Below are 47,978 nucleotides of genomic sequence, written 5' to 3'. Positions count from 1 at the left end.
GGGTGGCGGCGCTTCAGCTCGCGGATCGCCTCGATGGTGGCGATGCCGTCCTTGCGCGACTCCTCCTGGCCGGTGCAGATGGTGAAGGTCAGGGTGTCGATGAGGATGTCCGACTCGGCGATGCCCCAGTTGCCGGTCAGGTCGGCGATGAGCCGCTCGGCGATCGCGACCTTGTGCTCGGCCGTCCGGGCCTGGCCCTCCTCGTCGATCGTCAGCGCCATCAGCGCCGCGCCGTGCTCCTTCGCGAGCGCCGTGACCTTCGCGAAGCGGGACTCCGGTCCGTCGCCGTCCTCGTAGTTGACCGAGTTGATCACCGCCCGGCCGCCGAGCTTCTCCAGACCGGCCCGCAGGACGTCCACCTCGGTGGAGTCCAGCACGATCGGCAGCGTCGACGCCGTCGCGAAGCGGCCCGCCAGCTCCTGCATGTCGGCCACGCCGTCGCGGCCCACGTAGTCCACGCACAGGTCGAGCATGTGCGCGCCCTCGCGGATCTGGTCCCGGGCCATCTCCACGCAGTCGTCCCAGCGGCCCTCCAGCATGGCCTCGCGGAACTTCTTCGAGCCGTTGGCGTTGGTCCGCTCGCCGATCGCCAGGTACGAGGTGTCCTGCCGGAACGGCACGGCCTGGTACAGGGAGGCCGCGCCCGGCTCGGAGACCGGCCGCCGGTCGAGCACGGCCGCGCCCCGCACCCGCGCCACGATCTGCCGCAGGTGCTCCGGCGTCGTCCCGCAGCAGCCGCCCACCAGCGCCGGCCCGTACTCCCGCACGAACCGCTCCTGCGCGTCCGCCAGCTCGGCCGGCGACAGCGGGTAGTGGGCGCCCTCGGAGGTCAGCACCGGCAGGCCCGCGTTCGGCATGACCGAGATCGGGATCCGGGCGTGCCGGGAGAGGTGGCGCAGGTGCTCGGCCATCTCCGCCGGGCCCGTGGCGCAGTTCAGTCCGATCATGTCGATGCCCAGCGGCTCCAGGGCCGTCAGCGCCGCCCCGATCTCCGAGCCGAGCAGCATCGTGCCCGTCGTCTCCACGGTGACCTGCACGATCACGGGCAGGTCCACGCCGACCCAGTCCAGGGCCCGGCGGGCGCCGATGACGGCCGCCTTCGTCTGGAGCAGGTCCTGCGAGGTCTCGATGAGCAGGGCGTCGGCGCCGCCGCGGATCAGGCCCTCCGCGTTCTGCTGGAAGGCGTCCCGGAGCGGCTCGTACGTGACGTGGCCGAGGGTCGGCAGCTTGGTGCCGGGCCCCATGGAGCCGAGGACCCAGCGGGGGCGCCCGTCGGCGGCCGTGTGCGCGTCGGCGGAGGCGCGGGCGATGCGGGCGCCGGCCTCGGACAGCTCGTACACCTGGTTCTCGATGCCGTACTCGGCGAGCGCGGCCAGGTTCGCCCCGAAGGTGTTGGTCTCGACGCAGTCCACGCCGGCCGAGAAGTAGGCGTCGTGGACGGAGGCGACGATGTCGGGGCGCGTGAGGTTGAGGATCTCGTTGCAGCCCTCCAGCTGCCGGAAGTCGTCCATCGACGGGTCGGCGGCCTGGAGCATGGTGCCCATCGCCCCGTCGGCGACGACGACCCTCTTCGCGAACTCCTCGCGAAGTGACGGCCTCATGTGAGCCCCCTCAGATGGGTGACGAGCGTCGCCGTGCAGCCGACGCCGTACGTCGTCCTGATCCGGTCCAGGAGGGAGTCCCGGTGCAGCCGGTACTCCTGCGTCCCCACGTAGTCGAGGACGGTCGCCGCGACCGCGCAGCCCAGCTGCGCCGCGCACCGCTCGGGCACGCCCCACAGCGTCCCCGCGAGGAACCCGGCCCGGAAGGCGTCCCCGACGCCGGTGGGGTCGACGACCGCGGGGACCTCCACGGCCGGCACGGCCAGCGGGTCGCGGCCCTCGCCGCGGATGCGGACGCCGGCCTCGCCGTGGGTGGTGACCCAGGTGTCGACGCGGCGCAGCACGTCCGCCTCCGTCCAGCCGGACTTCTCCAGGAGGAGGGCCGTCTCGTACTCGTTGGTGAACAGGTACCGGGCCCCGTCCACCAGCTCCCGCACCTGGCCCCCGTCGAGCCGCGCCAGCTGCTGCGACGGGTCGGCGGCGAAGGGGATCCCGAGGTCGCGGCAGGTGCGGGTGTGCCGGAGCATGGCCTCGGGGTCGTCCGGGGAGACCAGGACCAGTTCCAGGCGGCCGGTGCGCAGGGCGACCTCGCGGAGGTCGATCTCGCGCGCCTCGGCCATCGCCCCCGCGTAGAAGGTGGCGATCTGGTTCTGGGCCCGGTCGGTGGTACAGACGAAGCGGGCGGTGTGGAGCGACTCGCTGACGCGCACCGAGTCGGTGTCCACGCCATGGTCCTTCAGCCAGACCCGGTACGGCTCGAAGTCGGCGCCGACCGCGCCCACGAGGACGGGCCGCAGGCCGAGGACACCGAGTCCGAAGGCGATGTTCGCTGCCACTCCGCCGCGCCTGACCTCCAGGTTGTCGGCGAGGAACGACAGGGAGACCCGGTCGAGCCGGTCGGCGAGCAGCTGCTCGCTGAACCAGCCGGGGAAGGTCATCAGATGGTCGGTCGCGATGGATCCCGTGACAGCGACGCGCATGGCCTACGCCCCCGCTGCCTTCTTCAGGGCCTCCACGCGATCCGTGCGCTCCCAGGTGAACTCGGGGAGCTCGCGGCCGAAGTGGCCGTACGCCGCCGTCGCCGCGTAGATCGGCCGCTTGAGGTCCAGGTCGCGGATGATCGCCGCCGGCCGCAGGTCGAAGACGCTCGACACGGCTTCCTGGATCCTCTCGTCCGGCAGGGTGCCCGTCCCGAAGGTCTCCACGAAGAGGCCGACGGGCTCGGCCTTGCCGATCGCGTACGCGACCTGCACCTCGCAGCGCTTCGCCAGCCCGGCCGCGACGACGTTCTTCGCGACCCAGCGCATGGCGTACGCCGCCGAGCGGTCCACCTTCGACGGGTCCTTGCCGGAGAAGGCGCCGCCGCCGTGCCGGGCCATCCCGCCGTACGTGTCGATGATGATCTTCCGGCCGGTGAGTCCGGCGTCGCCCATCGGGCCGCCGACTTCGAAGCGCCCGGTCGGGTTGACCAGGAGCCGGTAGCCGTCGGACTCCAGGTTCACGCCCTCCTCCGCGAGCTGCTTGAGGACGTGCTCGACGACGTACTCGCGGACGTCCGGCGTCAGCAGGCCCTCGACGGAGATGTCGGCGGCGTGCTGCGAGGAGACGACGACCGTGTCGAGGCGGACCGGGCGGTCGCCGTCGTACTCGATGGTGACCTGCGTCTTGCCGTCCGGGCGCAGGTACGGCACGGTGCCGTCCTTGCGGACCTCGGTGAGCCGCCGGGAGAGGCGGTGGGCGAGGGCGATCGGCAGTGGCATCAGCTCGGCCGTGTCGTCGCAGGCGTAGCCGAACATCAGGCCCTGGTCGCCGGCGCCCTGGGACGCCAGCTCGTCCTCCACTCCTTCCACCCGGGCCTCGTGGGCGGTGTCGACGCCCTGCGCGATGTCCGGCGACTGGGCGCCGATGGACACCGACACGCCGCAGGAGGCGCCGTCGAAGCCCTTCGCGGAGGAGTCGTAGCCGATGTCGAGGACGGCGTCGCGCACCAGCTGGGCTATCGGCGCGTACGCGGTGGTGGTGACCTCGCCGGCGATGTGGACCTGACCGGTGGTGATCAGGGTCTCGACCGCCACGCGCGAGGACGGGTCCTCGGCGAGCAGCGCGTCGAGAATGGTGTCGCTGATCCGGTCGGCGATCTTGTCGGGGTGGCCCTCGGTCACGGACTCCGAGGTGAAGAGGCGGCGGCTCATGCCTGGACCTCCACCGGAGACTTGAAGAAGTGCTGCTCGATGGCGCCGAGGGTGCGGATGGAGTCGACCTCCAGGGTCTCCATCTGGATGGCGGTGCCGCTCTCCTGCTCCAGGAGGAAGACGAACTCGACGAAGGACAGCGAGTCGATGAGCCGGTTCTCGATCAGGTCGAGGTCGGGCGCGATGTCGTCGCGCTCGGGGTGACGCTCGAGGATCCAGTTCTTCACCGTCTGCAGGCCGTCGGCCATGGTTGCTCTCCTTTTAGCTACTGCTGGTTACGGATGGGTGGGGGCGATGATCGGCGCGGCGACCGCGACCGCGTAGTCCACGTCGTGGCTGATGGACACGGTGATCTCGGAGATGCCGGACTCGGCCGCCATCTCGGCGGCAGGCCCGTGCAGCTCCACCAGCGGCCAGCCGCCCTCGGAGCGGCGTACGACGATGTCGGGCCAGGGCAGGAACCTGCCCCGGACGCGCAAGGTCTTGAAGGCCGCCTCCTTCGCCGCGATCCGTCCGCACAGGCTCAGCACGTCGAGCCCGGAGGAGGTGCGGCAGTCGGCGAGTTCGCCGGGGGTGAGCATCCGCTCGAAGAACTTCTCCCCGTACTGCGCGAGGAGTCTGCGGACGCGGTTGACGGACACGATGTCCATGCCGAGGTTCGCCCACCCCAGGCCGCCCGCCGGCGGGGCGGCGGGACGGGCCGGCACGTCAGATCACCGGCCCGGCCGCGAGGCTCGCATCGGCCCGCATGCGGGCGTTCGCGTCGAGGACCGCCCGGGTGGCGGCCTCCCAGCCGCCGTGCCGGCGGGTGAGCGCCGACAGCCACCGCTCCAGGCCGAAGGCGACGCAGCTGGTGAAGGCGGGGCCGCCGGTGGACTCCAGGGTGATGTCGCAGCGCTCGCCGAAGAAGTTCCGGTGCGTGTTGACCGAGGCGATCGCCAGGTCCTCGTACAGGAACTCGTGCTTCACCGGGGTGAGGCGCTGGAGCAGGGCCTTCGAGCCGCCCTTGTCGAAGAACGGGTCGCAGGCGGCCTCCTTGCGCAGCGGCAGGTCGAGTGCCGCGGCGAAGGCGTGGATGCGGGCGGCGAAGTCCGCGAGGTGGTTCTCGGCGTGCTCGCGCCCGCCGAGGGCGACGATCTCCCGCATGCGGAAGCCGAGCTGGCGCCGCATGCCCTCGTAGTGGGTCTCCTTGCGGAAGCACCAGGAGCAGATCGTGACGAGGGTGTCGTCGGCGACCGGGGTGCCCTGGTGGGTGAGGTAGACGGCGTAGCAGGACGCCGAGGGCAGTCCGAGCGCGGCGGGTTCGAGCGCGGCGGTCGGAAAGCGGCCGGTGTCGGTGTCGAAGGGCGCGGTCGCGCGGCGCTCCAGGTCGAGCGGGGCGGCGACGACGGCCTGGTGGGGGAAGTTGTCGTAGTAGTCGAGCCGGGCCAGGTCGGCGGCCGGGAGCAGCGGGGGCATGGTCATCGTGCGGGCGCCCGCGGCCACTCCCCAGCCCTCGAAGGTCTCGTCGAGGAGCCGCAGCAGGCGGGTCCCCTCCGGGCCAAGGGTCGGCAGACCCCTGGTGGCCCCGACGTTCTGCTCGGGGGTGGTCATGGTCATGATCGGTGCACCTCTCGGCTGGGAGGTCCCTCGGTGGAACTCAGACGACGGGCAGGGTGTCGTCGGAGAAGATCCCGGTCTTCAGGAAGAAGGAGAGCGGCTTGCGGATCGCCTTGCGCTCGTGCGGGCGGCGGCGCTCGTCGGCGACCAGCGCGTTGCGCAGGGCCAGCGGGTCGGCGATGCCGGCGTCGCGGTAGACGTGCGGGTTGTAGAGGGAGTTGATGCTGTAGACGACGTACCGCTTGAGGTACGCCTCGACCTCGCGGACCCGGTCGGCGCTCACGGCCTGGCACATCCGCTGGTACAGCAGGGAGACCAGCTCGCGCCCGAAGGCGATGTGGCGGGACTCGTCCTGGTGGTGGATGCGGTTTACCTCGCGGATGGTGTGGCAGAGGGAGTCGTCCTTCGCCATCCGGGAGTTGTAGTGGTCGACGAGCTCCTCGAAGAAGAGGATGCGGGTGAAGACGAGGAAGTTCTCGACCTCCGGCTCCCAGGCGGCGTCGGCGCGCATGGCGGTGGAGCCGTAGATCTTGTGGCCGTAGCGCCGGCAGAACTCGGAGAAGAACCACATGTGTTCGTTCTCCTCGCCGATGAAGTGGTGGAAGAAGTCCGAGGGGACCTCGAAGCCGGGCATGTGGATGCGGCCGACGACCTCGATGAGGAGCTCGCGGATGCCGTGCACGTTGAGGCTGTAGAAGTTGATGGACTCCCACTTCGACAGGCGCTGAAGCGTTTCCTCACCGAGGGTGTCGTAGTGCTCGGTGCCGTAGACGGTGAGCAGCTCCGGCGTCATCCAGAAGCGGTTCTCCTCCAGCGCCTCGGGCCACTGGAAGGTCTGGTACGGGTTGTAGTAGTCCTCGACCGAGCGCTCGCTGAGACGCTCCAGGACCTCCATGAACCGGTCGGTGACGGGCAGCGGGGCGGCGACGCCCATGATCTCGCTCCTTCGGAGTGGGGTTACGGGCGGACTTCGTAGACCGCGTTGACCGGCGTCTCGGTGGCGCGCCGCCAGCGGGTGAAGCCGGCCTCCTCGGCGATGGCCCGGAAGGCCTTCTCGCCGGAGTGGTTGCCCAACGCGTGCGGGCCGCGCTGCGCGACCGCGACCGGCAGGCACATCACGGCGGACAGGGCCATGAACATGCGGGCGGCGGGGGTCTGGGTGTCGACGTCCTGCGGGGAGACGTTGGACTCGACGAGCATCCAGGTGCCGTCCGCGTCCAGGGACTTGTGGACGTGCTGGGCGGCGGCCACCGGGTCGCCCATGTCGTGCAGGGCGTTGAAGAAGCACACCAGGTCGTAGCCGGAGCCGGGGTAGTCGTCGGCGGAGGCGACCTCGAAGACGACCCGGTCGGAGAGACCGGCCTCCTCGGCGAGCTCCCGGGCGATCGAGATGGCCTCCTCCGAGTAGTCGAAGCCGTGGACGGTGGCGTTCGGGAAGGCCTTCGCGATGAGGAGGGTGGTGTGGCCGACGCCGCAGCCGACGTCGGCGACGGTGCCGCCGGCGGCGAGCTTGTCGGTGACCTGGTGGAGGGCGGGCAGCCAGTCCGGGACGAGCTTGTGCTCGTACGTGGGCTGGAAGAAGGAGCCCATGCCGGTGTCGAGGGCCGCGTCGTGCTCGGCCCAGCCGACGCCGTCGCCCGTGCGGTACGCCTCGACGAGCAGGTCCTCGGTGGCGTACAGCGCCTTGAGGGCGGTGAAGAAGCCGGCGGCGTAGGTGACGGCCTTCGGGTCGGCGAGGACCTCGACGTGGTCGGCGGGCAGCGTGTACGTGAGGGAGCTGGGGTGCCGCTCGACGTACCCGGCGGAGAGCTGGGCGTGCAGCCACTCCTCGACGTACCGCTCGTTCGTGCCGGTGGCCTTCGCCAGCCCGGCGGCGGTGAGGGGGCCCTTCTCCGCCAGGGCCTTGTAGAGCCCGAGGCGCTCGCCGAGGGCGACGGTCAGGCCGCGGACGGCCGCGCCGGCGTCGGTGATGACCCGCTGGTGGAAGTCGTGGGCGCTCATGCGGCCTTCTCCTCGTACGTCGGCAGGTCACACGTGAACAGGAAGGAGCGGGGGACGCGCGGCACGGAGCGGGCCGGCACCGGGTAGGGCCAGCGGTCGAAGGCGGCGCCGTCCTCACCGGGCTGCTTGACCTCGCGCACGGCCCAGCCGCAGTCGGCGAGCAGCGCCTCGGGCTCCTCGGTGCCGAAGAGCCACGGGTTGCCGTCCTCCTCCAGCGCGCTCATGAAGGTGCGGGCCAGCGGGTTCTCCAGGGCGGACTTCGAGATGACGTCGCCGAGCAGCACGGAGCCGGGCGCGGCGTGCGCGGAGAGCGTCGAGATGAGGGTCCGCACGGCCTGCTCGGGCAGGAAGAACAGCAGGCCCTCGACCACCCACAGGACCGGCTCCTCGCTCTTCCAGCCGGCCTCCTTCAGGGCGCCGGTCCAGTCCTGCGTGAGGTCGACCGGGATCGGGACCCGGGTGCGGCCGGCGGGCTGCGGCTCGTCCTTGAGCATCTCGGCCTTGGCCTCCAGGAGGGCCGGGCGGTCGAGCTCGTAGACGGTGACGCCGTCGGGCCAGGGCAGCCGGAAGAAGCGGGTGTCCATGCCGGCGGCGAGGAAGACGACCTGCCGGATGCCGCGCTCCTCCACCGCCTTCACGATGGCCCGGTCGAGGTAGGTGGTGCGGATGGCGAGGAACGGCACGATGCCGCCCCCGTCGTAGCGCGCGAGCAGTTCGAAGCCGATCTCGTCGGCGACGGTGCGCGCGTAGGGATCGGCGAACAGCCGGTCCTCGCGCTCGGTCTCCAGGGCGCGCGCGGCGGCGGTCCACTGGGCGGTGCGGGATACGGCCTCCACAGGAGGTCCCCCTTCGGTTGATTTCTGGTGATTCGGACGGCCGTGTTCGGGGGCCCGACGAAGGACGGTTCGTCAGGCGCTCATGGCCGGGACACAGGTCTTGGCCGGTCGCACGCAGGCGACGGGGTCCTCGGCCGCGGGCATCGACGACAGATGGCCGGCCTCGGAGCCGGCGGGGCGCCGGCGGAAGATGCTGTGCAGGATCATGCTGAACACGGCCGTCCCGTCGGCGGCCACGAGCGTGCACCGCGGCTTGACGGTGCCGGTGGCGGGATTGAACGGCGACGGGGTCGCGCCGAGGATCTCGACGCGGGCGGTGAGGACGTCGCCCGGGCGGACGGGCCGCAGGTAGCGGACCTCGTCGATGCCGGGCGAGCCCGTACAGGCGCTGTAGGCGAGCAGTCCGTCGACGTAGCGGCGCATGAACATCGACTGGGTGTGGAACCCGCTGGCGATCAGACCGCCGAACGGGGAGTCCTTCGCGAGCTCGGGGTCCGTGTGGAAGGGCTGCGGGTCGAAGCGCCTGCCGAACTCCAGCACCTCCTCCGTCGTGACGGTGACGGTGCCCAGTTCATGGACGTCGCCGGGCCGGAAGTCCTCGAAGTAGCGCATCGCGCGCCCCCCTTGACCTAGGAGTCTACGTTTCCTGGCATCACCCAATCTACGAATCGACCATTTATTTTGTCAACCCAAAAGAAGGCTCACGGCATCGCTTGTTCGACGTCGTTCCACAGGTCCTCGACGTCCTCGATCCCGACCGACATCCGCACCAGTCCGGGCGCGATCCCCGCGGCCGCCAGGGCGTCCGCGTCCAGCTCGCGGTGGGAGGTGGACGCCGGATGGGCCACCAGCGTCTCCACGCCGCCGAGCGAGAGCGCGAGCTTCGCGAGCCGTACGCGCTCGATGAAGGCCCGGCCCGCCTCCCGGCCCCCGGCGAGCTCGAAGGAGAGCAGCCCGCCACCGCCCGCGAGGACCTTCCGGGCGGTGTCGTACGAGGGGTGGCCGGCGCGCCAGGGGTAGTGGACGGCCGTGACGCCGGGGCGGGCCGCCAGGAGCTCGGCGAGGGCCGCGGCGTTGGCGCAGTGCTCGCGCATCCGCAGCGGCAGCGTGGGGATCCCGCGCAGGGTGAGCCAGGCCGCGAACGGGTCGGCACAGGCGCCGAGTTCGACCGTGCGGGGCCACACCCGGCGGCGCAGTCCGTCGTCCGCGAAGACGGCGGCGCCGCCGAGGACGTCCGAGTGCCCGGAGAGGTACTTGGTGGTGGAGTGCACGACGACGTCGGCACCGAGCTCCAGGGGACGGCACAGCACGGGCGAGGCGAGCGAGTTGTCGACCATGCTGGTCACCCCGAGGGCGCGGGCCGCCGCGAGCAGCCCGGGCAGGTCCGGGACCCGGCCGGTCGGATTGGCGATCGTCTCCAGGACGAGGAGCCGGGTGGCGGGGTGGGTGCCGACGGCCTCCAGTTCGGCCGGATCGTCGCCGGATATCCGTACGACCTCGATCCCGTACCGCTCGGCCAGGTCCGACAGGACCGCGTGCGTCCCTCCGTACAGACAGCGCTGGGCCACCACCCGGTCGCCGGGCCTGAGCAGCGCGAGGAGGACGCCGCTGACGGCGCCCATGCCGGAGGCGAAGGCGATGGTCCCCTCCCCGCCCTCCAGGCCGGCGAGGGTCTGCTCCAGGGCCCGGACGGTCGGGTTGCCGCGGCGGCTGTAGACGTACCGGCCGTCGGGGTCGGCCATGGCGTCGGCGAGCTCGGCGGCGGAGTCGAAGGCGAAGGCGGAGGACTGGACGAGGGGGACGGAGAGCGGCCGGCTGCCGCTCCGGAAAGGCTCGTTGACGACGTGCACGGCACGGGTGTTCAGTTCCACGACGTTCCTTCCTGAGTACGGGAAAAGGGGCCGCCCGACGTCCGGGGCGGACATCGGGCGGCCCCTTCGGGGCGGGGATCAGGCGGGGACCTTCTCGCCCTGCGGCGCGGGGGCGGCGGCCTCGGCCGCGGCCGCCTTGTCGCCCTTCATGACGAGGAGGGTGACGACACCGCCGACGGCGGCGACGACCGCGGCGCCGATGAAGGCGGCGGAGAAGCCGTCCGTCAGCTTCGGCAGGTTGCCGAGCTGGTCGGCGCCCTGGGACATCGCGACGGCGGTGAGCGCGGCGAGACCGAGCGCGGAGCCGACGTTGTAGGTGGTGTTGACGATGCCGGAGGCGAGACCGGCCTGCTCCTGCGGGGCGTTGGCCATCGCGCTCATCATCGTCGGGATGTAGGCGAGGGACATGCCGAGCGCGGCGACCAGCGAGGCCGGCAGGACGTCGACCAGGAAGGTGCCGGTGGGCTCGACCGCGGAGAGCCAGACCAGACCGGCCGCGAGGACCAGCAGACCGCCCGCGATGAGCGGCTTGGCGCCGACCTTCATCATGAGCCGGGCCGTGATGGCCGTCATGAAGATCATGAGGAGCACGGTCATCGGGAGCAGCGCGGCACCGGACTCGAAGGCGCCGAAGCCCAGGACCTGCTGGAGGTACAGGTTGAGGAAGTACCACATCGGGATCCACGCGGCGCCGAGCAGCGTCATCGCCAGGTTGGCCGAGCCCAGGCGCGGGACCCGCCAGACGCTGAGCGGCATGAGGGGCTCGCGGACGCTCTTCTGGATGACGAAGAAGAGGATCAGGAGGACGGCGGCGCCGGCCAGCTCCAGGACGGTGGCGGTGGCGCCCCAGCCGACCTCGGGAGCACGGACCACGGCGAAGACGGCGAGCGCGAGGCCGGCGGTGACGGCGACGGCGCCGAGGACGTCGACGGAGCCGCGGCGGGACTCGACGTTCGGGAGGAGCTTGGTCGCGGCGAGGGTCGCGAGGCCGATCGGGATGTAGATGATGAAGACCCACTGCCAGCTCATCCACTCGGTGAAGACACCGCCGAGGAAGACGCCCGCGGTGCCGCCGGCGGGAGCGGCGGCGCCGTAGAGCGCCATCGCCTTGCCGAGCTCCTTCGGGTCGTGCATGAAGAGCATCATCAGCAGGGTCATGGCGGAGGGCGCGATCAGCGCGCCGCCGACGCCCTGGACGGCACGGCCGACGATCTCGACCCAGGCCGTCTGCGCGGCCGCGGCCACGACCGAACCGGCGATCATGACCGCCCAGCCGGAGACGAAGATCCTGCGGGCTCCGACGAGGTCGGAGAGGCGTCCGCCGAGGAGCAGCAGACCGCCGAAGACGATCACGTAGGCGTTGAAGATCCACTGGAGCTCGCTCTGCGAGAAGCCCAGGTCCTTCTGCATCTCGGGGAGCGCGACCCCGATGATCGAGGTGTCCATGATGACCATGAACTGAGCGGCGGCGAGCACGACAAGTGCCCACCAGCGCCGGGGATTGACGGTTGACATTGCCCTGACCCTTCACTCGCTGCTGCATACCCCTAGGGGGTACCTGTGCGGAGCACCGTAGCATACCCGTGGGGGGTATGTAAGAGTGAGATGAGGGCGCGTGGGAAGCACCCGCTCCGCACCTCCGGCCGGGCAGAATGCCCCCATGACCGTCGAGGAAGAGCACGACCGGGAGCCGCATCGGGACCCGGATCCGGACCTGCTGCAGCGGTGGAACGCCACCCTGCTCGCCGCCCGCGCCGGCCGCGTGGGCCCCGACCCCGCCCCGTACGGCCGGAACCTGCTGGCCCGCTGGGCCGAGCCACAGCGCCGCTACCACACGGTCGCCCACCTCCGGGCGGTCCTCGACCGCATCGACGAGCTCGCCGACCAGGGCGGGGAGGGCGGCGAACTGGAGCTCGTACGGCTCGCCGCCTGGTTCCACGACGCCGTCTACCGCCCGGACCGCTCGGAGAACGAGGAACGCTCGGCGGCCCTGGCCGAGAAGGCCCTCACCGAAGCCGGCCTCACCGCCCGCGAGGTCACCGAGGTGGCCCGCCTGGTCCGCCTCACCGTCACCCACGACCCGGCCCCGGGCGACCTCAACGGCGAGACCCTCTGCGACGCGGACCTCGCGATCCTGGCCACCGGCCCCGATACGTACGGGGGGTATACGGCGGCGGTCCGCGAGGAGTACTCCTTCGTCCCGGAACCGGACTTCCGCGCGGGCCGCGCCGCCGTCCTCCGCCAGCTCCTCTCCCTCCCCCGCCTCTTCCGCACCCCCTACGGGGCGGCGGCCTGGGAGGAACGGGCCCGGGAGAACCTGGAACGGGAACTGGCGGAGCTGGCGGGACCGGCGGCCTGACGGCGCGGCCGGGGCGGCGCGTGACCGTCTCGCATCCCGAGAAGTCCGGGGATCGCGGAATGACAGGCACAAACCGCAGGTTGACGCATGTCATGCCGTCTTCCTCAGCCGAGCACGCGACGCCCCCCGCCACCGCCTCCCCCTCCATACCCCCGGCCCGTATGCCCCTGGCCGTGTACATCCTCGGTCTCTCCGTCTTCGCACTGGGGACCAGCGAGTTCATGCTGTCCGGGCTGCTGCCGCCGATCGCGGAGGACATGGGCGTCTCCATCCCCCGCGCCGGACTGCTCATCTCCGCCTTCGCGATCGGCATGGTCGTCGGCGCTCCGCTGCTCGCCGTCGCGACGCTCCGGCTCCCCCGCAAGACGACCCTGGTCGCCCTCATCACCGTCTTCGGCCTCGGGCAGATCGCCGGCGCACTGGCTCCGAACTACGCCGTCCTCTTCGCCTCCCGCGTCGTCAGCGCGCTCGCCTGCGCCGGGTTCTGGGCGGTCGGCGCGGCCGTCGCCATCGCGATGGTCCCGGTGGGCTCCCGCGCCAAGGCGATGGCCGTCATGATCGGCGGCCTGTCCATCGCCAACGTCCTCGGCGTCCCGGCCGGCGCGTTCCTCGGCGAGCACCTCGGCTGGCGCTCGGCGTTCTGGGCGGTCGGCGCGGCCTCCGCGATCGCGCTCGCCGGAGTCGTCACCCGCATCCCGCACATCCCCCTCCCCGAGGCCAGGCCCCGCCTCAAGCGGGAACTGGCCATCTACCGCGACCGGCAGGTCCTCCTCTCCGTCACGGTCACCGCGCTCGCGGCGGGCGGCGTCTTCTGCGCCTTCTCCTACCTCGCCCCGCTCCTCACCGACGTCTCCGGGCTCGACGAGGGCTGGGTCTCGGCCGTCCTCGGGCTCTTCGGCATCGGCGCCCTGGTCGGTACGACGATCGGCGGCCGCGTCGCCGACGCCCACCTCTTCGGGGTGCTGCTCAGCGGCATCGCCGCCTCGACCGTCTTCCTGATCGCCCTGGCCCTCTTCGCGTCCGGTCCCGTCGTCACGGTCCTGCTCGCCTTCCTCCTCGGCGTCTCCGCCTTCTACACCGCCCCGGCCCTCAACGCCCGGATGTTCAACGTCGCAGGCGCCGCCCCCACCCTCGCGGGCGCCACCACCACCGCCGCCTTCAACCTCGGCAACACCGGCGGCCCCTGGCTCGGCGGCACCGTCATCGACGCAGGCCTCGGCTACGCCTCCACGGCCTGGGCGGGCGCGGCCATGACGGCTCTGGGCCTCGCCACGGCCGCGGTCGCCCTCAGGCTCCACAAGTCCCCCTCCCGCGTGGTGACTTCGGGCGCTCCCCAGGAGGATCGGGAGCGGGAGCAGCAGGCCGAGGCGCCCTGCTGAGGATCTTTTCCGAGAAAGAGCGGTCGACGGCGATGAGTTCTTCCGTGATCGTCGGTCGAAGCTGATGACCGCACCGACACGAGAAGCCGAGGAACCCCAGATGCGCACCCTGATCAGCACCGCCTTCGTCTCGCTCGACGGCGTCGTGGAGGCCCCGGGCGGCGAGCCCGGATACCGGAACTCCGGATGGACCTTCAAGGACGTCGAGTTCCTCCCCGAGGCCTTCGAGATCAAGGACCGCGAGCAGAAGGAGGCGGCCGCGATGCTGCTGGGCCGGACCAGCTACGAGGCGTTCAGCCCCGTGTGGCCCGACATGGAGGACTTCGCCGGCTACAAGGTGATGCCGAAGTACGTCGTCTCCACGAGCCTCACCGAGGACGACCTCGTGTCGAACTGGGGCGAGACGACGATCCTGCGCTCGCTCGACGAGGTCGCCGCCCTGAAGGAGACCGAGGGCGGGCCGATCATCGTCCACGGCAGCGCCTCCCTGAACCGGGCGCTCTCGGACGCCGGCCTGATCGACCGGTACCACCTGCTCGTCTTCCCGCTCCTGCTCGGCGCGGGCAAGCGTCTCTTCAGCGCCACGGACAAGGACGCCCAGAAGCTGAAGCTGGTCGAGCACGAGGCCTACGCGAACGGCCTGCAGAAGAACGTGTTCGACGTCGTCCACCGGCGCGCCTAGGGTGGCGCCCGTGACGACTCGGATGATCATCCTCAACGGCGGTTCCAGCTCGGGGAAGTCCGGCATCGTGCGGTGCCTCCAGGCCGTACTGCCGGACCCGTGGCTGGCGTTCGGAGTCGACTCCTTCGTCGACGCGCTGCCCGCGAAGATGCAGGACGCGGACTCCGGGATCGTCTTCGACGCCGACGGCGGCGTCAGCGTCGGCGCCGACTTCCGGGCCCTGGAGGCGGCCTGGGCCGGAGGGCTCGTGGCGATGGTCAGGGCCGGCGCCAGGATCGTCGTCGACGACGTCTTCCTCGGCGGCGCCGCCTCCCAGCAGCGCTGGCGCGAGGCCCTCGGGGACCTGCCCGTGCTGTGGGTCGGCGTCCGGTGCGAGAGCTCGGTCGCCGCGGGGCGCGAGATCGCCCGCGGGGACCGGACCGTCGGGATGGCCGCGCAGCAGGCCCTGATGGTGCACGCGGGCGTGGAGTACGACCTGGAGGTCGACACGACACGCGCCGAGTCCCTGGAGTGCGCCCGCGCCATCGCCGCCCGGCTCGGCTGACGCGGGGCCGGGAAGGCGGGCCCGGGAAGAACGTCAGGTGACCGGGTGGCCCTGGAGCGGCGCAGGCCCCGGGAGGACGTCAGGCGACCGGTCGGCCCTTCGGGCGCCGCAGCCCCGCCTTCGTGAGGTGCCGGAGCAGTTCCTTCGAGCCGACCTCGACCGCGCCGGCCGCCACCGCGTCCGCGTACCGGTCGGAGGGGATGTCGTAGTGGTCCCGCTCGAAGGCGCGCGGCGGGGCGCCGATCGAGGCGGCGAAGGCGTGCAGCTCCTCGAAGGAGACGTCGCTGACCAGGTGCGACCACATGCGGCCGTGGCCCGGCCAGGTCGGCGGGTCGATGTAGAGGGTCACGCGGAAGCTCCCGTCACGTCAGGCCGCCCACCGGGGCCACCACCACGCCCTGCTTGCCGCAGACCCAGTGCGGGTCGGGGCCGAGCTCCGGCTCCACGTCGAGGGCGTGCGGGTCGCCCGAGGAACAGACCGGGCAGAGCGGCCAGCGTCCGTACCGTTCGAGCAGGGCGTCCTGCACGTCCTGGGCGACGAGCCCGGCGACGTACGACACCCCCTCGGGCCACTGCTCGACCCACCAGCGCCGGTGGGTCACCGCGTCCTCCACCATCGACACGACCTGGGCCGCGGCCACCTGCCGGGCCACCAGGTCGGCCAGAACCAGCGCGCGAGCGGCGTGCAGCGCCTGCTCCACGGGGTCGATGTCGTCCATGCACTCATTGTCACCCGGCGCGCGCCCCCCACACGAAAAAGACCGAGGGCCCCGGCGGATCCGGGACCGAAGAGGCCTCACGGGGTCTTGTCGCCCCCACCTGCCGAAAGTATCTTTCAGGTGTGACCAATGAAGTGAAGGAAAGTTTCACCGGTGACGCGCCCCCCGCCCCCGCCGCGCTCGCGGCCAAGGTGCGGACCCTCGTACCGTCCATGACCCGCTCCATGCAGCGGGTCGCCGAGGCCGTCGCCGGAGACCCGGCCGGCTGCGCCGCCCTCACGGTCACCGGCCTCGCCGAGCTCACCGGGACCAGCGAGGCGACCGTCGTCCGCACCGCCCGGCTCCTCGGCTACCCCGGCTACCGCGACCTCCGCCTCGCCCTCGCCGGCCTGGCCGCCCAGCAGCAGTCCGGCCGCGCCCCGGCCGTCACCGCCGACATCGCCGTCGACGACCCCGTCGCCGACGTCGTCGCCAAGCTGGCCTACGACGAGCAGCAGACCCTCGCCGACACCGCCGCCGGGCTCGACACCGTCCAGCTCGGCGCCGCCGTCGCCGCGCTCGCCGCCGCCCGCCGCATCGACATCTACGGCATCGGCGCCTCCGGCCTCGTCGCCCAGGACCTCGGCCAGAAGCTGCTCCGGATCGGCCTGATCGCGCACGCCCACAGCGACCCGCACCTCGCCGTCACCAACGCCGTGCAGCTCCGCTCCGGCGACGTCGCCATCGCCATCACCCACTCCGGCTCCACCGGCGACGTCATAGAACCCCTCCGCGTGGCCTTCGACCACGGCGCCACCACGGTCGCCATCACCGGCCGCCCGGACGGCCCCGTCACCCAGTACGCCGACCACGTCCTGACCACCTCCACGGCCCGCGAGAGCGAACTGCGCCCCGCCGCCATGTCGTCCCGCACCAGCCAACTCCTGGTCGTGGACTGCCTGTTCACCTGCGTCACCCAGCGCACGTACGAGACGGCGGCCCCCGCCCTCGCCGCCTCGTACGAAGCCCTCGCCCACCGCCACTCCCCCCGGACCCGCTGACCCACACGTCCACCGGCGCCGACGACGCCGCCGTCCCGAAAGAGCCCCCGTGCCCACCTCGTACTCCGAACTCCGCGCCCAGCTCGCCACCCTCACCACCGAGGCCTTCCGCCCCGAGCTCGCCGAGATCGACCGGCTCCCGACGCTGGACATCGCCCGCCTCATGAACGGCGAGGACCGGAGCGTCCCCGAGGCCGTCGCCCGGCAGCTCCCCGTGATCGCCGCCGCCATCGACGCCACCGCCGCCCGCATGGCCCGCGGCGGGCGCCTGATCTACCTGGGCGCGGGCACCGCGGGCCGTCTCGGCGTCCTCGACGCCAGCGAGTGCCCGCCCACCTTCAACACCGACCCGTCGCAGGTCGTCGGCCTCATCGCGGGCGGCCCCACCGCCATGGTCAGGGCCGTCGAGGGCGCCGAGGACTCCAGGGAACTCGCGGTCGCGGATCTCACCGCGCTCGGGCTCACCGCCGACGACACCGTCGTCGGCGTCTCCGCCTCCGGCCGCACCCCGTACGCCGTCGGCGCCGTCGAACACGCCCGCGCCCAGGGGGCGCTGACCATCGGCCTCTCCTGCAACGAGGACAGCGCGCTCGCCGCCGCCGCCGAGCACGGCATCGAGGTCGTCACCGGGCCCGAGCTCCTCACCGGCTCCACCCGCCTCAAGGCCGGCACGGCCCAGAAGCTCGTCCTCAACATGATCTCGACCCTCACGATGATCCGCCTCGGCAAGACCTACGGAAACCTGATGGTCGACGTCCGCGCCTCCAACGACAAGCTCCAGGCCCGCTCGCGGCGGATCGTCGCCCTGGCCACCGGCGCGCCGGACGAGCAGATCGAGGCCGCGCTCGCCGCCGCCGACGGCGAGGTGAAGAACGCCATCCTCATGATCCTCGCCGACGTCGACGCCCCCACGGCCGCCGAGCGGCTGAAGGCCTCCGGGGGGCACCTGCGCGGGGCGCTGCACGCGACCACCGCGTAGGCCCTCACGGTCACCGGCAGAGAACGTCCCCCGCGGGCCGCACGCCCTCGGTCAGGAAGCGGGTCACGGCCCGGTCGCCGCACGCGTTCCCGTTCCCGAGGTAGACCGCGTGGCCGCCCCTGTCGACCGAGACGAGCCGCGCCCGGTCGCCGAAGGCCTCGCGCATCTTGAGGCCCACGGAGTGCGGGGTCGACGGGTCGCGCAGGTTCTGGATCATGAGCACGTTCGACGGGCCCCGGTCGGTGATCCGGGTCGGCTTCTCCACCGCGCCGCCCTTCCAGAAGGCGCACGGCGTGATGTTCGCGGGCATCCCGGCCGTCAGCGGGTACCGCTCCCGGTCCGCGGCGACGGCCCGCCCGTACGCCGGCACGGAGGCGGGCCAGTCCACGTCGTTGCAGATCACGCCCACGCTGACGGTCGCCGCCTCGTCGGGCATCGGACCGGTCAGCTCGGCCGGAAGAACCGGCACGCCCGCCGGGTCGAGGGCCTGGGACATCAGACGCGCGAAGGCCGGGAAGGCCGCGTCGGAGTACAGCGCCTGCTGGAGCGCCTGCCGCAGCACGGTGCCGGTCAGCGGCGTGCCGGGGGTCGCCGAGGTGCGCGGCTCACGGTCGAGGCGGGCGGCGAGGCCGAGGAACAGGGGCCGTACCTCCTCGGGACGTTCGGCGATGCGCAGCCCTTCGCCGGCCCGGTCCGGATGGGCGGCCCAGGCCGCGAAGTCCGGGAAGCGGTCCTCGGCGCCGCGCGCCATGCCCGCCAGCCAGCCCCGGGCGACGCGCTTCGGGTCGGGGTCGGAGCTGCTGTCGAGGACCCAGCGGTCGGTGCGCTCCGGGAACCTCTGGGCGTACACGGCGGCCACGTACGTCCCGTACGACACGCTCCACGCGGACAGCCTCCGCTCGCCGAGCGCCTGCCTCAGCCGGTCCAGGTCCCGCACCTGGTTGGCCGTGGTCAGCCCGCGCAGCATCGCGCCCCCGTTGCGCGCGCAGGCCTCGGCCATCCGCCGGGAGCGGGCCGTGTTCTCGCCGATGGCGCCGTCGGCGGCCGGCCAGGACCGCAGGGTCACCAGACGCCGGTCGTCCTCGGCGAAGCCGCACCGGGCCTTCGCGGAGCCGCCGACGCCGCGCGGGTCGAAGGCCACCAGGTCGTACGCGCCGTTCGTCTCCTTCGCCAGCGCGGCCCCCTTCTGCCCGAGCCGCTGCACACCGGAGCTGCCCGGCCCGCCCGGGATCACCATGAGCGTCCCGCGCCGCGCCTCGGGCCGGGTGCTGGGCAGCCGGGCCACGGCGAGGCCGATCTGCTCGCCGTCGGGGTCGGTGTAGTCGAGGGGCACGGAGAGGGTGGCGCACCGCTGCCCCGGCAGCGGCTTCACGGCGGGGTCGCAGTCGCCCCAGTCCAGCCCGGCAGCGGCGGCGGGGGCGGCACCGCCGCCGGCGAGACCGACGCCGGCCACGGCGGCGGCGGAGAGGGCGAGCATCAGGGCCTTGCGTCCACGGTTCGTCGTCATGCGCACAGCCTCGCGGGCGGGGCGACGGGGGCCCATCCGGCGGACCGGCGGGTCCGAGGTGGGGCCAACCCCCGTACCCACGGATCTGTTTGACTCACGGCATGAGCGCACGTGAGTCGTACGGAACCCGCCCGGAGTACATCGCCGACGTCCTGGGCCTCCTGGGCGAGGACGCCCTGCTCCTCTCGTACGAGGAACACCGCGCGTTCGCCCGGGTGAGCCTGAACCGGTTCGAGGCGATCGGCTCGGCCCGGGTGGACTGGCGGGGGGCCGAAGCCGTCGAACGGCGCGAGGAGTTCGAGGGCGGGACGCTGGCCGGCCTGCTCGACGCGTACGCCGCCCCCGACGAACTGGTGATCGTCTTCTGGGACAACCTCCTGGTCCCGTCGATCGCCCTGCCGGCCGCCCTGACGGCACGGCACGCCGACGCGATCCTGGACCAGGGACACGCCTGCTGGCTCTTCCTCACGGACAGGGGACTCCTGATCGAGTTCCAGGACGGCGAGGCGTTCACGGTGGGGCGGCCACCGGCGGCCGAGGGCTGAGGGGAACGGCGATCCGCTGGCATCACGCCCTCCCCCGGGAGATCATCCCCGCCATGACGACCACAGACTCGACCACCGCAGACCCGACCGCGACGGACAAGGCCACCACCGCCCCGGTCCCCGCCCCCCACGCCTCCGACTCCGGCACCTGGGCCCTCGGCGGGGACCTCCCCGTCAACCGTGTCGGTTTCGGCGCCATGCGGCTCCCCCAGCACGGCGAGGCGCTCGTCGCGAACGCCGTACCGATGGACCGCGACCGCGCGATGGCCGTGCTGCGCAAGGCGGTCGACCTCGGCGTCAACCACATCGACACGGCCGCCTTCTACTTCTCGCCGCTCCGCTCCGCGAACGAGCTGATCAACAGCGCCCTCGGCGGCCCCTACCCCGACGACCTGGTCATCACCACCAAGGTCGGCCCGGCCCGTGACGCCTCGGGCGCCTGGAGCGAGCACGCCCGGACCCCGGCCGCGCTGCGCGCGCAGGTCGAGGAGAACCTGCGGCAGCTCGGCCGCGACCACCTCGACGTCGTCAACCTCCGTGTCGTCGGACCCGATTCGGTCGCCGAGCGCTTCGGCGCGCTCGCCGAGCTCCGCGAGGCGGGCCTCATCCGCCACCTCGGCCTCTCCAACATCACCCCGGCGCACCTCGCCGAAGCGCGGGAGATCGCCCCCGTGGTCTGCGTGCAGAACATGTACGGGATCGGGGTCCGCCCCGAGTACGAGGAGTTCGTCCGCCACTGCGGCGAGCAGGGCATCGCCTTCGTGCCCTTCTACGCGATCGCCGCCGCCGGACGCGAGACGGGGGCGACCGCCCCGGAGAGCGAGGAGGTCCTCGCCGTCGCGGCGGCCCACGACGCCACCCCGGCCCAGGTCCGCATCGCCTGGACCCTCCACCAGGGCCCCCACCTCCTGGCCATCCCCGGCACCGGCGACCCCGCCCATCTGACCGCCAACGTCGCCGCCGGCGCCCTCCGCCTCACACGGGAGGAACTGGAGCTCCTCGACCGTGTCCACCGGAACGCCGAGGCCTAGACTCCGCCCCATGACGACCGCGCCGAAGTCCCCCGCCGCCGACCTCGCCCCCACCGGAGTCCTGCGGGCCTCGATCAACCTCGGGAATCCGGTGCTCGCGCAGGGCACGCCAGAGGCGCCGGGCGGGATCACCGTGGACCTGGCGCGGGAGATCGGGGCGCGGCTCGGGCTTCCCGTCGAGCTGCTCTGCTTCGACGCGGCGCGGAAGTCCTTCGAGGCGATGGCGGACGGCCGGGCCGACCTCTGCTTCCTCGCGGTGGACCCGGCGCGGGAGACGGAGGTCGCGTTCACCGCCCCGTACGTCGTCATCGAGGGGGTGTACGCCGTGCCGCGCGGCTCGGCGCTCACCACCGTGGAGGAGGTGGACGCGCCGGGCGTGCGGATCGGGGTCAAGAAGGGCTCCGCGTACGACCTGTTCCTGTCGAGGAACCTCGTGCACGCGACCGTGGTGCGCGGCGAGGAGGGCGTCGACACGTTCCGGGCGGAGGGCCTGGAGGCGGGCGCGGGCATCCGCCAGCCGATGACCGCGTACGCCGCGGCGCATCCGGACGTGCGGCTGATCGAGGGCCGGTTCATGGAGATCCGGCAGGCCGTGGGGACGACGGTCGGGCGCCGCCCCGAGACGGTCGCCTTCCTCCGGGACGCGGTGGAGGAGCTGAAGGCGAACGGTTTCGTCGCGGAGTCGCTGCGCCGCTCGGGCCAGGAGGCCGGGCTGCTGGCCCCGCCGGCCTGACGGACGGGAAACGCCCGGACGGGAAACGCCCGGGGGCCCGGCCGCGACGAGGACCATGTCACCCGTTCCGGCGGCGTCCGCCGGCGCGGGGATCGTCACGTCGTACGGCGCGTCGGAAGCGGTGGCCGCCAGTGCGGAAGGTGTGGCGGCCGCCGGGCCGGTGATGCCCAGGGCCGCGCTCAGTGCGAGCGCGACGGCTCTTCGGACGGACAAGTACGTGTCCCCTCGTACGGGAGTGAGGGCGGGTACGACGGGGGAGGGCGGACACGACAGGCAGGTGACGGCGGCGCGGAGCGGACCGCGCGGCCGGGGGCCGGCGGGACCCCCCTGTCGGCAGCCGGATCGTACATTCAAGCGAATGAAAGGCGCCGGAAACATGGCTCGGCATCCCACCCAGAGGCCCCTTCCCGGGCCCTGAGGGGGCTTCCCCGGGACGCGTACGCCTCCCCCGCCCAGGCGGCCCGCCCGCCCGTCGACAGGCCGCCCATCCCCCGCACAACGAATGCACACACCACCTCTGACCTGGGCTTTCACCCCAACTCCCCGTATTCTTGGGGGACTCGGAGGGGAGATCCACATGAGCCAGACCGACCGCACCGTCCGCACCGTCGACGACGTCCTCACCCTGCTCGACGGCCTGTTCTCGCCCGGTGCCGACCGGTGGACCGAGGGCGGGGCCGAGTGGTGGGACGGGTTCTACGCGGACCGGGACAAGCCCGTGCCGTTCTTCGTCGACAAGCCCGACGAGAACCTCGTGTCGTACGTCGAGCAGGGCCTGCTCCCGGCCGGCGGCCGGGCGCTCGACCTCGGCTGCGGGCCCGGCCGGAACGCCCTGTACCTCGCGTCGGCCGGCTTCGACGTCACCGCGGTCGACCTCTCGCCCGCCGCGATCGCCTGGGCGGAGGAGCGGGCCGCCCGGGCGGGCACCGGGAACGTGCGGTTCCTGTGCGGCGACGCCTTCACCGCGCCCCTCGACGGGCCGTACGACCTCGTCTACGACTCCGGCTGCTTCCACCACCTGCCCCCGCACCGCCGCATCAGCCACCTCGCCCTCCTCGACCGCGTCCTCGCCCCCGGCGGCCGCTTCGCGCTCACCGCGTTCGCGGCCGGCGAGGGCGGCATGGGCTCCGAGCTCCCGGACGCCGACTTCTACCGGGACGGGAAGCTGCACGGCGGGCTCGCCTACACCGACGCCTCGCTCCGCGCGGTCTTCGCCGACCTGGCGGAGATCGAGCTGCGGCGCATGCGCGCGCAGAGCGCCGACTCCCCGGTATTCGGCGAGTCCTTCCTCTGGACGGCCCTGTTCCGGCGCTGACTCAGCCCATCCCCTCCAGATGCTCCGCCAGCCGGTCGTACTGCTTCCTCACCCCCGTCTCCATGCCCGCCGCCAGCGCCTGGTCCCTGATCTCGTTCGAGGGCCAGAAGGAGGTGCTGGTCAGGGCCGTGCCGCCGTCGGGGGTCGCGTCGAAGGTGAGGGTCACGCGGACCGGCCCTGCGTCCGGCATCTGCTCGAAGACCTCCGTGTAGTCGAGCCGCTCCGCCGGGACGACGTCCTCGTACGTGCCGGAGAAGACGATCTCCTGGCCGTCCGGCCCGGTCTGGCCCCAGCGCCAGGTGCCGCCCGCCCGCAGGTCGATGTCGACGACGGACGTGGTCAGCCCGGCCGCCCCGTACCACTCCCGTACGTGCTCGGGCCGCGTCCAGGCCTCCCAGACGCGGGCCGGCGGGGCGTCGAACGTGCGGGTGACGACCAGCTCGCGGTCGGCCGGCGTCGTCAGGAGGGTGACCATCACGATCTCCCTTCACGAGGAGGCCATTCCAGGATCACCCCGGCACCCCCACAAAGCGAATGAACATGTTCAACAGGTGAGCGCTGAAGTTCTCCACGCGGCCGCCCCGACCACGGCGAGGCCGCGATCTCAGACCTGTGGGGGCCCCTTTGCCGGGCTCAACGCGCAGGCTCCCGCACGCCTTTGTCCGTGCGGCCGCCGTCTTCGCTCTCTCGGCGGGTATCGCCGCACCCGCCGTCGTCCACGCCCCGGCCGCGCACGCGGACCGGCCGGCCACGACCGGCAGCACGCTGGACGACGGGCGCTACCGCCTGGCGCCACCGGCGAACGCGCTCTGGATCAAGGTCAGCGTGCCGGCCTCCACCGCTCCGGACGCTGCCGTCCTGGCCTCCGCGGAGGCGCTCACCCCGGACAACTACGACTGGAAGACGGACGCGCCGGTCGTCCTCCCCGAGGGCACCGCCCTCGGGGACCACCCGGTCCGGGTCGACTACCGGCTGCCCGGCGAGACCACCAGGCAGTGGACCGGCACCTACGCCTACCGGCCGCACATCGGCGTCTCTCCGTGTCCTGGGACCCGAGGCTCGCCAACACCTTCCGGCTGTGCCCGGCGATGACCTCCTTCACCCTCGGCAAGCCCACCTACGCCTACCGCAACGCCTACCCCGCCGGCGCCCTCGTCGGGATCCAGCCCGGATCCGGAGACGCGGTGCCGCTGGCGGGCCGCTCGGTCTCCTACCGGCCGGTCCCGGGGGCGGCCCCCGCGGCCCAGGCCGTCACCGACGCGACCGGCCGGTTCACCGGCGGGGACTACGTCGACGTGCGCTGATCCGTCCCGTACGACGCCCGAGGGCGGCACCCCCGGTGGGGGTGCCGCCCTCGTTCGCGTCCAGCGATGAACTGCCGATCCGTCAGGATCAGAAGTCCATGTCACCGCCCGGCATGCCGCCGCCGGCCGGCGCGGCGGCCTTCTCCGGCTTGTCGGCGATGACGGCCTCGGTGGTGAGGAACAGCGCGGCGATCGACGCGGCGTTCTGCAGCGCGGAGCGCGTGACCTTCGCCGGGTCGATGATGCCCTCGGCGATGAGGTCGACGTACTCGTTGGTCGCGGCGTTCAGGCCGTGGCCGACGGGCAGGTTGCGGACCTTCTCCGCCACGACGCCGCCTTCGAGACCGGCGTTGACCGCGATCTGCTTCAGCGGGGCCTCGAGCGCCAGCTTGACGATGTTGGCACCGGTGGCCTCGTCGCCCGACAGGTCGGCCTCGAGCTTCTCGAAGACGTTGGACGCCTGGAGCAGGGCCACGCCACCACCGGCGACGATGCCCTCCTCGACGGCCGCCTTCGCGTTGCGAACGGCGTCCTCGATGCGGTGCTTGCGCTCCTTGAGCTCGACCTCGGTCGCGGCACCGGCCTTGATGACGGCCACGCCGCCGGCCAGCTTCGCGAGGCGCTCCTGGAGCTTCTCGCGGTCGTAGTCCGAGTCGGAGTTCTCGATCTCGGCGCGGATCTGGTTCACGCGACCGGCGACCTGGTCGCTGTCACCGGCACCGTCGACGATGGTGGTCTCGTCCTTGGTGATGACGACCTTGCGGGCGCGGCCGAGCAGGTCCAGGCCCGCGTTCTCGAGCTTGAGGCCGACCTCCTCGGAGATGACCGTGCCGCCCGTGAGGATGGCGATGTCGTTCAGCATGGCCTTGCGGCGGTCGCCGAAGCCCGGGGCCTTGACCGCGACGGACTTGAAGGTGCCGCGGATCTTGTTGACGACCAGGGTCGACAGGGCCTCGCCCTCGACGTCCTCGGCGATGATCAGCAGCGGCTTGCCCGACTGCATGACCTTCTCCAGGAGCGGAAGGAGGTCCTTCACGGAGGAGATCTTGGAGTTGACGATCAGGAGGTAGGGGTCGTCGAGCGACGCCTCCATGCGCTCCATGTCGGTGGCGAAGTACGCCGAGATGTAGCCCTTGTCGAAGCGCATGCCCTCGGTGAGCTCCAGCTCCAGACCGAAGGTCTGGGACTCCTCGACGGTGATGACGCCTTCCTTGCCGACCTTGTCCATCGCCTCGGCGATGAGCTCGCCGATCTGGGTGTCGGCGGCGGAGATGGAGGCCGTGGAGGCGATCTGCTCCTTGGTCTCGACGTCCTTCGCCTGCTCGAGCAGGGCGCCGGAGACGGCCTCGACGGCCTTCTCGATGCCGCGCTTGAGGGCCATCGGGTTGGCACCGGCGGCGACGTTGCGGAGGCCCTCGCGGACGAGCGCCTGGGCGAGGACGGTGGCGGTGGTCGTACCGTCGCCGGCGACGTCGTCCGTCTTCTTGGCGACTTCCTTGACCAGCTCGGCGCCGATCTTCTCGTACGGGTCCTCGAGCTCGATCTCCTTGGCGATGGAGACACCATCGTTGGTGATCGTGGGGGCGCCCCACTTCTTCTCGAGGACGACGTTGCGGCCCTTGGGGCCAAGGGTGACCTTGACGGCGTCAGCGAGCTGGTTCATGCCGCGCTCGAGACCGCGCCGGGCCTCCTCGTCGAACGCGATGATCTTGGCCATGTGAAGTGGTCCTCCCGGACATGGGGTGGATAACGCTCCAGGACCGCGCCGACGCCCGCGACGGACGGCCTCCGCGACTCCGTGTGGTTCCTTGCCCCACCCGGCCGGCGACCTCGTCTGCCCGATCCTCGTAGCACTCTCACCTTCCGAGTGCTAACGCCAATGATTAGCACTCGCCCTATGAGAGTGCAAGCGACTCTCGGGTTTCGGGAGGGGACCGGGGGCGGAGCGGGCCGGGGCGGAGCGGGCCGGGGGCGGGAACGCGCGAGGGGTCCGCATCCCCTCAGGGATGCGGACCCCTCGACGGCGTTGCGTCGGTGGCCGATCGCGCCGCGCTCAGACGGCGAGCTTGACCATGTCCGCCTGCGGACCCTTCTGGCCCTGCGAGATCTCGAACTCGACCCGCTGGCCTTCTTCGAGGCTGCGGTAGCCATCCATCTGGATCGCGCTGTAGTGGACGAAAACATCCGCACCACCGTCTACCGCGATGAAGCCGTAGCCCTTCTCCGCGTTGAACCACTTGACGGTGCCCTGAGCCATGCCTAACTCCCCTATTACTGGCCCTTGCGCGGGACCCGCACTTCGCGGACCCGGGTCAGACCTCTGCGCCGGAACGCGTCGACCGCGGCTGAATGTATCTGCCCAACTGCCCTCTGCAACAGGTCATTCGACCGATAATTCTGGGCGCGGCGGAAAGGGGAATTGGGGAGAATCCCCAAGATGACGGGGCAAGTCGGGCCCGGCAAAGCGCACAGAAGGTACACAACGCGCACGCACTTTGGCTGCTTCTTGTCGTGCGGAGACGCATTCTCATATGCGCTCGGCATGAGCAGCGGAGGGGACTTCCCCAACTCTACCGCGCTCAACCATGCAGAATTGCCCCTTCCGCTTATCGCGCGGAAGGGGCAATTCGTACTGACCGGTAAGACTCGATGAGCCCGTCGGGCCTCAGCAGCCGCCGGCGACGGCCGGGATGATCGAGACGCCCGCGCCGGCCGGGGTGACCGTCTCCAGGCCCTGCTCGAAGCGCACGTCGTCGTCGTTCACGTAGACGTTGACGAAGCGGCGCAGCTTGCCCTGGTCGTCCAGGACGCGGGCGGCGATGCCGGCGTGGTTCTTCTCCAGGTCCGCGATGACCTCGGCGAGGGTCGCGCCCTCGGCCTGGACCTCGGCCCGGCCGCCCGTGTAGGTGCGGAGGATGGTGGGGATGCGGACGTTCACGGCCATGTGTTCTTAACCTTTCAGAGCGCCAGGCCGGCGTCGCGGAACGCGTCCAGGCTCGGGCGGATGGTGGCGGTCGCCTGAGAGGTGTCGGCCACCGCGTCCAGGGTCTTGAGTCCGTCGCCGGTGTTGAGGACGACGGTGGTGAGGCTCGGGTCGATCAGACCCGCCTCGACGAGCTTCCGGGTGACGCCGACGGTCACGCCGCCCGCGGTCTCCGCGAAGATGCCCTCGGTCTGCGCGAGGAGCTTGATCGCGTCCACGACCTGCTCGTCGTTCACGTCCTCCACGGCGCCGCCGGTCCGGCGGGCGATGTCGAGGACGTAGGGGCCGTCGGCCGGGTTGCCGATGGCGAGCGACTTGGCGATGGTGTTCGGCTTCTGCGGGCGGACGACGTCGTGGCCGGCCTTGAAGGCGGCGGAGACCGGGGAGCAGCCCTCGGCCTGGGCGCCGAAGATCTTGTACGGCTTGTCCTCGACGAGGCCCAGCTTGACGAGCTCCTGCAGGCCCTTGTCGATCTTCGTGAGCTGGGAGCCGGAGGCGATCGGGATGACGAGCTGGTCGGGGAGGACCCAGCCGAGCTGCTCGCAGATCTCGTACGCGAGCGTCTTGGAGCCCTCGCCGTAGTACGGGCGGAGGTTGACGTTCACGAAGCCCCAGCCCTCGCCGAGCGGGTCGCCGATGAGCTCCGAGCAGAAGCGGTTGACGTCGTCGTAGTTGCCCTCGATGGCGACGAGGTCACCGCCGTAGACACCGGCCATGACGACCTTGCCCTGCTCCAGGTCGTGCGGGATGAACACGCAGGAGCGGAAGCCGGCTCGGGCGGCGGCGGCGCCGACGGCGCCGGCCAGGTTGCCGGTGGAGGAGCAGGAGAGGGTGGTGAAGCCGAAGGCGCGGGCGGCTTCGAGCGCCTGGGCGACGACCCGGTCCTTGAAGGAGTGGGTCGGGTTGCCGGAGTCGTCCTTGACGAAGAGCTTGCCGGGGGCGACGCCGATCTCGCGGGCGAGGTTGTCGGCCTGGACGAGCTTGGTCCAGCCGGGGTTCAGGTTCGGCTTCTCGGCGACGTCGGCCGGGACGGGCAGCAGCGGGGCGTAACGCCAGATGTTGGCGGGGCCGGCCTCGATCTGCTTGCGCAGCGCCTCGGGGTCACCGGTGGGAAGGTCGTACGCGACTTCGAGCGGTCCGAAACAGAGCTCGCAGGCGAAGATCGGGCCGAGCGGGAAGTGCTCACCGCATTCGCGACAGGAGAGTCCGGAAGCGGGACCGAGGTCGACGGTGGCGGGGGTAGCGGTCTGTACAGCCATGGAGGCGAGGCCCTTTCTCCTCATCTTTCCCATTGACGAATTTTTCGCCATGAGACGGATTTGGCACCTTCCCTAGCCGGGGACCTCGCTGGAGGACGAGTGGTAACCGACTGGAGGGTTGCCGGGGCTTCAACGGGCCGTTTCCCTCTGCCCCTCTGGATGAGCGGTATTCGATTGTGAAGCGCGGTGGACTTTCGTTCCTGCGCTCCGACGCGGTCGGCACCCCGACGTGCATCGGGCATCCGCGTTGTTCAAGACTGTAACCGAAGGCCCGGACGCTTGGACCGGCCGTCCGAACCGCGAGATGGAGATCACGTGCTGGAAGAGGTGGAGCGCTGGCTGGACCGGCGGTCCTGGTCCGTGGCGGACCGGCCGCTGGAGCGGATCCTCGCCGCCAAGCGGAACACGAAGGTCAGCGTCGTCCTGCCGGCGCTGAACGAGGAGGCGACGGTCGGGGACATCGTCGCCGTGATCCGCCGCGAGCTGATGACCGAGTCGGTGCCGCTCGTCGACGAGCTGGTGGTGATCGACTCGGGCTCCACGGACCGCACGGCGGAGGTGGCGGCGGCGGCCGGGGCGCGGGTGGTCGCGCGGGACGCGATACTCCCCCGGATACCGGCCCTGCCCGGCAAGGGCGAAGTCCTGTGGCGGTCACTGATGGTGACGAGCGGGGACGTCGTGTGCTTCGTCGACGCGGACCTGCGGGACTTCTCGGCGGACTTCGTGACGGGGATCGTGGGCCCGCTGCTCACCGACCCGGACGTGGACTTCGTCAAGGCGATGTACGACCGCCCGTTCGGCGACACCCCTGGTCAGGGCGGCCGGGTCACGGAGTTGGTGGCCCGCCCGCTGCTCAACCTCCACTGGCCGCGGCTGGCCGGCTTCGTGCAGCCACTGGGCGGGGAGTACGCGGCGCGCCGCTCGCTCCTGGAACGGCTGCCGTTCCCGGTCGGTTACGGAGTGGAGCTGGGGCTGCTCGTGGACGCCCTGCACACCGTGGGCCTGGACGCGCTCGCGCAGGTGGACGTGGGGGTGCGCAAGCACCGGCACCAGGACGGACAGGCGCTGGGCCGGATGGCGGCGGCGATCTACCGGACGGCGCAGCTGCGGCTCTCGCGGGGCCATCTGGTGCGGCCGAGGCTGACGCAGTTCGACCGGGGCGAGAAGGGCTTCGAGCCGACGACGTACGCGGTGGACACGGAGGAGCGGCCGCCGATGGCCGAGATCGCGGAGTACGCACAGCGCCGGGTGGCGTAGCACGGGGACGGGGCGGCCGCGCCGCGGCGACCGTGCGTGGCCGGATCGCCCTGTCTCGTATACGTACGTTTGAGCGTTTACCGGACGGGCTAGGTTCGCCACATGGCTACTGTGCTCGTCGCATCCAACCGGGGCCCGGTCTCGTACGTCCTCGGCGCGGACGGCTCGCTCGACGCCCGGAGGGGCGGCGGCGGCCTGGTCTCGGGCCTGAGCACCATCGGCTCCCAGGACAGCCTCTGGGTGTGCGCGGCCCTCGGCGAGGGCGACCGGGAGGCGGTCCGGCGCGGGGTCGGCGAGCCGGGCGTGCGGATGCTGGACATCGACCCGGAGGTGTACGCCGACGCGTACAACGGCATCGCGAACTCGGTGCTGTGGTTCCTCCACCACCACCTGTACGACGTCCCGCGCGAGCCGGTCTTCGACGCGGGCTTCCGCCGCCGCTGGGAGTCGTACCGCGCCTACAACCGCGCCTTCGCCGAGGCGCTGGCCGCGGAGGCCGCGGAGGGCGCGGCGGTCCTGGTGCAGGACTACCACCTGGCCCTCGTCCCGGGGCAGCTCCGCGAGCTCCGCCCCGACCTGCGCATCGGGCACTTCACGCACACCCCGTGGGCGTCCCCGCAGTACCTCCGGATGCTCCCGGACGACATCCGGGAGGAACTCCTGGGGGGCATGCTCGGCGCGGACCGGCTGGGCTTCCACACCCGGGCCTGGGCGTCGGCGTTCGAGGACTGCGCGGGCGGCCTCGGACGCACCCGGGTGGCGGCGCACCCCCTGGGTGTCGACGGCGAGGAGCTGCGGGCGCTCGCGCACCGCCCGGAGGTGGACGAGCGCCTGGCGGGACTCCGCGCGGAGATCGGCGACCGCAAGAGCATCGTCAGGGTCGACCGCACGGAGCTGTCGAAGAACATCCTGCGCGGCCTGCAGGCCTACCGGGAGCTCCTGACCGTCCACCCGGAATGGCGCGAGCGGGTGGTCCACCTGGCCTCGGCCTACCCCTCCCGCCAGGACCTCGCCTCCTACCGCTCGTACACGGCGGCGGTGAAGGAGCTGGCGAAGGAGATCAACGCCGAGTTCGGCACGGCGGACTGGCAGCCGGTCCTGGTCTCCGTGAAGGACGACTTCACCCGCTCCCTGGCCGCCTACCGCCTCGCGGACGTGGCTCTGGTGAACCCGGTGCGCGACGGCATGAACCTGGTCGCGAAGGAGATACCGGTCGTCTCGGAGGCGGGCTGCGCCCTGGTCCTGTCCCGCGAGGCGGGCGCCCACGAGGAACTCCACGAGGACGCGCTCACGGTGAACCCCTTCGACGTCTCGGAGACGGCCGAGGCCCTGCACGCGGCCCTCGCGATGCCCCCGTCCGAGCGCGCGGACCGCACCAAGCGCCTGGCCGCCACGGCCACGTCCCAGCCGCCGCAGCGCTGGTTCCTGGACCAGCTGGAGGCGCTCAGGGGCTAGCGGCCCCGACGACGCCCCCGGTCCCGGCGGCCTCCCCGGCTCCGGCGGCCTCCCCGGTCCCGGCGGCGCCCCCGGCCCGCTCCCTGCCCCACGCCGCCAGCGGCTCCAGGGCCTCGTTGAGGCGGATGCCGGACTCGGTGAGGGCGTACTCGACGCGGGGCGGGACCTCGTCGTAGGAGACGCGGTCGACGATGCCGTCCGCCTCCAGCTCGCGCAGGTGGGAGGCGAGGACCTTCTCCGTGACGCCCGGGACCAGGCGGCGGAGTTCGCCGAAGCGGCGGTGGGGGTGTTCGTGGAGGGCCCAGAGGATGAGCACCTTCCACTTGCCGCCGATCACCTCCATCGCGGTGTCGATCCCGCAGACGTGGCCGGTGCCGGCTCCCGGCCGGTTCAGTGTCGCCACTCGCCCACCCTTCTGACCTGTTCGCTCACCTCAGGGTAACCACCCACTTGAAAGTGGGTACTTGAGCAGGTCAGAGGCCTGCAGCAGCCTTTCGGGCATGACGCAGAACAGCACGCCGAAGTCCCCCGTCTCCCTTCTCGGCCTCGGTGCCATGGGCACCGCCCTCGCCCGCGCCTGGCTCGCCGCCGGGCATCCGCTCACCGTCTGGAACCGCACCCCGGCCCGCGCCGAGGCGCTCGCCGCCGAGGGGGCGAAGGTCGCCGACAGCGCGGCCGCGGCCGTCGCGGCGAGCGGCCTCGTCGTGGTCTGCCTCCTCGACGACGACTCCGTCGGCGCCGCCCTGGACGGTGTCGACCTGGCGGGCAAGGACCTCGTCGACCTCACCACCACGACCCCCGCACGGGCCCGGGCCCGTGCCGCGTGGGCCGGGGAGCGGGGGGCCCGTCACCTGGACGGCGGCATCATGGCCGTCCCGCCGATGATCGGCGTCCCCGAGGCCGGGGGTTACGTGTTCTACAGCGGCTCGCGGGAGCTGTTCGAGCTCCACCGGCCCGCCCTCGCCGCCCCGGCCGGGACCGAGTACGTCGGCGAGGACCCCGGATTCGCCGCCCTGCACGACGTCGCCCTGCTCAGCGCCATGTACGGGATGTTCGCCGGTGCCGCGCACGCCTTCGCGCTGATCCGGCGGGAGGACGTCGATCCCGTCGCCTTCGCCCCGCTGCTCGCCGACTGGCTCGCCGCCATGACCCGGGGCGTCCACGGGACCGCCGCCCAGCTCAAGAGCGGCGACTACACCGCCGGCGTGGTCTCCGGCCTCGCCATGCAGGTGGCGGGCACGCCGACGTTCCTGGCCACGGCCGAGGAGCAGGGCGTCAGCCCGGAGCTGATCCGTCCCTACTTCGAGCTGATGCGCCGCCGGCTGGACGTGGGGAGCGGTGAGGAGGAGCTGACGGGCGTGGTGGACCTGTTGCTTCGGTGAGCGGGAATCCGTAGCCGGTAATCGGTGACGACCCCTCCTCCTGAGGGGTCTTCCCGTGTCAGACTCGCGGCGATCGTTCCCCCAGGCGATCCGTTTTCCCCCCAGAGGCAAGCGGAAGGATCGCAAGACACGTGAAGAAGATTGTCGTGGGCATGACCCTCGGGTCGGCGCTCACCGCACTCCTCGCCGCGGGGCTCACCCCCGCCGCCGCGCAGGAGGCCCGGGACACCGCACCGGCGGGTGCGAACGCGCACCGGCCCGACAACCGTCCCGGGCCCCTCACGAAGCAGCGCACCCAGCTGCGCGAGCAGGCCATCGACCTGATCGCCAAGGGCAAGGCCAAGGCGAACGCCAAGGGCGTCGTCGAGGTCGCGCCCGGCAAGTTCACCGAGACCGTGACCACCACCGCCACCCGCCAGGAGAAGATCTTCACGATCCTCTCCGAGTTCGGCGACCAGGGTTCCGGCAAGCTCGGCACCGTCCCCGGCCCGCTGCACAACCAGATACCGCAGCCCGACCGGACCACGGACAACTCCAACGCCTGGACCTCCGACTTCTCGAAGGCCTACTACGAGAACCACTTCAACGGCTCCGGCGAGTCCATGAAGACGTTCTACGAGAAGCTGTCCAACGGCCGCTACTCGGTCTCCAACACCGTCGAGGACTGGGTCAAGGTCCCCGGCAACGCCTCCACCTACGGCGACAACTCCGTCGAGGACACCGGTGGTTCCTGGGCCTTCATCCAGGACACCGGCGACGCCTGGTGGAACGCGCAGATCGCCGCCGGCAAGACCCCGGCCGAGATCGACGCGTACCTCGCCCAGTTCGACGTCTGGGACCGCAACGACTGGGACCACGACGGCAACTTCGACGAGGCCGACGGCTACATCGACCACTTCCAGGCCGTGCACGCCGGCATGGGCGAGGACGCGGGCGGCGGCGCCCAGGGCGAGGACGCCATCTGGTCCCACCGCTGGTACGTCAACGGCGACGACTACGGCCTGACCGGGCCGGAGGTCGCCGGTACGCAGAACAAGGCCGGCGGCGCCCGCATCGGCCAGTCCAAGTACTGGCTCGGCGACTACACCACCGAGGGCGAGAACGGCGGTCTCGGCGTCTTCTGCCACGAGTTCGGCCACGACCTCGGCCTGCCGGACTACTACGACACCGACGGCGGCGAGAACTCCACCGCCTTCTGGACCCTGATGAGCTCCGGCTCCTGGCTGGGCCACGGCGCCGCCGCCAACGAGGGCATCGGCACCCACCCGGGCCTCATGGGCGCCGAGGAGAAGCTCTTCCTCGGCTGGCTGGACTACGCCGACGCACCGCTCGGCGCCACCGGCTCGTACACGCTGAACCCGGCCGCGCTCCAGGTCACCGGCAAGGAGCAGGCCGTCCGGATCGCGCTCCCGGACAAGACGAGCAGCACCACCTACGCGACGCCCGTCTCGGGCGCGCACGCCTGGTGGACCGGCTCCGCCGACGGCCTCAACCAGTCCCTCACCCGCTCCGTGCCGGCCGCCCCGCGCGTGACGGTCAAGGCGAGCGCCTGGTACGAGATCGAGGCCGACTTCGACTACCTCTTCGCCGAGTACTCCCTCGACGGCGGGGCGACCTGGGCCCGCGCGGGCGCGTCCGTCTCCGGCTCCTCGGGCGGCAGGTGGACGACGCTGCGCTACTCGTACGACGCCGCCGGCAAGCCGTCCCTCTTCCGCTTCCGCTACCAGAGCGACGGCGGCGTGCACTTCGCCGGCGCGTTCCTGGACGACATCTCGCTGACCTCCGGCGGGACCACCCTGGCGTCGGACGACGTCGAGCAGGGCGTCGGCGGCTGGACCGCGCAGGGCCGCTGGAAGATCTCGACCGGCACCGAGACGGCCACCGCCCCGCGGTACTACCTCGTGGAGAACCGCGAGTACGTCGGCTCCGACGCGCTCCTCGCCGAGGGCCCGTACCAGTTCAGCAAGGGCGTCACCGCCCCGGACTGGGTCGAGTGGTTCAAGTACCAGAACGGCATGCTGGTCTGGTACGTCGACCGGTCGTACGACGACAACAACGTCAGCAACCACCCCGGTGGCGGCTCGGCGATGGCCGTCGACGCCCGTCCGACCCCCTTCCGGTACGCCGACGGGACCGCGCCCAGCAACCGGCGCCAGCCCTTCGACGCGACCTTCGGCCTGGAGGCCACGGACGCGACCTGCCTCCACAAGGAGGTCCTGACCGGCAAGGGCCCGAACCAGACCGTCCAGACGCTGGCGGCCTGCGCCCCCTCCGTCCCGGGCATCCCGGTCTTCGACGACAGCGACCCGAACGCGTACTACGACACGACGGCCCCGCAGGCCAGCGTGAAGGTCGCCGGTCACGGCGTGCGCGTCACGATCACCGGTGACGCCGGCGACGACCTGACGATCAACGTCGCCAACCCGGCCGCGCACTGATCGCACACCCCGAAGAGGGCGGTACGGAGTTTCCGTACCGCCCTCGTCGCGTTCCGGGCCTCAGCCCTCCCCCAGCGCCCCCGCCAGTTCCGTCAGGAACGCGACCACGCCCGCCGGGCCCTGGACGGCGAGGTCCGCGCGGCCGGCCAGCTCCGGGACCTCGGTGGAGCCGCTGCACACCAGGACGCCCGGCGTCCCGTCGGAGCGGAGCTTCTCGACCGCCGCGAAGGCCGGCAGGTCGCCGAGGTCGTCGCCCGCGTACAGCACGGACCCGGCGCCCACCTCCCGTACGTACTTCGCGAGCGCCACGCCCTTGTCCATGCCCGGCGGCCGCAGCTCCAGGACCATGCGGCCGGGCTCCAGGACGAGGCCGTGGGCGACGGCCAGATCGCCCAGCGGGCCCTTGAGGGCCTCGAAGGCGCCCTCCGGGTCCTGGGCTCGGCGGGTGTGGACGGCGACCGCGCGGCCCTTCTCCTCGATCCAGACGCCCGGCCAGGCCCCGGCCCGGTCCAGGAAGCCGGGGAGTTCGGCGCGGACGGCGGCCACGCCGGGGTGCGGGGCGGCGGCCCGGACGGTGCCGGTGACGGCGTCCCAGCGTTCGGCGCCGTAGTGGCCGAGGACGACGAGGTGCTCCAGGCCGGGGACGCCGGCGAAGCCGCCGTAGCGGACGGCGACCCCGGCGGGCCGGCCGGTCACGACGGCGACGGAGGCGACCCGTGGGGCGAGGGCGGCGAGGGCGGCCACGGCACCGGGGTGGGCGCGGGCCTGCTCGGGGTCGGGGACGATGTCGGCGAGGGTGCCGTCGAAGTCGAGGGCGACGACGGCGTCCGCCGGGCGCGCGAGGAGCGCGGCCAGACCGTCTCGTCCGGTGGGCGTGGCCGGGTGCGGAAGGCTGCTGACCATGTTCCCGACCCTACCCACGTACGGGGGTCACGTCAGCGTGGCCGGAGTCACCCGCGAAGGCTCAGCCTTCCCTCCGCCGCTGCTTCTCCTCCCGGACCCGGCGCAGCCGGTTCACGGTCACCGGGTCGTGGGCCAGGGCGCGCGGGTCGTCCAGGAGGGCGTTGAGCAGCTGGTAGTAGCGGGTCGGGGAGAGCCCGAGCCGCTCGCGGACGGCCCGCTCCTTGGCTCCGGGGCCGGGCCAGGAGCGGCGCTCGACGGCGAGGAGGGCCTGCTCGCGCTCCCCGAGGCCGCTCCCGCCGTCCACCGTCTCTTCGGTCATACGACCCAACTTATTACTCGGCGCTCTCCGCCGCCGTCGCCGCCCGGCCGATCCGGCCGAGGACCTCGGCGGGGCGGCCGCCGGGGGCGACGGCCCTGCCGATGTTCTGCTTGACGTCCTCGCTGACCCGGGCCCAGGAGGTCTTGCCGACCGGCGGGAGCTGGGCGTCGGGGAGGACCTTGAGGAAGACGCGCAGGTTGGCGTGGGCGGGGTCGGTCTCCATGCGGGTGGAGGCGGTGACGGTGACCGGCAGCAGGTCGTTGTCCCCGGCGAACTTCAGGACGTTCTCGTCGCTGAAGACGAAGTTCAGGAAGTCGCCGATCTCCTTGCGGTGACCGTTCTGCCTGAAGCCCATGATCCAGTCGGCGACGCCCATGGAGGTCTTGGGCGGGCCGTCGACGCCGGGGAGGGGGACCTGTCCGACCCGGACGCCCTTCTTCGCGGCCTCCTTGAGGAGCGAGGGATGGCCGTTGAGCATGCCGACCTCGCCGTTCGCGAAGGCGGCGAAGGCGGCCTTGCGGTTGAGCCTCCCGGGGGCGACCGGGCCGGTGAGGCCCTTGCCGACGAGGTTCTTGCGGAGCCACTCGAAGGTGCGCACGTTGGCGTCGGAGTCGACGGCGTAGCGGTCGGAGGCGTCGGTCCAGCCGCCGCCCCCGCTGAGCAGCCACATGAGGGCCTCGGCCTGGGCCTCCTCGGGGCCGAGGGGCAGCGCGAAGGGGGTGGCGACGCCCCCGGCCTTGAGCTTCTCGGCGGCCTCGACGAGTTCGTCCCAGGTGGCGGGGGCCTTGGCACCGGCCTCCTGGAAGAGGTCCTTGTTGTAGAAGAGCGGCCGGGTGGAGGCGACGAACGGCATGCCGTACTGGGTGCGCTTGTACTCGCCGGCCGAGACGAGGGGGCCGAGGAAGTTGGCCTGGACGGGTATGGAGAGGAGTTCGTCGGCGGCGTAGAGCTGTCCGGCGGCCGCGTAGTCGGCGTAGGCGCCGATCTGCGCGATGTCGGGGGCCTTGCCGGCCCCGACCATCTCGGCGACCTTGCGGTCGACGTCGTCCCAGGACTCGACCTGGACCTCGACCTTGACGCCGGGGGTCTTCGCCTCGAAGGCGGCGACGAGGTCGGCCCAGTACTTCCTGGTCGTGTCGCCGCCGGTCAGGTCGTAGTCGGCGGCGACCAGCCTCAGGGTCACGTCGCCGGAGTCGCCGTCCAGGGCGCCGCAGCCGGCGACCGTCGCGGTCAGTCCGAGGGCGGCGGCGGCCGCGGTCAGTCCAAGGAATCGTCGCCGCTCCACGGCTTCATCCACCTTTTGCTCGTCGTTGAGCTGCATGTTTGCTCGTCTTCGGGCCGTAAGTCTCTCCCGCGTACGGGCATGAGGTCTAGTCCACTCGGGTATCACTTCCGCAACTGCGGCGGAAGCATGAGCGCATGACGGCCTTCGAATTTGTATCCGTGCGCAACAATCCACGAAAGTGGACTAGACCTTTTGGGTCCTCTAGCGACACACTGTCCCCCGTGAGACACGTCATCGCCCTGGATGTGGGCGGCACCGGCATGAAGGCCGCCCTCGTCGGCGCGGACGGCACCCTGCTGCACGAGGCCCGCCGCGCCACCGGGCGCGAGCGCGGCCCCGAGGCCGTGGTCGAGACCATCCTCGGCTTCGCCGAAGAGCTCCGCGCCCTCGGCCAGGAGCGGTACGGACAGCCCGCCGCGGCCGCCGGAGTCGCCGTCCCCGGCATCGTCGACGCCGAGAACGGCATCGCCGTCTACGCCGCCAACCTCGGCTGGCGCGACGTTCCCATGCGCGAACTCCTCAGCCGCCGGCTCGACGGCGTCCCCGTCGCCCTCGGCCACGACGTCCGCACCGGCGGCCTCGCCGAAGGCCGCATCGGCGCGGGCAACGGCGCCGACCGCTTCCTCTTCGTCCCCCTCGGCACCGGCATCGCCGGAGCCATCGGCATCGGCGACCGCATCGAGGCAGGCGCCCACGGCTACGCCGGCGAGATCGGCCACATCGTCGTCCGCCCCGGCGGCACCGACTGCGGCTGCGGCCAGCGCGGCTGCCTGGAGCGGTACGCCTCCGCCTCCGCCGTCTCCCAGGCCTGGGCCGCCGCCAGCGGCGATCCCGAGGCCGACGCCGCCGACTGCGCGAAGGCCGTCGAGTCCGGCGACGCCACCGCCGCACGGGTGTGGCAGGAGGCCGTCGACGCCCTCGCCGACGGGCTCGTCACCGCCCTCACCCTGCTGGACCCCCGCACGCTCATCATCGGTGGCGGTCTCGCCGAGGCCGGGGAAACCTTGTTCACACCACTCCGGGCCGCCGTGGAGGAACGCGTCACGTTCCAGAAGCTGCCCGCCATCGTCCCGGCGGCCCTCGGGGACACCGCCGGATGCCTGGGCGCGGGCCTCCTCGCCTGGGACCTTCTCTCCCTCGACTCGGAGGTTTCCGCCTGATGGCCGATCACAAGGTTCTCGCCGGCGCACACGTCGTGCTGCCCACCGGAACGGTCGAGAACGGACGCGTGATCGTCACGGGCGGCCGGATCGCCGGCTCGGCGCCCGAGGGCGCCCCGACCGTCGACCTGACCGGCCACTGGCTCGTCCCCGGCTTCGTCGACATGCACAACCACGGCGGCGGCGGCGCCTCCTTCACCTCCGGCACCGTCGACGAGGTCCTCAAGGGCGTCCACACCCACCGCCTGCACGGCACCACCACCGTCGTCGCCTCCTTCGTCACCGGCGACATGGACTTCCTCGCCCGGCGCGCCGGACTGCTCTCCGAACTCGCCGAGCAGGGCGACCTCGCCGGCCTCCACTTCGAGGGCCCCTTCATCTCCCCCTGCCGCAAGGGCGCCCACGACGAGACGCTGCTCCGCGACCCCGACCCGGCCGAGGTCCGCAAGCTGGTCGACGCCGCCCGCGGCCAGGCCAGGATGGTCACCCTCGCCACCGAGCTCCCCGGCGGCCTCGACTCCGTACGCCTCCTCGCCGAGCACGGCGTCATCGCCGCCATCGGCCACACCGATGCCACGTACGAGCAGACGCGGGCGGCCATCGACGCGGGCGCCACCGTCGCCACCCACCTCTACAACGCCATGCCCGCCCTCGGGCACCGCGCCCCCGGCCCGATCGCCGCGCTCCTGGAGGACGAGCGGATCACCGTCGAGCTCATCAACGACGGCACCCACCTCCACCCCGCCGCCCTGGAGCTCGCCTTCCACCACGCGGGACCCGAGCGCGTCGCCTTCATCACCGACGCCATGGACGCCGCCGGCTTCGGCGACGGCCGCTACATGCTCGGCCCGCTCGCGGTCGACGTGAAGGACAGCGTCGCCCGCCTCGTCGAGGGCGGCTCCATCGCCGGCTCCACCCTGACCCTGGACCGCGCCTTCAAGCGCGCGGCGACCGTCGACGCCCTGCCGGTCGAATCGGTCGTCCAGGCCATCTCCGCCAACCCCGCCCGGCTCCTCGGCGTCTACGACCGCGTCGGCTCCCTGGAGCCCGGCAAGGACGCCGACATCGTCGTCCTCGACGCCGGGTTCGAGCTCAGGGGCGTCATGCGCAAGGGCGAGTGGATCGTCGACCCGACGGCGGACACGGCCGCCTGATCAGGTGTCACTCGTGAAGGCGGTTGACCGCGGCTCTGGGCCAACCGCCTTTCCTTTGGCATGATCGGTGCCCGTCGGAACGCACGTTCCGCAGGACTTCACACCGAGTACGGGGGGCGGACAGGTCGTGATCCTCACGGTCACCCTCAACACGGCGCTGGACCTCACCTACCGGGTCCCCGCCCTCACCCCGCACGCCTCCCACCGGGTCACCCAGGTCATCGAGCGGCCCGGCGGCAAGGGACTCAACGTCGCCCGCGTCCTCGCCGCCCTCGGGTACGAGACGGTCGCCACCGGCTTCGCGGGCGGCGCCACCGGCGCGACGCTGCGGGACCAGCTCGCGCCGACGCCCGTACGGGACGAACTCGTCGAGACCGCCGGCCCCACCCGCCGCACGGTCGCGGTCGTCGACACCGCGAGCGGGGACACCACCCAGCTCAACGAACCGGGTCCGACCGTCACCGCCGCCGAGTGGACCGCCTTCCGCACCCGCTTCACGGCGCTCCTCGACGGAGCCCGCGCGGTCGCCCTCTGCGGCAGCCTCCCGCCGGGCATCCACGTCGGCGCGTACGCGGAACTCGTCCGCCTCGCCAGGACGGCCGGCGTCCCCGTCCTCCTGGACACCAGCGGCGAGCCCCTCCGGCGCGGCATCGCCGCCCGCCCCGACCTGGTCAAGCCCAACGCCGAGGAACTCGCCCAGCTCACCGGCGCCCGCGAACCGCACCGGGCCACCCGCGACGCCCGCCGCCGGGGCGCCCGCGCGGTGGTCTCCTCGCACGGCCCCGAGGGCATGCTCGCCGCCACCCCCGAGGGCGTCTGGCGCGCGACCCCGCCCGCCGCCGTGAAGGGCAACCCCACGGGCGCGGGCGACTCCGCCGTCGCCGGCCTCCTCTCGGGCCTGGTCGACGGGACCCCCTGGCCCGAGCGCCTCACCCGTGCGGTCGCCCTCTCGGCGGCGACGGTGCTCTCCCCGGTGGCCGGCGAGTTCGACGCGACGGCGTACGAGGAGCTGCTGACGCGGGTGAAGGTGGTCGAGGAGACCCCGTAGGGCCCCCGGCGTCAGTTACCGGTGTGCCCGGCCTCCAGGTAGACCTGGTCGAGGATCGCCTCGCACTGGTCCCCCGCCTCGCAGGAGATCTTGAGCGCGTTCGCGCCCTTGTTGAGGTTCACGTACGAGTACGTGTACGTCCAGCCCTTCTCCCAGTCGCCCTCGGCGGCCTTCGCGAAGTTGCTCATCCTGATCTCGCGGGGCGACTCGCCGTTGACCGTCAGGGACGTCTTGGCGTCCTTGCCGGGCACGCTGTACGTGATGCGGAGCGTGTACTCGCCGGTGTCCGGCACGTCGACCGACCAGCTCGCGGAGCCGCCCACCCCGTTGAAGGCCACGTAGGCACCGTTCGTGCCCTTCGCGCCCTTCACCGTGGTCTCCGTCGTCGCCGACCCGCCCAGCGTCAGCGTCGCCGCGTCCTGCTTCGGCAGCTCCTCCGGGGTCTTCTCGGCACTCGGCTCGCTGCTCGGCGTCTCGGAGACCTGGGACGGGGCGGTCGTCGGGGTGTTGCCGCCGGCCTGGGGGTCCTTGTTCTCCTCGTTGCCCGAATTCGTGATCAGGGCCGCCGCGATGCCGACCACCACGACCGCCACGACGGCGACCGCACCGATCAGGAGGCCCTTGGTGTTGGGGCCGCGGCCGGAGCCGCCGCCGCGCTGGGCCGGGATCGCGCGGGTCTGCGGCTGGGCGCCGTACGTCTCGGGCGCCGCGTACTGCGCCTGCGGCTGGCCGTACGGGGCCTGCTGCTGCGGCGGCACGTACGCCTGCTGCTGGTGGTGGCCGTACTGGCGCTCACCGACCGTCCTGACCTGGTTGTACGAGGTCCGGGGCACGCCCGGCTGGGCGGGGGCGGGGCCGGGGTAGCCGTAGCCGCCGCCCTGCGGAGGCTGGGCGCCCGCTGCCTGGCCGTCCGCGTACAGGTAGCCGAACGGATCGTCGTCCTCGGGCTTGTTCGCGCCGTCGTTACCGGCAGCCATCCGGGTCATCCTCTCCATGCTCGCCAGCCGTCGCCGACCTGGCGAGCCTACCCCGAACGGACCAGCGCGCGGCTCAGCCCGCCCGTCGGTGGACCTTGGCGCGGGAGCGTTTCTCCACGTACATCCGCTGGTCGGCCGAGTTCAGGACCTCTTCCACGGTCATCCCGCACTCGGCCCAGCCGATGCCGAAACTCGCCCCGACACGGACCGCCCGCCCGTCCACCCGGATCGGCGGGATGATCGCGTTGCGCAGGCGCACGGCCAGGTCGGCGGCGTCGGCGGCGCCGAGGCCGTCGGCGAGGACGACGAACTCGTCACCGCCGAGCCGGGCGACGGTGTCGCCGTCCCGCACGCCGGTGGTGAGCCGGCGCGCGACCTCGATGAGGACGGCGTCGCCGGTGTGGTGCCCGAAGCGGTCGTTGATCGACTTGAAGCCGTCGAGGTCGCAGAAGAGGACCGCGAGCCCCTTGGTCCCGTCGTCGGTCTCGCCGCCCGTGGGCGCGACGATGTGGACGTGGTGGTCGTACGCCCCGGAGCCGCCCGCCGGCTCGAAGCCGAAGCCGTGCTCGTGCTCGTGCTCGTACGGCTGCGGCTCGTGGCCCGCGTCGTACGAGAGGTCGTAGGAGGGCTCGTAGCCGCCGCTGCCGTGGCCCGTCCCGTAGCCGCCGTCCCGCCGCGAGTCGTACCCGCCGCCGTACGCCGCCTCGTCCCCCGGCGCCGACGGGCGCTCGCAGAGCCGGGCGGAGAGCCGGGAGCGCAGCTCGGCGCTGTTGGGGAGGCCGGTGAGGGCGTCGTGCGAGGCGCGGTGGGCGAGCTGGAGCTCGTGCCGCTTGCGCTCCTCGATGTCCTCGACGTGGGTGAGGAGGAAGCGGGGGCCGTCGGCGGTGTCGGCGACCACCGAGTTCCGCAGGGAGACCCAGACGTAGGTGCCGTCCCGCCGTGCGAGCCGCAGCTCGGCCCGGCCGCCCTCGGCGGAGGTGCGGAGCAGCGTCCCGATGTCCTCGGGGTGGACGAGGTCCGCGAAGGAGTAGCGGCGCATGACGGAGGCGGGCCGGCCGAGGAGCCGGCACAGGGCGTCGTTGGTGCGCAGCAGCCGGCCGTGCTGGTCGCCGCCCATCTCGGCGATGGCCATGCCGGAGGGGGCGTACTCGAAGGCCTGCCGGAAGGACTCCTCGCTGGCCCGCAGGGCCTGCTGCTCGCGCTCCAGGCGGACCAGGGCGCGCTGCATGTTGGAGCGGAGGCGGGCGTTGCTGATGGCGATCGCCGACTGCGAGGCGTACATCTGGAGCGCCTCCTGGCCCCAGGGGCCGGGGTGCCGGCCGTTGCGCGGGCGGTCGACGGATATGACGCCGAGGAGCTCACGGCCGGAGCCGGACGGCGCTCCCCCCGTGCGGGCGGAGCCGAGCGTGGGGGCGTACATCGGGGCGTAGAGGCGGTCGTGCGGGTGCCACTCGTCCTCGAAGCGGGGCGCGGGGCCGTCGGTGTGCCACTGGGGGACGTCGTCCTCCATGAGGACCCAGCCCTCGGTGTGCGGGATGAACCGCAGGTCGCCCCAGGAGACGCCCATGGAGAGGCGGCGGTCCCAGGAGGAGCGGGAGCCGACGCGACCGGTGATCAGGGCCTCCGCGGCGGAGCTTCCGGCGAAGGCGGCGACGACGAGGTCACCGTCGGGACGGACGAGGTTGACGCAGGCCAGCTCGTAGTTGAGACCGGCGACGACACCGTCGGCGACGGTCTGCAGGGTGTCCGCCAGGCTCCGGGCAGTGTTGAGGTCCGCCACGACCTGATGCAGCTGCCGCAGGGTCGAGAGACGGACATAAGGCTCCGACTCGGTCTCCATCGCTCGCTCTCCCCGAGACCTCGACAGCAACTCCAGGGTTCTCATCGGCTTCGTACTGCACTGTCACCGCCACTGAATCACAGCGAGCTGCGCACCCGGTACACAGGGTCAGCAAATACTGCCCTCTGTGACTCAAGTCACAGCAGCTCGTGGCGGGTCCTGCCGCCCTGCGGCATATGCCAGGACCTAGGTCCCGCGGCCGTGCCCGGCTGGTCCCCCGGCCCGATGCGGGGCGCGGAGGGCGGGGCTAGCGTGCGGGTGTGCTCCAGAGAATCCCCTCCTCGCCCCCCGTGTCCGATCTCGCCATCCCTCATGCTGAGGGAGTGAGCAACGACGAGTTCCGGGCGGCGATGGCCCGCCTCGCTGCGGGCGTGGTCCTGGTGACCGCGCACGACCCCGACGACGGCCCGCGCGGCGAGGACGTCGGCATGACGGCCACGGCCTTCATCTCGGTCTCCCTCGACCCGCCCCTGGTCCTCGTCAGCCTCCGCAACGGCTCCCGCATGGACGACCTGCTCGCCGACGTCCCGGTCTGGGCGGTGTCGATCCTCGCCGAGGACCAGCGGCACGTCGCCGGGCGCTTCGCCATGAAGAACCGGGTCAGCGACCGGCTCCTCTTCGCCGACCTGCCGTACGCGCGCGGGGAGGAGAGCGGCGCCCCGCTCCTGGACGGCGCGCTCGCGGTCCTGGAGTGCCGCACGGAGAACCGTGTCCTGGCCGGCGACCACACGCTGGTGGTGGGCCGGGTCCTGTCGGTCGGGCTGCCCCTGGGAGGCGGCGGGCCGCTGACGTACTACCAGGGGAAGTACCGCCGGCTCGGGTGAGGCCCGGGGACCGGAGGCTCCACGGCCGAGCACCGGTCCGGGCCGTGGGCTCCGCGCCGGTCCGGGTCGCGGCTCGGCCGCGGACCCCCGTCAGCCCCAGTCGCGGGACTGCCGGATGCGCTTGGTCTCCGAGCGCTGCTTCTTCTCGCGCAGCCGCCGCTCGTTGATCCCGCGCGGGATCTTCGTCGGCCGGCGGGGCTTCGGCGGCGGGGCCGTCGCCTCGGCGAGGAGCGCGGCGAGGCGGACCGCCGCCGTCTCGCGGTTGCGCCACTGGGAGCGGTGCTCCGAGGCGCGGACCGTCACGACGCCGTTGACCAGGCGGGAGGCGAGCCGCTCCAGGGCGCGGGCCTTCCACACCTCGGGGAGCGCGTCGGTGGCCGCGAGGTCGAAACGCAGCTCCACCTGCGAGTCGCTGGTGTTCACGTGCTGTCCGCCCGGCCCCGACGACCGCGAGAAACGCCACTGGAGCTCGGCCTCGGGCAGCGAGACGGAGCCGCGGATGGGATACGGACCGGACATGCCCTCCATGTTCCCCGGAGGGGCGGGAAGGAGTCATCCTGTTTTCGCGCACGCCGCCCCACGCGGCACGCGCGCGTTGGAGACGGCGGGAACCGCCGGCGGCCGAACCGCGTTTCTCCAGGCGACGACAGAACGATGAAAGGGACTTTCCATGGCTGTGAGCCTGTCCAAGGGCGGCAACGTCTCCCTGACCAAGGAGGCCCCGGGCCTCACCGCCGTCACCGTGGGCCTCGGCTGGGACGTCCGCACCACGACCGGCACCGACTTCGACCTGGACGCCTCCGCGATCGGCGTGGACGCCGCCGGCCGGGTCGCCTCGGACGCCCACTTCGTCTTCTTCAACAACAAGTCGACGCCGGACCAGACCATCGTGCACACCGGTGACAACCGCACCGGCGAGGGCGGCGGCGACGACGAGCAGATCAACGTCAACCTCGCGGCCCTCCCGGCCAACGTCGACAAGATCGTCTTCCCGGTCTCCATCTACGACGCGGTGTCCCGCTCGCAGAACTTCGGCCAGGTGCGCAACGCGTACATCCGCATCGTGAACCAGGCCGGCGGCACCGAGATCGCCCGCTACGACCTCTCCGAGGACGCCGCCGTCGAGACGGCCATGATCTTCGGCGAGCTGTACCGCAACGGCGCCGAGTGGAAGTTCCGCGCCGTCGGCCAGGGCTACGCCTCGGGCCTGGAGGGCATCGCCCGCGACTTCGGCGTCAACCTCTGACGGACGCCACGCACCAGTGGGGCCCCGGCGGAATCCCGCCGGGGCCCTACCCTTTCCCGCGTGATCGTCGAAGCCCTCCCGCACACGGAAGCGCACGCCCTCCCCGGGCCGCTGCTCACCGAACTCACCGCGCTGTACGCGTCGAACCAGGAGTTCCAGCAGCTCAGCGGCGACTTCCCCGATCCCGGCGACATCCGGCCCGAGCAGGTCGCCGCCGCCCTCGCCGACGAACTCGCGCAGCCGACGGCCGAGGTGCTCCTCGCCCGTGCCGAGGGGCGGCTCGTCGCCGTGGCCATCACGCTCGGCCGCCATCCCGACCCGCTCCAGACCGACCCGTGGCTCGGCCTGCTGATGGTCCACGCCGACGCGCAGCGCGCCGGGTACGGCCGCCGGCTCGCCGCGTACGTCGAGACCGGCTTCCGCGCCGAGGGCCGCACCGGGCTGCGGCTCGCCGTCCTGGAGAACAACCCGAAGGCGCTGGCCTTCTGGACCTCCCTCGGCTACGAGGAGACGGCCCGCCGCCCCGACCTCGCCCACGGCCGCCCGTGCGTCGTGATGCGGAAGGCCCTGGCCTAGGGCCGCTTCGGTCTTCCGTCGCCGTACAGCCAGACGTCCCACAGTGAGCCGAGGTCGCGGCCCGCCACGCTCTCCGCGTAGGCCGTGAAGTCGTCCGTGGTGACGTTGGCGTGACGGTGCTTCGCGGCCCAGCCGCGCAGGATCTCGTCGAAGACGCGGTCGCCGACCGTCTCGCGCAGTTTGTGCAGGACCATCGCGCCCCGCTGGTACACGGGCGGGTCGAAGAGGTTCTCGGCGGCGGGCGGGGCGGCCGGCGGGAAGGCCCAGTTCACGTCCTGGGCGAAGGCCCGCTCGAAGCGGGTCCGCGCGGGCACGTGCTCGTACTGCTCCGAGTACAGCCACTCCGCGTAGGTCGCGAAGCCCTCGTTCAGCCAGATGTCCCGCCAGCTCTCGGGCGTGACCGAGTTCCCGAACCACTGGTGGGCCTGCTCGTGGACGAGGGTCGTCCGGTCGAAGGAGGCGACCGGGAAGACGGGCCGGGTCTGGGTCTCCAGGGCGTAGTCGAGGTTCCCGTTCTGGGTGACGACGGCCCCGGCGGCGGAGAAGGGGTACGGGCCGAAGCGTTTCACCTGGCGGGCGAGGATCTTGGGGATCTCGCCCCGCAGCGCGGCGCTGCCCGCCGCGACGGGCGGCTCGGCGGCGGTCAGGACGGGCACGGTGCCGAGCGCGGTCGCCGTCCCCGTCTCGTACCGGCCGATCGCGACCATCGCGAGGTAGCTCGCCATCGGCTCGGGCGTGCTCCACACGGTGGTGACGCGCCCGTCCGGCCCGGTCCGCCGCGCGGTCCTGACGCCGTTGGAGAAGCCGTCGACCCCGGCGGGGACGGTGAGCGTGAGGTCGTAGGAGGCCTTGTCGGAGGGGTGGTGGTTGCCGGGGAACCAGGTCATGGAGCCGGTGGGTTCCCCGAGGGCGACCGCCCCGCCCGCCTTGCGCAGCCAGCCCTCCTTGGAGCCGTCGGCGTCCGTGATCGCCCGGGGCACGCCCGAGTAGCGGACGGTGGCCCGGAACTCCGTCCCTTCGGAGAGCTCCTCGCGGGGGCGGAGGGTCAGCTCGTTCCCGGCCCGGTTGTACGCGGCGGGGGCGCCGTCGACGGTCGCGCCGCGCACGGTGAGGCCGGCGAGGTCGAGGTTGAAGGCGCTGAGGTCCTGGGTGGCGCGGGCGGTGATCTCGGCGGTGCCGTCGAGGCGGCCGGAGGCCGGGTCGTAGGCGAGGGTGAGGCCGTAGTGCCCGACGTCGTAGCCGCCGTTGCCGAGCTTCGGGAAGTACGGGTCGCGCAGCCCGGCGGCCCCGGGGGTGCCCCTGACGCCGTCGGCGACCGCGGTGCAGCCGCCCGTCAGCAGTACGAGGGCGGCGAGGGCGAGGGCTCCGGTCCGGCTGCGCTGTGACACGTACCGATCTTAAAAGGTCAAAAACGAAAAAAGGCGGTGGCGCCCGGCGGGGGATCCGGGCGCCACCACCAGCTGGGGGACGTCAGTTCGCGAGGGCGGCGACGCCGGCCTGGGCGAACTTCTCGTCGAGGTCGCCCGAGGGGGCGCCGGCGACGCCGATGCCCGCGATCGGGGCGCCCTTGGCGGTCACCGGGGCGCCGCCGGCGAGGAAGAGGGTGCCGGGGATGTCCTTCAGGGTCGGCGCGTT

51 protein-coding genes and 1 riboswitch are annotated in these 47,978 nt (G+C 72.3%); of the genes, 22 read left to right on the top strand and 29 right to left on the bottom strand.

Features of this window, described 5'->3' with window-relative positions:
- From K7G60_RS26885 to K7G60_RS26830, 12 genes are all read right to left on the bottom strand, one after another.
- On the bottom strand, window positions 1–1,601 hold a 1,601-nt coding region (locus K7G60_RS26885), incomplete at its 3' end, for a homocysteine S-methyltransferase family protein (protein WP_225803530.1).
- Window positions 1,598–2,581 carry a carbohydrate kinase family protein gene (locus tag K7G60_RS26880; RefSeq protein ID WP_225803529.1) on the bottom strand — a complete coding sequence of 328 codons (984 nt, stop codon included), beginning with the start codon at window positions 2,579–2,581 and terminating at the stop codon, window positions 1,598–1,600. The genes K7G60_RS26880 and K7G60_RS26885, both read right to left, overlap by 4 nt.
- A gap of 3 nt (window positions 2,582–2,584) precedes the next feature.
- Window positions 2,585–3,793: a methionine adenosyltransferase gene (gene metK / locus K7G60_RS26875; protein ID WP_225803528.1), complete on the bottom strand. Its 1,209-nt coding sequence runs from the start codon at window positions 3,791–3,793 to the stop codon at window positions 2,585–2,587.
- Window positions 3,790–4,041, bottom strand: a complete 252-nt coding sequence (locus K7G60_RS26870; protein ID WP_225803527.1) for an acyl carrier protein — start codon at window positions 4,039–4,041, stop codon at window positions 3,790–3,792. Before K7G60_RS26870 ends, metK begins: the two co-directional genes overlap by 4 nt.
- A 27-nt stretch (window positions 4,042–4,068) precedes the next feature.
- Window positions 4,069–4,500, bottom strand: a complete 432-nt coding sequence (gene acpS / locus K7G60_RS26865) for a holo-ACP synthase (RefSeq protein WP_225803526.1) — start codon at window positions 4,498–4,500, stop codon at window positions 4,069–4,071.
- A 1-nt stretch (window position 4,501) separates the two neighbouring features.
- A complete protein-coding gene (locus K7G60_RS26860) occupies window positions 4,502–5,392 on the bottom strand; it encodes a hypothetical protein (protein ID WP_225803525.1) in 891 nt (296 codons plus the stop codon).
- Between the two features lie 40 nt (window positions 5,393–5,432).
- A complete protein-coding gene (locus tag K7G60_RS26855) occupies window positions 5,433–6,326 on the bottom strand; it encodes a diiron oxygenase (RefSeq protein ID WP_225803524.1) in 894 nt (297 codons plus the stop codon).
- Between the two features lie 23 nt (window positions 6,327–6,349).
- On the bottom strand, window positions 6,350–7,393 hold the full coding sequence (locus tag K7G60_RS26850) for a class I SAM-dependent methyltransferase (RefSeq protein WP_225803523.1): 1,044 nt from the start codon (window positions 7,391–7,393) through the stop codon (window positions 6,350–6,352).
- A complete protein-coding gene (locus tag K7G60_RS26845; RefSeq protein WP_225803522.1) occupies window positions 7,390–8,229 on the bottom strand; it encodes an SAM-dependent methyltransferase in 840 nt (279 codons plus the stop codon). The genes K7G60_RS26850 and K7G60_RS26845 overlap by 4 nt, the downstream gene beginning before the upstream one ends.
- A gap of 72 nt (window positions 8,230–8,301) precedes the next feature.
- Entirely contained in the window at window positions 8,302–8,841 is a 540-nt protein-coding gene (locus K7G60_RS26840; RefSeq protein ID WP_225803521.1) for a MaoC family dehydratase, read from the bottom strand.
- An 89-nt stretch (window positions 8,842–8,930) separates the two neighbouring features.
- Window positions 8,931–10,100 (bottom strand): PLP-dependent aspartate aminotransferase family protein, encoded by a 1,170-nt coding sequence (locus K7G60_RS26835; protein ID WP_225803520.1) that lies wholly within the window; start codon window positions 10,098–10,100, stop codon window positions 8,931–8,933.
- 78 nt (window positions 10,101–10,178) lie between these two features.
- Window positions 10,179–11,615 (bottom strand): MFS transporter, encoded by a 1,437-nt coding sequence (locus K7G60_RS26830; protein WP_225803519.1) that lies wholly within the window; start codon window positions 11,613–11,615, stop codon window positions 10,179–10,181.
- Between the two features lie 145 nt (window positions 11,616–11,760).
- Between K7G60_RS26830 and K7G60_RS26825 the strand changes: the two genes are divergently transcribed.
- The 4 genes from K7G60_RS26825 to cpt all read left to right on the top strand — a co-directional run bounded on the left by K7G60_RS26825 (window position 11,761) and on the right by cpt (window position 15,064).
- The gene (locus K7G60_RS26825; protein WP_225803518.1) at window positions 11,761–12,459 is read left to right on the top strand and encodes a hypothetical protein; all 699 of its coding nucleotides are present in this window, start codon (window positions 11,761–11,763) and stop codon (window positions 12,457–12,459) included.
- Window positions 12,460–12,620: 161 nt separating this feature from the next.
- Window positions 12,621–13,838, top strand: a complete 1,218-nt coding sequence (locus K7G60_RS26820; RefSeq protein ID WP_225803517.1) for a Cmx/CmrA family chloramphenicol efflux MFS transporter — start codon at window positions 12,621–12,623, stop codon at window positions 13,836–13,838.
- 100 nt (window positions 13,839–13,938) lie between these two features.
- The gene (locus K7G60_RS26815; RefSeq protein ID WP_225803516.1) at window positions 13,939–14,520 is read left to right on the top strand and encodes a dihydrofolate reductase family protein; all 582 of its coding nucleotides are present in this window, start codon (window positions 13,939–13,941) and stop codon (window positions 14,518–14,520) included.
- Window positions 14,521–14,542: 22 nt separating this feature from the next.
- Window positions 14,543–15,064 carry a chloramphenicol phosphotransferase CPT gene (cpt, locus tag K7G60_RS26810; RefSeq protein WP_225803534.1) on the top strand — a complete coding sequence of 174 codons (522 nt, stop codon included), beginning with the start codon at window positions 14,543–14,545 and terminating at the stop codon, window positions 15,062–15,064.
- A 79-nt stretch (window positions 15,065–15,143) separates the two neighbouring features.
- On the opposite strand, the gene K7G60_RS26805 is transcribed toward cpt, so the two are convergent.
- A complete protein-coding gene (locus tag K7G60_RS26805) occupies window positions 15,144–15,413 on the bottom strand; it encodes a DUF4031 domain-containing protein (protein ID WP_093874800.1) in 270 nt (89 codons plus the stop codon).
- Window positions 15,414–15,426: 13 nt separating this feature from the next.
- Window positions 15,427–15,783 (bottom strand): hypothetical protein, encoded by a 357-nt coding sequence (locus tag K7G60_RS26800; RefSeq protein ID WP_093874801.1) that lies wholly within the window; start codon window positions 15,781–15,783, stop codon window positions 15,427–15,429.
- A 122-nt stretch (window positions 15,784–15,905) separates the two neighbouring features.
- Between K7G60_RS26800 and K7G60_RS26795 the strand changes: the two genes are divergently transcribed.
- Both K7G60_RS26795 and murQ read left to right on the top strand, forming a co-directional pair.
- Window positions 15,906–16,823 carry a MurR/RpiR family transcriptional regulator gene (locus K7G60_RS26795; protein WP_225803515.1) on the top strand — a complete coding sequence of 306 codons (918 nt, stop codon included), beginning with the start codon at window positions 15,906–15,908 and terminating at the stop codon, window positions 16,821–16,823.
- A 49-nt stretch (window positions 16,824–16,872) separates the two neighbouring features.
- Window positions 16,873–17,802, top strand: coding sequence for an N-acetylmuramic acid 6-phosphate etherase (murQ, locus tag K7G60_RS26790; protein WP_225803514.1), 930 nt, complete (start codon window positions 16,873–16,875; stop codon window positions 17,800–17,802).
- Window positions 17,803–17,812: 10 nt separating this feature from the next.
- Here murQ and K7G60_RS26785 read toward each other — a convergent pair whose 3' ends face one another.
- Window positions 17,813–19,309: an alpha/beta hydrolase gene (locus K7G60_RS26785; protein ID WP_225803513.1), complete on the bottom strand. Its 1,497-nt coding sequence runs from the start codon at window positions 19,307–19,309 to the stop codon at window positions 17,813–17,815.
- A 101-nt stretch (window positions 19,310–19,410) separates the two neighbouring features.
- On the opposite strand from K7G60_RS26785, the gene K7G60_RS26780 reads away from it, so the two are divergent.
- The 4 genes from K7G60_RS26780 (at window position 19,411) to K7G60_RS26765 (ending at window position 22,933) form a co-directional block, all read left to right on the top strand.
- Window positions 19,411–19,854 carry a hypothetical protein gene (locus tag K7G60_RS26780; RefSeq protein ID WP_225803512.1) on the top strand — a complete coding sequence of 148 codons (444 nt, stop codon included), beginning with the start codon at window positions 19,411–19,413 and terminating at the stop codon, window positions 19,852–19,854.
- Window positions 19,855–19,907: 53 nt separating this feature from the next.
- Window positions 19,908–20,885: an aldo/keto reductase gene (locus K7G60_RS26775; protein WP_225803511.1), complete on the top strand. Its 978-nt coding sequence runs from the start codon at window positions 19,908–19,910 to the stop codon at window positions 20,883–20,885.
- A gap of 10 nt (window positions 20,886–20,895) precedes the next feature.
- Window positions 20,896–21,618: a transporter substrate-binding domain-containing protein gene (locus K7G60_RS26770; protein ID WP_225803510.1), complete on the top strand. Its 723-nt coding sequence runs from the start codon at window positions 20,896–20,898 to the stop codon at window positions 21,616–21,618.
- Window positions 21,619–22,195: 577 nt separating this feature from the next.
- Entirely contained in the window at window positions 22,196–22,933 is a 738-nt protein-coding gene (locus tag K7G60_RS26765; protein ID WP_225803509.1) for a class I SAM-dependent methyltransferase, read from the top strand.
- A gap of 1 nt (window position 22,934) precedes the next feature.
- Here K7G60_RS26765 and K7G60_RS26760 read toward each other — a convergent pair whose 3' ends face one another.
- Entirely contained in the window at window positions 22,935–23,408 is a 474-nt protein-coding gene (locus tag K7G60_RS26760; RefSeq protein WP_225803508.1) for an SRPBCC domain-containing protein, read from the bottom strand.
- Window positions 23,409–23,557: 149 nt separating this feature from the next.
- Here K7G60_RS26760 and K7G60_RS26755 point away from each other — a divergent pair, with 149 nt between their 5' ends.
- Together K7G60_RS26755 and K7G60_RS26750 are read left to right on the top strand one after the other, a co-directional pair.
- A complete protein-coding gene (locus K7G60_RS26755; RefSeq protein WP_225803507.1) occupies window positions 23,558–24,025 on the top strand; it encodes a hypothetical protein in 468 nt (155 codons plus the stop codon).
- Window positions 24,022–24,237, top strand: a complete 216-nt coding sequence (locus tag K7G60_RS26750) for a hypothetical protein (protein WP_225803506.1) — start codon at window positions 24,022–24,024, stop codon at window positions 24,235–24,237. Before K7G60_RS26755 ends, K7G60_RS26750 begins: the two co-directional genes overlap by 4 nt.
- 88 nt (window positions 24,238–24,325) lie before the next feature.
- Here the strand turns inward: K7G60_RS26750 and groL are convergent, their stop codons facing one another.
- The 4 genes from groL to thrC form a co-directional block, all read right to left on the bottom strand.
- Entirely contained in the window at window positions 24,326–25,954 is a 1,629-nt protein-coding gene (gene groL / locus K7G60_RS26745) for a chaperonin GroEL (protein WP_030693129.1), read from the bottom strand.
- 336 nt (window positions 25,955–26,290) lie between these two features.
- Window positions 26,291–26,494: a cold-shock protein gene (locus tag K7G60_RS26740; RefSeq protein ID WP_015035246.1), complete on the bottom strand. Its 204-nt coding sequence runs from the start codon at window positions 26,492–26,494 to the stop codon at window positions 26,291–26,293.
- Window positions 26,495–26,902: 408 nt separating this feature from the next.
- Window positions 26,903–27,181 carry a MoaD/ThiS family protein gene (locus K7G60_RS26735; protein WP_225803505.1) on the bottom strand — a complete coding sequence of 93 codons (279 nt, stop codon included), beginning with the start codon at window positions 27,179–27,181 and terminating at the stop codon, window positions 26,903–26,905.
- Window positions 27,182–27,195: 14 nt separating this feature from the next.
- The gene (gene thrC, locus K7G60_RS26730; RefSeq protein WP_225803533.1) at window positions 27,196–28,503 is read right to left on the bottom strand and encodes a threonine synthase; all 1,308 of its coding nucleotides are present in this window, start codon (window positions 28,501–28,503) and stop codon (window positions 27,196–27,198) included.
- A riboswitch (SAM riboswitch) is annotated at window positions 28,497–28,645 on the bottom strand. Its footprint overlaps the gene before it by 7 nt.
- 149 nt (window positions 28,646–28,794) lie before the next feature.
- Between thrC and K7G60_RS26725 the strand changes: the two genes are divergently transcribed.
- Together K7G60_RS26725 and K7G60_RS26720 are read left to right on the top strand one after the other, a co-directional pair.
- Window positions 28,795–29,736 carry a glucosyl-3-phosphoglycerate synthase gene (locus tag K7G60_RS26725; protein WP_225803504.1) on the top strand — a complete coding sequence of 314 codons (942 nt, stop codon included), beginning with the start codon at window positions 28,795–28,797 and terminating at the stop codon, window positions 29,734–29,736.
- A 102-nt stretch (window positions 29,737–29,838) separates the two neighbouring features.
- Window positions 29,839–31,191, top strand: a complete 1,353-nt coding sequence (locus K7G60_RS26720; protein ID WP_225803503.1) for a trehalose-6-phosphate synthase — start codon at window positions 29,839–29,841, stop codon at window positions 31,189–31,191.
- Here the strand turns inward: K7G60_RS26720 and K7G60_RS26715 are convergent.
- Entirely contained in the window at window positions 31,181–31,594 is a 414-nt protein-coding gene (locus K7G60_RS26715) for a helix-turn-helix domain-containing protein (RefSeq protein WP_225803502.1), read from the bottom strand. The two genes, K7G60_RS26720 and K7G60_RS26715, sit on opposite strands and share 11 nt — an antisense overlap.
- A 97-nt stretch (window positions 31,595–31,691) precedes the next feature.
- On the opposite strand from K7G60_RS26715, the gene K7G60_RS26710 reads away from it, so the two are divergent.
- Window positions 31,692–32,573: an NAD(P)-dependent oxidoreductase gene (locus K7G60_RS26710; RefSeq protein ID WP_225803501.1), complete on the top strand. Its 882-nt coding sequence runs from the start codon at window positions 31,692–31,694 to the stop codon at window positions 32,571–32,573.
- 131 nt (window positions 32,574–32,704) lie between these two features.
- Window positions 32,705–35,011, top strand: a complete 2,307-nt coding sequence (locus tag K7G60_RS26705) for an immune inhibitor A domain-containing protein (RefSeq protein WP_225803500.1) — start codon at window positions 32,705–32,707, stop codon at window positions 35,009–35,011.
- Window positions 35,012–35,071: 60 nt separating this feature from the next.
- Here K7G60_RS26705 and otsB read toward each other — a convergent pair whose 3' ends face one another.
- The 3 genes from otsB to K7G60_RS26690 all read right to left on the bottom strand — a co-directional run bounded on the left by otsB (window position 35,072) and on the right by K7G60_RS26690 (window position 37,530).
- Window positions 35,072–35,914 carry a trehalose-phosphatase gene (gene otsB / locus K7G60_RS26700; RefSeq protein ID WP_225803499.1) on the bottom strand — a complete coding sequence of 281 codons (843 nt, stop codon included), beginning with the start codon at window positions 35,912–35,914 and terminating at the stop codon, window positions 35,072–35,074.
- Window positions 35,915–35,975: 61 nt separating this feature from the next.
- The gene (locus tag K7G60_RS26695) at window positions 35,976–36,233 is read right to left on the bottom strand and encodes a DUF3263 domain-containing protein (RefSeq protein ID WP_225803498.1); all 258 of its coding nucleotides are present in this window, start codon (window positions 36,231–36,233) and stop codon (window positions 35,976–35,978) included.
- 13 nt (window positions 36,234–36,246) lie between these two features.
- Window positions 36,247–37,530: an extracellular solute-binding protein gene (locus K7G60_RS26690; RefSeq protein ID WP_225803532.1), complete on the bottom strand. Its 1,284-nt coding sequence runs from the start codon at window positions 37,528–37,530 to the stop codon at window positions 36,247–36,249.
- Between the two features lie 209 nt (window positions 37,531–37,739).
- Between K7G60_RS26690 and K7G60_RS26685 the strand changes: the two genes are divergently transcribed.
- The 3 genes from K7G60_RS26685 (at window position 37,740) to K7G60_RS26675 (ending at window position 40,880) form a co-directional block, all read left to right on the top strand.
- Entirely contained in the window at window positions 37,740–38,678 is a 939-nt protein-coding gene (locus K7G60_RS26685) for an ROK family protein (RefSeq protein ID WP_225803497.1), read from the top strand.
- A complete protein-coding gene (nagA, locus tag K7G60_RS26680; protein WP_225803496.1) occupies window positions 38,678–39,832 on the top strand; it encodes an N-acetylglucosamine-6-phosphate deacetylase in 1,155 nt (384 codons plus the stop codon). Before K7G60_RS26685 ends, nagA begins: the two co-directional genes overlap by 1 nt.
- A 127-nt stretch (window positions 39,833–39,959) precedes the next feature.
- Complete coding sequence (locus K7G60_RS26675) at window positions 39,960–40,880, top strand: 1-phosphofructokinase family hexose kinase (RefSeq protein WP_225803495.1); 921 nt, start codon at window positions 39,960–39,962, stop codon at window positions 40,878–40,880.
- Between the two features lie 11 nt (window positions 40,881–40,891).
- Here the strand turns inward: K7G60_RS26675 and K7G60_RS26670 are convergent, their stop codons facing one another.
- Both K7G60_RS26670 and cdgB read right to left on the bottom strand, forming a co-directional pair.
- On the bottom strand, window positions 40,892–41,857 hold the full coding sequence (locus tag K7G60_RS26670; protein ID WP_225803494.1) for a CBM35 domain-containing protein: 966 nt from the start codon (window positions 41,855–41,857) through the stop codon (window positions 40,892–40,894).
- Between the two features lie 73 nt (window positions 41,858–41,930).
- The gene (gene cdgB / locus K7G60_RS26665) at window positions 41,931–43,697 is read right to left on the bottom strand and encodes a diguanylate cyclase CdgB (RefSeq protein ID WP_225803493.1); all 1,767 of its coding nucleotides are present in this window, start codon (window positions 43,695–43,697) and stop codon (window positions 41,931–41,933) included.
- Between the two features lie 260 nt (window positions 43,698–43,957).
- Here cdgB and K7G60_RS26660 point away from each other — a divergent pair, with 260 nt between their 5' ends.
- A complete protein-coding gene (locus K7G60_RS26660) occupies window positions 43,958–44,521 on the top strand; it encodes a flavin reductase family protein (RefSeq protein WP_225803492.1) in 564 nt (187 codons plus the stop codon).
- A 90-nt stretch (window positions 44,522–44,611) separates the two neighbouring features.
- On the opposite strand, the gene arfB is transcribed toward K7G60_RS26660, so the two are convergent.
- Window positions 44,612–45,049 (bottom strand): alternative ribosome rescue aminoacyl-tRNA hydrolase ArfB, encoded by a 438-nt coding sequence (gene arfB, locus K7G60_RS26655; RefSeq protein ID WP_225803491.1) that lies wholly within the window; start codon window positions 45,047–45,049, stop codon window positions 44,612–44,614.
- Window positions 45,050–45,191: 142 nt separating this feature from the next.
- Between arfB and K7G60_RS26650 the strand changes: the two genes are divergently transcribed.
- Together K7G60_RS26650 and K7G60_RS26645 are read left to right on the top strand one after the other, a co-directional pair.
- On the top strand, window positions 45,192–45,767 hold the full coding sequence (locus tag K7G60_RS26650; protein ID WP_093874825.1) for a TerD family protein: 576 nt from the start codon (window positions 45,192–45,194) through the stop codon (window positions 45,765–45,767).
- Window positions 45,768–45,827: 60 nt separating this feature from the next.
- Window positions 45,828–46,343 (top strand): N-acetyltransferase, encoded by a 516-nt coding sequence (locus K7G60_RS26645; RefSeq protein WP_225803490.1) that lies wholly within the window; start codon window positions 45,828–45,830, stop codon window positions 46,341–46,343.
- Here the strand turns inward: K7G60_RS26645 and K7G60_RS26640 are convergent.
- Together K7G60_RS26640 and K7G60_RS26635 are read right to left on the bottom strand one after the other, a co-directional pair.
- Window positions 46,340–47,731, bottom strand: coding sequence for a M1 family metallopeptidase (locus tag K7G60_RS26640; RefSeq protein ID WP_225803489.1), 1,392 nt, complete (start codon window positions 47,729–47,731; stop codon window positions 46,340–46,342). The two genes, K7G60_RS26645 and K7G60_RS26640, sit on opposite strands and share 4 nt — an antisense overlap.
- A gap of 82 nt (window positions 47,732–47,813) precedes the next feature.
- Window positions 47,814–47,978, bottom strand: a 165-nt coding sequence (locus K7G60_RS26635) for a heme-binding protein (protein ID WP_225803531.1), incomplete at its 5' end; no start/stop codon positions are given.

The organism is Streptomyces sp. NK15101 (genome assembly GCF_020400725.1).
In the GTDB taxonomy this organism is placed as follows: domain Bacteria; phylum Actinomycetota; class Actinomycetes; order Streptomycetales; family Streptomycetaceae; genus Streptomyces.
This window is presented reverse-complemented; position numbering and strand designations above follow the sequence as displayed.

What these genes read in the sequence shown, in the direction of transcription:
- K7G60_RS26880 (WP_225803529.1), bottom strand. Translation starts at nt 2,581, where the DNA reads ATGCGCGTCGCTGTCACGGGATCCATCGCGACCGACCATCTGATGACC.
- metK (WP_225803528.1), bottom strand. Translation starts at nt 3,793, where the DNA reads ATGAGCCGCCGCCTCTTCACCTCGGAGTCCGTGACCGAGGGCCACCCC.
- K7G60_RS26870 (WP_225803527.1), bottom strand. Translation starts at nt 4,041, where the DNA reads ATGGCCGACGGCCTGCAGACGGTGAAGAACTGGATCCTCGAGCGTCAC.
- K7G60_RS26860 (WP_225803525.1), bottom strand. Translation starts at nt 5,392, where the DNA reads ATGACCATGACCACCCCCGAGCAGAACGTCGGGGCCACCAGGGGTCTG.
- K7G60_RS26855 (WP_225803524.1), bottom strand. Translation starts at nt 6,326, where the DNA reads ATGGGCGTCGCCGCCCCGCTGCCCGTCACCGACCGGTTCATGGAGGTC.
- K7G60_RS26850 (WP_225803523.1), bottom strand. Translation starts at nt 7,393, where the DNA reads ATGAGCGCCCACGACTTCCACCAGCGGGTCATCACCGACGCCGGCGCG.
- K7G60_RS26840 (WP_225803521.1), bottom strand. Translation starts at nt 8,841, where the DNA reads ATGCGCTACTTCGAGGACTTCCGGCCCGGCGACGTCCATGAACTGGGC.
- K7G60_RS26830 (WP_225803519.1), bottom strand. Translation starts at nt 11,615, where the DNA reads ATGTCAACCGTCAATCCCCGGCGCTGGTGGGCACTTGTCGTGCTCGCC.
- K7G60_RS26825 (WP_225803518.1), top strand. Translation starts at nt 11,761, where the DNA reads ATGACCGTCGAGGAAGAGCACGACCGGGAGCCGCATCGGGACCCGGAT.
- K7G60_RS26820 (WP_225803517.1), top strand. Translation starts at nt 12,621, where the DNA reads ATGCCCCTGGCCGTGTACATCCTCGGTCTCTCCGTCTTCGCACTGGGG.
- K7G60_RS26815 (WP_225803516.1), top strand. Translation starts at nt 13,939, where the DNA reads ATGCGCACCCTGATCAGCACCGCCTTCGTCTCGCTCGACGGCGTCGTG.
- cpt (WP_225803534.1), top strand. Translation starts at nt 14,543, where the DNA reads ATGATCATCCTCAACGGCGGTTCCAGCTCGGGGAAGTCCGGCATCGTG.
- K7G60_RS26800 (WP_093874801.1), bottom strand. Translation starts at nt 15,783, where the DNA reads ATGGACGACATCGACCCCGTGGAGCAGGCGCTGCACGCCGCTCGCGCG.
- K7G60_RS26785 (WP_225803513.1), bottom strand. Translation starts at nt 19,309, where the DNA reads ATGACGACGAACCGTGGACGCAAGGCCCTGATGCTCGCCCTCTCCGCC.
- K7G60_RS26780 (WP_225803512.1), top strand. Translation starts at nt 19,411, where the DNA reads ATGAGCGCACGTGAGTCGTACGGAACCCGCCCGGAGTACATCGCCGAC.
- K7G60_RS26775 (WP_225803511.1), top strand. Translation starts at nt 19,908, where the DNA reads ATGACGACCACAGACTCGACCACCGCAGACCCGACCGCGACGGACAAG.
- K7G60_RS26770 (WP_225803510.1), top strand. Translation starts at nt 20,896, where the DNA reads ATGACGACCGCGCCGAAGTCCCCCGCCGCCGACCTCGCCCCCACCGGA.
- K7G60_RS26765 (WP_225803509.1), top strand. Translation starts at nt 22,196, where the DNA reads ATGAGCCAGACCGACCGCACCGTCCGCACCGTCGACGACGTCCTCACC.
- K7G60_RS26760 (WP_225803508.1), bottom strand. Translation starts at nt 23,408, where the DNA reads ATGGTCACCCTCCTGACGACGCCGGCCGACCGCGAGCTGGTCGTCACC.
- K7G60_RS26750 (WP_225803506.1), top strand. Translation starts at nt 24,022, where the DNA reads ATGACCTCCTTCACCCTCGGCAAGCCCACCTACGCCTACCGCAACGCC.
- groL (WP_030693129.1), bottom strand. Translation starts at nt 25,954, where the DNA reads ATGGCCAAGATCATCGCGTTCGACGAGGAGGCCCGGCGCGGTCTCGAG.
- K7G60_RS26740 (WP_015035246.1), bottom strand. Translation starts at nt 26,494, where the DNA reads ATGGCTCAGGGCACCGTCAAGTGGTTCAACGCGGAGAAGGGCTACGGC.
- K7G60_RS26735 (WP_225803505.1), bottom strand. Translation starts at nt 27,181, where the DNA reads ATGGCCGTGAACGTCCGCATCCCCACCATCCTCCGCACCTACACGGGC.
- thrC (WP_225803533.1), bottom strand. Translation starts at nt 28,503, where the DNA reads ATGAGGAGAAAGGGCCTCGCCTCCATGGCTGTACAGACCGCTACCCCC.
- K7G60_RS26720 (WP_225803503.1), top strand. Translation starts at nt 29,839, where the DNA reads ATGGCTACTGTGCTCGTCGCATCCAACCGGGGCCCGGTCTCGTACGTC.
- K7G60_RS26710 (WP_225803501.1), top strand. Translation starts at nt 31,692, where the DNA reads ATGACGCAGAACAGCACGCCGAAGTCCCCCGTCTCCCTTCTCGGCCTC.
- otsB (WP_225803499.1), bottom strand. Translation starts at nt 35,914, where the DNA reads ATGGTCAGCAGCCTTCCGCACCCGGCCACGCCCACCGGACGAGACGGT.
- K7G60_RS26695 (WP_225803498.1), bottom strand. Translation starts at nt 36,233, where the DNA reads ATGACCGAAGAGACGGTGGACGGCGGGAGCGGCCTCGGGGAGCGCGAG.
- nagA (WP_225803496.1), top strand. Translation starts at nt 38,678, where the DNA reads ATGGCCGATCACAAGGTTCTCGCCGGCGCACACGTCGTGCTGCCCACC.
- K7G60_RS26670 (WP_225803494.1), bottom strand. Translation starts at nt 41,857, where the DNA reads ATGGCTGCCGGTAACGACGGCGCGAACAAGCCCGAGGACGACGATCCG.
- cdgB (WP_225803493.1), bottom strand. Translation starts at nt 43,697, where the DNA reads ATGGAGACCGAGTCGGAGCCTTATGTCCGTCTCTCGACCCTGCGGCAG.
- arfB (WP_225803491.1), bottom strand. Translation starts at nt 45,049, where the DNA reads ATGGAGGGCATGTCCGGTCCGTATCCCATCCGCGGCTCCGTCTCGCTG.
- K7G60_RS26650 (WP_093874825.1), top strand. Translation starts at nt 45,192, where the DNA reads ATGGCTGTGAGCCTGTCCAAGGGCGGCAACGTCTCCCTGACCAAGGAG.